The organism is Streptomyces sp. NPDC060000 (genome assembly GCF_042737375.1).
GTDB lineage: Bacteria > Actinomycetota > Actinomycetes > Streptomycetales > Streptomycetaceae > Streptomyces.
Genome location: NZ_JBHWUU010000083.1, coordinates 1 through 44145 on the forward strand (window position 1 = coordinate 1; position 44145 = coordinate 44145).

The following is a 44145-nucleotide window of genomic DNA, read 5'->3' on the forward strand; positions in this document are numbered from 1 at the left end:
CCGGGGGCCGGAGCGGGCCCGGGGGCCGGAGCGGGCCCGGGGGCCGGAGCGGGCCCGGGGGCCGGAGCGGGCCCGGGGGCCGGAGCGGGCCCGGGGGCCGGAGCGGGCCCGGGCCCCCGGGGGGTTTCCGCGGGCCTCCGGGGGGGGGCCGGTGCGTTTACGCGTTTCTCACTCGCAATGCCCGTGCCAGGTCGTCGAGTTGGTCGACCAGTTTGCGGCGCAGGGCCGGGGTGGGGTCGGCGGCCGTGAGGCACTCCTCGCCCAGGCGGAGGCTGTCGGGGTCGGCGGCGTGGGCGGGGAAGGCCCAGCGGCCCGCGGCGTCGGCGATGGCGGGGCCGCGGCGGGCGGCGACGGCGACGGCGTCCTGGTAGAAGCGGGGGACGTACGGGGCCAGGAGGTCGGCCTGTTCGGGTTGCCAGAAGCCCTGGGCGGTGGCGGTGAACAGGTAGTTGGAGAGGCTGTCGGAGGAGAACATCGCCGCCCAGGCCCGCTCCTTGGCGTCCGCGTCGGGGAGGGCGGCGCGGCAGCGGGCGGCGCCTTCCCGGCCGGTGGCGGAGGGGTCGCGGTCGAGTTCGGCGGCGATGGCGTTGTCGTCCGTGGCGCCGAGGACGGCGAGCCGGGCGAGGACGCGCCAGCGCAGGTCGGGGTCGAGTTCGGGGCCGCCGGGGACGGTGCCGTCGGCGAGCCAGGCGGCGATGGTGTCGGGGTGGGCGGCGACGGCGATGAGGTGGCGTACGGCGATGAGGCGCAGGCCGGGGTGGTCGCCGTCCTCGGTGCGGCGGATGAGGTCGCGGCAGAGGGCGGAGAGGGTGGCGACGGCGGCGGGGCGCTGTTCGGGGGTGACGTAGCGGTCGGCGACCTGGCGGGAGGCGAAGGCGAGAACGCCCTCGACGAGGGCGAGGTCGGTTTCCTTGGGGAGGTGGGCGCGGGCGGCCTCGAGGTAGGCGGCGGGGGCGAGGTCGCCGTCGCGGACGGCGTCGCGCAGGGCGTTCCAGACGACGGCGCGGGTGAGCGGGTCGGGCAGGCCGGACAGGCGGGTGCGGACGGTTTCGAAGGAGGCGGGGTCGAAGCGGACCTTGGTGTAGGTGAGGTCGCCGTCGTTGAGCAGCAGCAGGGCGGGGCGCTTGCCGATGGGTTGGGGGGTGTTCTGCGGGATGTCGACTTCGAGGCGTTCGCGCAGGGTGAGGCGGCCTTCGTCGGCGAGGTCGAGGTCGTAGAGGCCGACGGCGACGCGGTGCGGGCGGCTGCCCTGGTGGCCGACGGTCAGGGTGTGGTCGCCGTTGCTGCCGGTGAGGGTGGGGGTGAGGGTGTCGACGCCGGTGGTGCGCAGCCAGGCGTCGGCCCAGGCGTGGACGTCGCGGTCGGTGTGGGCGGCAAGGGAGTCGATGAAGTCGGCGAGGGTTGCGTTGGCGAACCGGTGCCGGGCGAAGTGGGTGTTGATGCCGGCGAGGAAGTCCTTCTCGCCGAGCCAGGTGACGAGTTGCCGGAGCGCGGAGGCGCCCTTGGCGTAGGAGATGCCGTCGAAGTTGAGGAGTGCGGAGGCGGTGTCGTCGACGTTCTCGGGGGCGACGGGGTGGGTGGAGGGGCGCTGGTCGGCGTCGTAGCCCCAGGCTTTGCGGACGACTCCGAAGTCGGTCCAGGTGTCGGTGTAGCGGGTGGCTTCGGTGAGGGTCTGGTAGCCCATGTACTCGGCGAAGGACTCGTTGAGCCAGATGTCGTCCCACCACTGGAGGGTGACGAGGTCGCCGAACCACATGTGGGCCATCTCGTGGGCGATGACCATGGCGCGGGTCTGGCGTTCGGTGTCGGTGACGGCGGAGCGGTAGACGAACTCGTCGCGGAAGGTGACGAGGCCGGGGTTCTCCATGGCGCCGGCGTTGAATTCGGGGACGAACGCCTGGTCGTAGGAGTCGAAGGGGTAGGGCTCCTCGAACTTCTCGTGGTAGCGGTCGTAGCACTGCTGGGTGATCTCGAGGAGTTCGTCGGCGTCGGCGTCCAGGTGGGGGGCGAGGGAGCGGCGGCAGTGCAGGCCGAAGGGGAGTCCCTGGTGTTCGGTGCGTACGGAGTGCCAGGGGCCGGCGGCGACGGCGACGAGGTAGGTGGAGATGAGCGGGGTGGGGGCGGCCTGCCAGCGGCCTTCGCCGAGGTGTTCGGTGATGCCGTTGGCGAGGACGGTCCAGGTTTCGGGGGCCTTGACGGTCAGCTCGAAGACCGATTTGAGGTCGGGCTGGTCGAAGGCGGCGAAGACGCGTTGGACGTCTTCCATGAAGAGCTGGGTGTAGAGGTAGGTCTCGCCGTCGGTGGGGTCGGTGAAGCGGTGCATGCCCTCGCCGGTGCGGGAGTAGCGCATGCTCGCCCGGACGCGTAGTTCGTGGTCGCCGGCGGTGAGGTTCTTGAGGGGGAGCCGGTTGTCGTCCAGGGTCTCCGGGTCGAGGGGCTCGCCGTCGAGGGTGACGGAGTGCAGTGCCGCGGGCCTGAGCTCGACGAAGGTGTCACGGTTGGCGCGCGCGGCGAACCGGATGACGGTGCTGGACTCGAAGGTCTCGTCGCCCGTCGTCAGGTCGAGCTCGATGGTGTAGCGGTGGACGTCGAGGAGCTTGGCACGGCTCTGCGCTTCGTCGCGCGTCAGTACGGACATGAACGACATGCTGCCTGATGCCGCTGGTCCGGCACAGGGGCGGATCGGTACGCGCGCTATGTCCCTTCTCGCGCCGGGGCGCCGGAGCGCCGTTCAAGTTCGGCGGCGCGGTGCGGAGGGGGGCGGTGCGGGGTGCCGGGGCAGGCGGGCGGAGTACCGGGGCAGGGGTACGTGGGTACGGGGGTGCGGAGTGCCGGGGGCAGGGGTGCGAGGGAGGTGCGGGCGGCGGGGCCGGCTGACGGGTCGTGTCCGCCGGCTCACGCTCGGTGTGCGGCGGGTGGTCGCGGTGGGGTCAGTTCGGCGAGGGGGTGGGGGCCGAGCCGTTGACGGTGTCCTCGGCGATGCGCTCGTGGTGGCGGATCACCTCGGCGATGATGAAGTTGAGGAACTTCTCGGCGAACGCGGGGTCGAGTTTGGCGTTCTCGGCGAGGGTGCGCAGCCGGGCGATCTGGCGGGCCTCGCGGGCCTGGTCGGCGGGCGGCAGCTGGTGGCGGGCCTTGAGGAGGCCGACCTGCTGGGTGGCCTTGAAGCGCTCGGCGAGCATGTGGACGACGGCCGCGTCGATGTTGTCGATGCTGTCGCGCAGCCGGGCGAGTTCCTCGCGGACGGCGAGGTCGGCGTCACCGGTTCCGGGGGTGTTGCTGGTGGTCATGGGCGATCACCCTAGGGCATGTCCGGACCGGCGTTACGGGGTGCCCGTACAGTGGAATCGGGTTCCCGGCGTCTTGGGGGTGCGGGCGTGGCGAACGGCGGGCCGGTGCAGCACGGATTCCCGCATCTGGAGACGGTGCGGGCGGCTGTCACGGCGTTGTACAGGCGGTTGTCGTACGACACCGTCCACCAGTTCGCGGCCAGTGTGGTCCCTGCGGACGTGGCGTTCTGCGACAGCGACGATCTGCATCTGGGTGTACAGCGGGTGGCGCGTGAGCTGGTGCGGCACTACCGGTTGCCGGAGGCGCGGATGATCGTCGCCTTCCGTGAGATGGAGCATGCGGCGAACATCGAACTCACGGCGGGGCCGGAGTACTTCGTGGAACTGAACGACCGGTTCCGCACGCATCGGCGGGATATCGGCGCGGCTCTGGCGCACGAGATCATGCACGTGTATCTGCATCGCCTGGGTCTGTCCTTCCCTGGCACGCGGGACAACGAGATCCTGACGGACACGGCGACGACGTATCTGGGGGCCGGCTGGCTGCTCCTCGACGCGTACCGGGAGGACGCGGCGTCGTCGCAGAAGCTGGGGTATCTGACGCCGGAGGAGTTCGGTTACGTGCTGGCGAAGCGGTCGCTGGTGTTCGGTGAGGATCCTTCGGTGTGGTTCACCAGTGCGCAGGCGTACACGGCGTACGGGCGGGGCATGGAGCGGGCCCGGCACGACGAGCGGCAGCCTCCGCTGACGGCGGCGGGCTGGGCGGGGCGTCGTCGCTATGCCCGGGAGCGCCGGCACGCCCGGGACCACGGGTCGGCGGGGGCCCCGGACACCGGGTACGCCTTCGTCGCGGACCCGCCGGGGGCGCTGCGGGTGACGTTCCCCTGTCCCACCTGCCATCAGCGGATCAGGCTGCCGGTGCGGGGGCGGGTCCGGGCGCGCTGCGGGTTGTGCCGGACGGTGCTGGAGTGCGACACGTAGGTCGCGCCGACTTTCACGTACCGGAGGGGACCACCGGCCCGTCCGGTGGTCCCTTCACGGGCCTCAGGGACCGGACGGGCCGGCGGTCCCTTCACGTAGCTGAGGGACCGGACGGGTCGGGCATCCCTTCACGGGCCTGAGGGACCGGACGGGACGGCGGGTTCGGACCGGACGGAGGGCTCGGACACGCCGGTGGGTTCGGACCGGACGGAGGGCTCGGACACGCCGGTGGGTTCGGACCGGACGGAGGGCTCGGACACGTCGGAGGGCTCGGACACGTCGGAGGGTTCGGACGCGTCGGAGGTCGCTGTGCGTGGCAGCATCGCGCACAGGACGGCGCACAGGACGAACCCGCCGGTCACCCATGGCATGGCCGTGCCCAGGGCCGGCGTCAGGCCGTGGTCCGCGTGGCCGAAGAAGACCGTGCCGATCACGGCGGCGCCGAGGGCGCCGCCGAACTGCTGGGCGGTGGAGAAGATGCCGGACGCGCCGCCGGCGAGGTCGGCGGGTACGGCGGACAGGACCACGTTGACCAGGGGCACGACCAGGAAGCCGAGTCCGGCGCCGGCGACGGTCAGGCCGGGGGCCAGCGGCCAGGCCCCGGTGTGGGTGTCGGAGGCGTCGCCGATCGCGGCCCACACCCAGCCGAAGCCGGCCGCCATCAGCAGGGCTCCGGCGCCGAGGACGAGCCTGCCGTAGCGCACGGCGAGGGCGTCGGCGGCCGGGGCGGTGAGGAAGCTGCCGACCGAGAAGGCGACGGTGACCACTCCGGCCTGCATCGGCGTGTAGCCCTGGCCGGCCTGCAGCCAGACGGCGAAGACGAGGAAGAAGCCCTGCATCCCGACGGAGAAGAGGAGCTGGACGAGGACGCCGACGGAGAACGCGGGGAGCCGGAACGCCCGGGCCGGGAGCAGCGGGACCGTGCCTTCGCCGTGCCGGCGCGCCTCGAACACCGCGAGTGCGGCGACCGAGAGCAGTCCGGTGGCCAGGCAGGCCCAGCCCCACAGTGGCCAGCCGCTCTCCCGGCCCTGCACGAGGGGCAGCACGATCGCCACGAGAGCGCCGGCCAGAACGAGGCTGCCGATCACGTCGGGGCGTCCGGCGGACCGCTCCTTGGTGGCGGGCACCAGGAGTGCCCCGGCGACGAGGGTCGCCGCGGCCACCGGCACGTTCACCAGGAACACCGACCGCCAGCCCCAGCCGAACAGGTCGGCGTCGGTGAGGACTCCGCCGAGCAGCAGTCCGATCGCCGAGGCGAACCCGGCGACGGCGCCGTACATCCCGAAGGCCGCGCCGCGCTCCCTGCCTTGGAAGAGGGTGCGGAAGGAGCCGATCACCTGGGGTACCAGTACCGCCGCCAGGATGCCCTGTACGGCGCGGGCCGCGATGAGCTGGCCGGGCGACTGGGCGAGCCCGCAGGCGAGGCCGGCCAGCCCGAATCCGGCGGTGCCGGCGAGGAAGAGTGTGCGGCGGCCGAGGCGGTCGCCGAGGTGTCCGGAGACGATCAGGGCGGCGGCGAAGCCGAGCAGGTAGGCGGATACCGTCCACTGGAGTTCGCTGCTGGAGGCGTGCAGGTCGCGGCCGATGGAGGGGATCGCGACGTTGACGATGGTGGCGTCGAGCAGGTCCATCAGTGCCGCGATCATCATCACGACGGCGGCGGCCCATCGGCGTGGGTGGGGGTCCTTGCCGGTGTGCGAGGGCGGGGGCGGGGGTGGGGTGGCGGACATGGGTGTCTCCTGTCGGGACGTGGAGGAAGGCGCGGAGGAGGGGCCGGATGGGGCCGGGCCGGATACGCCGAGATTTATTTCGTTCGGCCTAACGAAAGACTTGCATCCGCCCGCCGCGGAGCGCAAGTAGTTAGTTCGAGCGAACGAAATATTTGTTAGCCTGGGTGCATGACAGAGGCAGACACCCGGCGGGCCGCGGCCCTGGACCGCCTCATGACCGTGGGCCGGCAGCACAGCGCCGTCACCGTGATGTTCCATTCGGCGATCGCCGCCAAGCAGGGACTGAACGCCACCGAGGAGAAGACGCTCGACTTCCTCCAGCGGCAGGGCCCGCTCACGGCGAAGGACCTGGCGGAGCTGACCGGCCTCGCCCCGGCCTCGATCACCGGCCTGGTCGACCGGCTGGAGGCCAAGGGTTTCGTCCGCCGGGTCAAGCACCCCACGGACAAGCGGCGCGTACTCGTCGAGCTGAACGAGGCGAAACTCGCCGAGCTGGCCGTGTTCTTCGAGGACTGGGCGCGGGACATCGTGGCGGCCTGCGAGGAGTTCGGCACGCAGGAACTGGAGACCGTGAACCGGTTTCTCACGGTCATGACCGAGGCGCAGCGGGGGGCGACCGTCCGGCTCACCCAGGACGGGTCCTGGTGACTCAGGCCCCGTAGACCGCCCCGGGCGCCGCCGCCTCCGTCAGCAGCTTCCGCACGGCCTCGCCCGCCTCTCCGGCGCTCCAGCGGGCCGCTTTGTCCAGGGTGGGGCCCGGTCGCCAGCCCTCCATGACGGTGATCCGGCCGCCTTCCGCCTCGAAGACGCGCCCGGTGACGCCCTCGCTCGCGGCGGAGCCGAGCCAGACGACCAGTGGGGAGACGTTGCCGGGGGCCATCGCGTCGAAGCCGTCCTCGGGGGCGGCCATGGTCGCGGCGAAGGTGTGCTCGGTCATGCGGGTGCGGGCGGCGGGGGCGATCGCGTTGGCCTGGACGCCGTAGCGGGCGAGTTCGGCGGCGGCGACGAGTGTCAGGGCGACGATCCCGGCCTTCGCGGCGCTGTAGTTGCCCTGTCCGACGGAGCCGAGGAGTCCCGCGCCGCTGCTGGTGTTGACGACGCGGGCGACGGGCGGGCGGCCCGCCTTGGTCTCGGCGCGCCAGTGTGCGGCGGCGTGCTTGAGGGTGAGGAAGTGGCCTTTGAGGTGGACGCGCAGGACGGTGTCCCAGTCGTCCTCGCCGAGGTTGACGAGCATGCGGTCGCGCAGGAAGCCGGCGTTGTTGACGAGGGTGTCGAGCCGGCCGTAGGTCTCCAGCGCGGTGCGGACGAGGGATGCGGCGCCTTCGGAGCTGGCGATGTCCCCGGCGTGCGCGACCGCCTCGCCGCCCGCCGCACGGATCTCGTCCACGGTGCGGCCGGCCGGGCTGTCGGGGCCGGGCGTGCCGTCGAGGCCGACACCGAGGTCGTTGACGACGACACGGGCGCCCTCGGCGGCGAACGCGAGTGCGTGGGCTCGTCCGAGTCCGCGTCCCGCGCCGGTGACGACGACGACCCGCCGGTCGCAGATACCGCTCATCTCGTGTCTCCTCATCTCACTTCTCCTTGTCGGCGGTTGCGGCGTCGAGGAAGGCGGGCCGCTCGCCGCCGCCGTGCAGGAGCAGGCTCGCCCCGCTGATGTAGCGGGCCGCGTCGGAGGCGAGGAAGACGGCCGCCTCGCCCACGTCGGAGGGGAGGGCGAGGCGGCCGAGCGGGACGGTGCGGGCGACGGCCTCGACGCCGTCCTCGCCGCCGTAGTGGAGGTGGGTCAGCTCGGTGCGGACCATGCCGACGACCAGGGTGTTCACGCGCACCCGCGGCGCCCATTCGACGGCCATGGACCGCGCGAGGTTCTCCAGGCCCGCCTTGGCCGCGCCGTAGGCGGCCGAGCCGGGCGAGGGGCGGCCGCCGCTGACGCTGCCGATCATCACGATCGAGCCGCTCGCGCGCTCGAGGTGGTCGTATGCGGCGAGGGACACGGTCAGCGGTGCGAGGAGGTTGAGTTCGATCACGCGCGTGTGCCGTTCGGCGTCGGCCTGCGCGAGGGGGCGGTAGGGAGTGCCGCCCGCGTTGTTGACGAGGATGTCGAGCCGGGGCAGTCCGGCGAAGAAGCGCCGTACGGCGTCGGCGTCCCGCACGTCCAGCGGTACGAACTCGGCTTCGCCGACCGGCTCTTCCGGCGGCCGGCGGGCGCAGACCACGACGTGGGCGCCCGCGTGCGCGAGGGAGCGCGCGATGCCGGCGCCCACTCCGCGGGTGCCGCCGGTGACGACGGCGACCTTCCCGTCCAGCTCCATTCGCTGCTACCTTCCACCTAACAAACGTTTGGTGGAAAGGTAGCTGATGCTTCCATGGGTGTCTCCACCTCGTCCCCGGAAAAGGGGCCGGAAAAGGGAATCGCGCTCGTCACGGTCGACTTCCCGCCGGTGAACGCGCTGCCGGTGAGCGGCTGGTTCGCCCTCGCCGACGCCCTGCGCACGGCCGGCCGCGATCCGGGCACCCGGTGTGTGGTGCTGGCCGCCGAGGGGCGCGGGTTCAACGCGGGCGTGGACATCAAGGAGATCCAGGCGCAGGGAGCGAGCGCGCTCGTCGGCGCCAACCGCGGCTGTTTCGAGGCCTTCGCGGCGGTGTACGAGTGCGAGGTCCCCGTGGTGGCCGCGGTGCAGGGCTTCTGTCTGGGCGGCGGCATCGGCCTGGTGGGGAACGCGGACGTGATCGTGGCGAGCGAGGACGCCGTGTTCGGGCTGCCCGAGCTGGACCGGGGCGCCCTGGGCGCGGCCACGCATCTGGCCCGGCTGGTCCCCCAGCACCTGCTGCGCGCCCTGTACTACACCTCGCGCACCGTCACGGCGGCCGAACTGCACACGCACGGCTCGGTGTGGCGGGTGGTGCCGCAGGGCGGACTGCGCGCGGCGGCCCTGGCGCTGGCCGGGGAGATCGCCGCGAAGGACGGTGAGCTGCTGCGTCTGGCCAAGGCGGCCATCAACGGCATCGACCCGGTCGACGTGCGCCGCAGCTACCGCTTCGAGCAGGGCTTCACCTACGAGGCGAGTGTCGGCGGGGTGGCCGGCCGGGTCCGCGACACCTTCGGCAAGGAAGGGAAGGAGAGGGGCTCGGATGAGTGACAAGACGATGAGCGCCGAGGAGGTCGTGTCCCGGCTGCGCAGCGGCATGACCCTCGGGATCGGCGGCTGGGGCTCACGCCGCAAGCCGATGGCGCTGGTCAGAGCGCTGCTCCGGTCGGAGATCACCGACCTCACCGTAGTGTCGTACGGCGGCCCTGACGTCGGGATGCTCGCCGCGGCCGGCCGGATCCGGAAGCTGGTCGCCGCCTTCGTCACCCTCGACTCGATTCCCCTCGAGCCGCACTACCGCGCGGCTCGCGAGCGCGGGGCCTTCGAACTGACGGAGATCGACGAGGCGATGTTCATGTGGGGTCTGCACGCCGCCGCGAACCGGCTGCCCTTCCTGCCCGTGCGGGCGGGCGTCGGATCGGACGTGATGCGGGTCAACCCCGGGCTGCGGACGGTGACTTCGCCGTACGAGGACCAGGAGACGTTCGTGGCCATGCCCGCGCTGCGGCTGGACGCGGCCCTGGTGCACGTCAACCGTGCCGACCGGCTGGGCAACGGGCAGTACCTGGGCCCGGATCCGTACTTCGACGACCTGTTCTGCGAGGCGGCGGACGAGGCGTACGTCAGCTGTGAACGGATCGTCGACACGGCCGAGTTGACGAAGGAGGCGCCGCCGCAGTCGCTGCTGGTCAAACGGCACACGGTGACGGGCGTGGTCGAGGCGCCGAACGGGGCGCACTTCACGTCCTGTGCCCCCGAGTACGGCCGGGACGAGGCGTTCCAGAAACGGTACGCCACGACGCCCTGGCCGGAGTTCGCGGCGCGGTTCCTCGTCGGGGACGAGCGGGCGTACCGGGCGGCGGCCGGGGAGGAGGCGTGAGCGAGGTGACGCGCGAGGTGACGAGTGAGGTGACGCGCGCCGAGTACTGCGTGATCGCCTGCGCCGAGGCGTGGCGCGGCGCGGGCGAGATCCTGGCCAGCCCCATGGGTGTCATCCCCTCCGTGGGCGCCCGCCTGGCCCGGCACACCTTCGCGCCGGACCTGTTGCTGACCGACGGCGAGGCCCTGCTCGTCGGCCTGGACGGCACGGTCGAGGGCTGGCTGCCGTACCGGCAGCACCTGGCGCTGGTCACCGGGGGCCGGCGGCACGTGATGATGGGCGCGAGCCAGATCGACCGGTTCGGCAACCAGAACATCTCGTGCATCGGCGACTGGGCGAAGCCCGTGCGGCAGCTGCTCGGGGTGCGGGGGGCACCGGTCAACACGTTGAACAACCCGACGAGTTACTGGATTCCGAGGCATTCGCGGCGGGTGTTCGTCGAGCGGGTCGACATGGTGTGCGGGGTCGGGTACGACCGTGCGGCCGGCGCGCGCCACCACCGCATCCCGCGGGTCGTCTCCGACCTCGGTGTCTTCGACTTCGCCACGCCCGACCACTCGATGCGGCTGGCGTCGCTGCATCCCGGGGTGAGTGCCGAGCAGGTCCGGGAGGCGACGGGGTTCGATCTCGTGGTGCCGGACAAGGTGCCGCGCACCCGTGAACCGACCGCCGGTGAACTGCGTCTGATCCGTGAGGTGATCGACCCGCAGGGCAGCCGGGCCCGGGAGGTCGCGCTCTGATGGAGACGGCGTTCACCCGGCTGGTCGGGGTCCGTCACCCGATCGTGCAGACCGGGATGGGATGGGTGGCGGGCCCGCGTCTGGTGTCGGCGGCGGCGAACGCGGGGGCGCTGGGCGTCCTGGCGTCCGCGACCATGACCCTCGACCAGTTGCGGGCGGCGGTGCGCGAGGTGAGGTCGCGGACACCGGAGCCGTTCGGGGTCAATCTGCGGGCCGACGCGACGGACGCCGGTGACCGGGTGCGGATCATCCTCGACGAGGGGGTGCGGGTGGCGTCCTTCGCGCTCGCGCCCTCCCCGGAGCTCATCGTCGCGCTCAAGGAGGCGGGGGTCGTCGTCGTCCCGTCGATCGGGGCCCGCCGGCATGCCGAGAAGGTCGCCGCGTGGGGGGCGGACGCGGTGATCGTGCAGGGCGGCGAGGGCGGCGGCCACACCGGCGAGGTGGCGACGACGGTGCTGCTGCCGCAGGTGGTGGACGCCGTGGACATCCCGGTCGTGGCGGCGGGTGGCTTCTTCGACGGGCGGGGGCTGGTGGCGGCGCTGGCGTACGGGGCGGCGGGCGTCGCGATGGGTACCCGGTTCCTGCTCACCTCGGACTCGCCGGTCCCGGACGCGGTGAAGGCGCGGTATCTGGCGGCGACGGTCCGGGACGTCATCGTCACCCGGGCGGTGGACGGCCTTCCGCACCGCATGCTGCGCACCGGGCTGGTCGACGCCCTGGAGGACGCCGGCCGGGTCGGGGCCCTGGTGCGGGCGGTGCGTCACGCGGCCGGGTTCCGGAGGCTGTCCGGCCTCACCTGGCGGGAGATGGTCCGCGACGGCCTGGCGCTGCGCCACGGCAAGGACCTCACCTGGAGTCAGGTGCTGCTCGCCGCGAACACGCCGATGCTGCTCAGGTCCGCGATGGTGGAGGGGCGTACGGACGGTGGGGTGATGGCCTCCGGGCAGGTCGCCGGGGTGATCGACGACCTGCCGTCGTGCGCGGAGCTGGTGGAACGGATCATGGAGGAGGCGGACGAGGTCAGGGACCGTCTGAGAGCCACTCGATGACCGGCGCCGGCGTGGTCGTCACAACCGCCCGACGACCGGCGCCCGCGTGGTGGTCACAGCCGCCCGACGACCGGCGCCCGCGTGGTCGTCACAGCCGCTCGATGACCGTCACGTTGGCCTGGCCGCCGCCCTCGCACATGGTCTGCAGTCCGAACCGGCCGCCGGTGCGCTCCAGTTCGTGCAGCAGGGTGGTCATCAGCTTGGCGCCGGTGGCGCCGAGCGGGTGACCGAGGGCGATCGCGCCGCCGTTGGCGTTGACCTTCTCCGGGTCCGCGCCGGTCTCCTTCAGCCAGGCCAGGACGACGGGCGCGAACGCCTCGTTGATCTCGACGAGGTCGATGTCGTGGATGGACAGCCCGGTCTTCTTCAGGGCGTGCGCGGTGGCCGGGATCGGGGCCGTCAGCATGCGGATCGGGTCCTCGCCGCGGACGGAGAGGTGGTGCACGCGTGCGCGTGGGGTCAGGCCGTGCTCGCGCACCGCTCGTTCCGAGGCCAGCAGCAGGGCCGCCGCGCCGTCGGAGACCTGCGAGGAGCAGGCGGCGGTGACGGTCCCGCCGCCGATGACGGGCTTCAGCGCGGCCATCTTCTCCAGGGAGGTGTCCCGGCGTGGGCCTTCGTCGGCGGTGACCTCCCCGTGGGCGACCGTCTCGCGGGCGAAGCGGCCCTCGTCGATCGCTCGCACCGCCCGCCGGTGCGAGCGCAGGGCGAACTCCTCCTGGTCCTGCCGGGTGATGCCCCACTTGGCGGCGATCATCTCGGCGCCGGCGAACTGGTTCACCGGCCGGTTCCCGTACCGGCCGCGCCAGCCCTCGCTGCCCGCGAAGGGGCCCTGGGTGAAGCCGAGCGGCTCGGCGGCCTGCCGGGTGGCGTAGGCGATCGGGATCTGCGACATGTTCTGTACGCCGCCCGCGACCACGAGGTCCTGCGTCCCGGACAGCACGCCCTGGGCGGCGAAGTGCACGGCCTGCTGCGAGGAGCCGCACTGCCGGTCCACGGTCACGCCCGGCACCTCCTCCGGCAGTCCGGCGGCCAGCCAGCAGGTCCGCGCGATGTCCCCGGCCTGCGGTCCGACCGCGTCCAGGCAGCCGAAGACGACGTCCTCGACGGCCGCCGGGTCGATGCCCGAGCGTGCGACCAGTTCCTTCAGGACATGCGCCCCGAGGTCCGCCGGGTGCACCCCGGACAGACCTCCTCCGCGCCGCCCCACGGGCGTACGGACCGCTTCGACGATGTAGGCCTCGGCCATGGCAACTCCCTCACAGGAAAGGGCTATTCACGTACGGCGATCCCGTCCAGCACCATCGACAGGTACTGGCGGGCGATCTCCTCGGGGCTGTGCTGTCCGCCGGGCCGGTACCAGGACGCGGCGACCCACACGGTGTCGCGCACGAACCGGTAGGTCAGGCGTACGTCGAGGTCGGCCCGGAACACCTCGGCCGCGACCCCGCGCTCCAGCGTGGACAGCCATGCCTTCTCGAATCTGCGCTGCGAGGCGGCGAGGAACGCGAACCGTTCCTGCGCCACGAGCTGTTTGCTCTCCTTCTGGTAGATCGCGACGGCGGCGCGGTGCCGGTCGATCTCCCGGAAGGACTCCGTGACCAGGGCCGCGAGCGTCTCCCGGGGTCCGAGTTCGGCGCCCAGGACGGTGTCGTAGCCGTCCCAGAGTTCGTCGAGGAAGGACCGCAGGATCTCCTCCAGCATCGATTCCTTGGAGTCGAAGTGGTAGTAGAGGCTGCCCGCGAGCATGCCCGCGTGGTCGGCGATCTTACGGACGGTGGTGGCGTTGTAGCCCTGCTCGGCGAAGACCTCGGCGGCGGTGTCGAGGAGTTCGCGGCGACGCGCGGGCGCCGCGGTCACCTGGGGCTTCTTCTTGGTCGGCACGAACACATTGTGGTCTGCTCCGGTCGTCAGGGGTGCTGGCCGCTGACGGAGACGACCTCGCCCGTCATGTACGAGGAGTAACCCGACGCCAGGAACACGATCACGTTGGCCACCTCCCAGGGTTCGGCGTACCGCCCGAAGGCCTCGCGGGCGGTGAGCTCCTCCAGCAGCGAGGCCGAGGTCACCTTCACCAGGTGCGGATGCATGGCGAGGCTCGGTGAGACGGCGTTGACCCGCACTCCGTACTCGGCCGCCTCGATCGCCGCGCACCGGGTGAGGGCCATCACGCCCGCCTTGGCGGCGGCGTAGTGCGCCTGTCCCGCCTGGGCGCGCCAGCCGACGACGGAGGCGTTGTTGACGACGACTCCCCCGCCGGTCTCCCGCATCAGCCGCAGCGCGGCCCGGGTGCACCGGAAGGTGCCGTTCAGGGTGACGTCCAGGACGCGTGACCACTGCTCGTCGGTCATGTCGACGAGTGGCGAGGTCCCGCCGAGGCCCGCGTTGTTGACGACGATGTCCAGTCGGCCGTGTTCCCGCACGGCCGTGTCGAACAGTGCCCGTACCTGGCTCTCGTCGGTGACGTCGCACGGCAGGGCGGCCACCGATGTCCCGCCGAACTCGTCGGCCAGTTCCGCCTGCAGGGCCTTGAGCCGCCGCGCGTGGGCGTCGCTGATCAGCACGCGCGCGCCCTCCTCCAGGAAGCGACGTGCGGTCGCTCCGCCGATGCCCGCGCCGGCCGCGGCGGTGACGACGGCGGTGCGGCCGTCGAGCAGCGCGTGCCCGGGAACGTACGGCGGAGTCTCGACGTTCTTCATGACGGCACGCTAACCTACCAAACACTTGTTAGGGAAGACTCGCACGCAGGACCCGCACCCGAGGAGGACGCCCGTGGACCTCGCACACTCCCCCGCCGACGAGGCGTTCCGCGCCGAGGCCCGGGCCTGGCTGCACGCACACCTGCCGTCCGGGCCGCTGCCCTCCCTGGAGACCGCCGAGGGTTTCGCCGCGCACCGCGCGTGGGAGGCCGAGCTGGCCGCGGACGGCTGGTCGGTGGTGAACTGGCCGACGCGCTTCGGCGGGCGGGACTGCGGGCTGGCGCGCTGGCTGGTCTTCGAGGAGGAGTACTACGCGGCGGGCGCCCCGGGCCGCGTCAACCAGAACGGCGTGAGCCTCCTCGCCCCCACCCTGCTCGACCACGGCACGGAGGACCAGCGGGCCCGGGTGCTGCCCGCCATGGCCACCGGTGAGGTCGTCTGGGCGCAGGCCTGGTCGGAGCCCGAGGCCGGCTCGGACCTGGCCGCGCTGCGCGCCAGGGCGGTCCGGGTGGCCGGTGGCTGGCGGCTGAGCGGGCAGAAGACCTGGTCCTCGCGCGCGGCCTTCGCCGACCGCGCCTTCGGCCTGTTCCGCACCGACCCCGACACCCCGAAACCCCATCAGGGGCTCACCTACCTCATGTTCGGGCTACGGGCCCCCGGTGTCACGGTCCGCCCCATCGGCCGGCTGGACGGGAAGCCGGCGTTCGCCGAGCTGTTCCTGGACGAGGTGTTCGTGCCGGACGAGGACGTGATCGGGGACCCGGGCGACGGCTGGCGGATCGCGATGTCGACGGCGGCCAACGAACGCGGGCTGACCCTGCGCTCCCCCGGCCGCTTCCTCGCCTCGGCCGACCGGCTGCACGCCCTCTGGCGGGACCGGGGCAGCCCGGAGGCCGCCGCGGCCCGCGTCGCCGACGCCCTGATCGGCGCCCGCGCCTACCAGTTGTTCACCCACGCGGCCGCCTCCCGTTTCCTGGCCGGGGAGCGGCTCGGCCCGGAGTCGAGTCTGAACAAGGTCTTCTGGTCGGAGTACGACATCGCGCTGCACGAGACGGCGCTGGATCTCCTCGGCGCGGAGGGCGAGACGGCCGACACCGACTGGGCGGAGGGTTACGTCTTCTCGCTCGCCGGGCCGATCTACGCGGGCACGAACGAGATCCAGCGTGACATCGTCGCCGAGCAGCTGCTCGGCCTGCCGAGGGGACGCCGTCGATGACTTCGCCGAGGCCGGCTCCGCCGGCGATGCGCTTCCTCCTGGACGCCGAACAGCGGGCCTTCGCACAGTCGTTGGCCGCGATGCTGAGCGCGGCCGACACCCCCGCGGTGGTCCGCGACTGGAGCCGGGGCGAGCGGGCGAGCGGACGAGCGCTGTGGTCACGGATCGCCGAGGCCGGCGTGTTCGCGCTGGCGGTCCCGGAGGCCTACGAGGGGCTGGGGCCCCGGCCGGTCGAGCTGGCCGTCGCCTTCGTGGAGCTGGGGCGGCACGCGGTGCCGGGCCCGCTGGTGGAGACGGTCGCCGTGGCGGCCCTGCTGCTCGATCCGGGCCCGGCCAAGCGGTTCCTGCCCGCGCTGGCCTCGGGCGGGTCGATGGCGACACTGGCGCGCGAAGGGTCGTACGCCGTGGACGGTGACGCGGCGACGCTGCGGATGGCGCTGGCCGCCGACGGCCTCCGCCTCGCCCCCGGTCACGGCCCGGTCCGTCCCTCCCTCGACCCGGCCCGCCGGCTCACCCCCCTGCTGCCGGGCGGCGAGCTCCTCACCCCGGACCCGCCCGTGGACCGCGCCCTGCTCTGGGCCCGCCTGACCACCGCCGCTCAGGCTCTCGGCGTGGGCCTCGCGCTGCTGGAGCGGACCGTGGCGTATGTCGGGCAGCGCGTCCAGTTCGGCGTCCCCGTCGGGTCGTTCCAGGCGGTCAAGCACCGGCTGGCGGACGCGAAGATCGCGCTGGAGTTCGCCCGCCCCTTGGTTCTGGGAGCCGCCGTGACGATGAGCCCGGCGGATGTCGCCGCCGCGAAGGTGAGCGCCTGCGAGGCCGCGTACTCGACCGCGCGCACCGCGCTCCAGCTGCACGGCGCGATCGGCTACACGGCGGAGTACGACCTGTCGCTCTGGCTCACCAAGGCCCGCGCCCTGCGCACGGCCTGGGGCACCCCGGACGACTGCCGGGCGGAGGTCCTGCGCGGCCGGGCGTAGCCTCGGCCCCGGTACGAGCGCAGGTCCTGCCCGACAGGGCGCGACTTCCACCCCGGCACGGGCGGGGCCATGGCCCTGCCCAACCGGGCGCGACTACCGCCCCGGCACGGGCGGCTCACCACCGGCACGGGCGGCTTCAGCCCCGGCGTGGCGGCTCAGCCCCGGCGGCTTCGGCCCGCACGGGCGACTCAGCCCGGCACCGGCGGCTTCAGCCCCGGCTTGGCGGCTCAGCACCGGCGGCTTCGGCCCCGGCAGCTTCGGCCCCGCACGGGCGACTCAGCCCGGCACCGGCGGCTTCAGCCCTGGCTTGGCGGCTCAGCACCGGCGGCTTCGGCCCGCACGGGCGACTCAGCCCGGCACCGGCGGCTTCAGCCCTGGCTTGGCGGCTCAGCACCGGCACCGGCGGCTTCAGCCCCGGCTTGGCGGCTCAGCACCGGCGGCTTCGGCCCCGCACGGGCGACTCAGCCCGGCACCGGCGGCTTCAGCCCTGGCTTGGCGGCTCAGCACCGGCACCGGCGGCTTCGGCACCGGCGTGGCGGCTCAGCACCGGCGGCTTCAGCCCCGGCACGGGCGGCTTCAGCCCCGCCACGGGCGGCTTCGGCACCGCCACCGGCGGCTTCAGCCCCGGCACCGGCGGCTTCAGCCGGTCACCTTGGCGATGAACGCGGCGAGGTTGGCCACGGTGCGCCCGATCTTCTCCTCCAGGGTGATCGTCTCGGGCAGCCGGGCCCCCACGCCCGCGTCCCGCTTGCCCCGCACATACAGCGAGCAGGCGAGGTCGCCGCAGATGTAGGCCCCCACCGAGTTGCCCTGCTGGCCGGCCCTGCCCGCCTTCGGCGCGACCATCAGCGAGACACCGCCGGAGTGGGTGGTCAGGCACATCCTGCACATGCTGCGGCGGGCCTGCCAGGAGCCGGAGGCGGAGGAGCGCAGGGCGAGGGCCGTCGGCCGACCGTCCAGCTCGACGGCGAGGTAGGCCCGGTCGGGGGCCTGGGGATCCCGCCAGCCGAGGTAGTCCAGGTCGTCCCAGGGACGGTCGGCCAGGTCACGGGGCACGGACAGGCGCTTCGCCTCGCCCTTGGAGCAGTTCACGAAGGCAGCACGGATCTCTTGCTCGGTCAGCGGCTTCATATAACGCAGGCTAATTTGCCTAAAAGTTTTAGGCAAACGCATAATAGCTATCGGCGGCGAGGCCCGGGAACCGCGTCGAGCGAGCCGGACGAGAGGATGACCATGGGGCGTGTGGGGCTGAGCACGGATCGTCTGGTCCGGGCGGGCGCGGAGCTGGCCGACGAGGTCGGCTTCGACGGCGTGACCGTCTCGGCGCTCGCCCGGCGCTTCGACGTCAAGGTCGCGAGCCTGTACTCGCACGTGAGGAACTCCGACGACCTGCGGACCCGCATCGCGCTGCTCGCCCTGGAGGAACTCGCCGACCGGGGCGACCTCGCGCTGGCCGGGCGGGCCGGCAAGGACGCCCTGACCGCCCTGGCCGACGTCTACCGCGACTACGCCCGCGCACACCCCGGCCGCTACGCCGCGGCCCAGCTGCGGCTCTCCCCCGAGGCGGCGGCCGCGAGCGCCGGCCCGCGGCACGCCGGCATGACCCGGGCGATCCTGCGCGGCTACGACCTCACCGAACCGGACCAGACCCACGCCGTCCGGCTCCTGGGCAGCGTCTTCCACGGCTACGTCAGCCTGGAGCTCGGCGGCGGATTCAGCCACAGCGCCCCCGACACCCAGGAGACCTGGACCCGCATCCTCGACGCCCTCGACGTCCTGCTCCGCAACTGGCCGCCCAGGGACTGACCCGACCGGCGGGCAGACAGGCCGCCGGGCAAGCAGGCCGACAGGCGGGAAGACAGGCGCCGAGAGCCGATGTCAGTGGCCGGGGCCGCCGGTCAGCTCGCGGTGCTCCTCCGGCGTCGGCTTCGGGATGTGACTGTCCGCCCCGAACATCGCGCGCGCCAGCCGCGCCCGTACCCGCTGGGACACCCTGACCTGCCGCCGCACGCCGTTGTGGTCGACGAGCGGCCCGATCTCGTACGGCGGTCTCTGCTCGTGCTGGGTGAGGGTGAACAGCTGCGCCCGGTCCAGGGGTTCGTGGATCTCGACGTACTCGCCGTGCGGGAGGCGCTTGATGGTCCCGGTCTCACGGCCGTGCAGCACCTTGTCCCGGTCCCGGAGCTGCAGGCCCAGGCAGATCCGCTTGGTGACCGTGTAGGCGACGACCGGGGCGACGAACACGGAGATCCGCACGAACCAGGTGATCGCGTTGATGGACAGATGCAGATGTGTGGCCACGATGTCGTTGCCGCCGCCGATCAGCAGCACCACGTACAGGGCCAGCCAGGCCACCCCGAGGCCGGTGCGCACGGGCGCGTTGCGCGGCCGGTCGAGGATGTGGTGCTCCCTCTTGTCACCGGTGATCCACGCCTCAACGAACGGATAGACACCGATGGCGAGCAGGATCAACGGGAAGAGCGAGAAGGGGATGAGCACGCCCGGCACCAGGGTGTGGCCCCAGACGTTGATCTCCCACCCCGGCATCACCCGGATCAGCCCCTCGGAGAAGCCGAGGTACCAGTCCGGCTGCGCGCCCGTCGTCACCAGGTCGGGGCGGTACGGCCCGAACGCCCACACCGGGTTGATGCTCGCGATCCCGCCCATGACCGCCAGCACGCCGAAGACCAGGAAGAAGAACCCGCCCGCCTTCGCCATGTAGACGGGCATGAAGGGCATGCCGACGACCGACTTCTGGTCGCGGCCGGGCCCGGGGTACTGCGTGTGTTTGTGGAAGAACACCAGGATGAGGTGGGCGACGACGAGACCCAGCATGATCCCGGGCAGCAGCAGCACGTGGATCGGGAAGAACCGCGCGATGATGTCGTGCCCCGGGAACTCCCCGCCGAAGAGGAAGAACGATATGTACGTCCCCACGATCGGGATGGACAGGATCGCGCCGTCGGCGAACCGGACGCCGGTGCCGGAGAGCAGGTCGTCGGGGAGCGAGTAGCCGGTCAACCCGGTGAGGATGCCGAGGAACAGCAGCAGCCAGCCGAACAGCCAGTTGATCTCGCGCGGCTTGCGGAACGCACCGGTGAAGAACACCCGCATCATGTGCACGAGCATGCCCGTGACGAAGACCAGGGCCGCCCAGTGGTGGATCTGCCGGATCAGCAGCCCGCCGCGCACGTCGAAGCTGATGTCGAGCGTCGACTCGTACGCCCTCGTCATCGTGACGCCGTCGAGCGGGACGTACGAGCCGTTGTAGACGACCTCCGCACTGCTCGGCTCGAAGAAGAGCGTGAGGTAGACGCCCGTGAGGAGGAGGATCAGGAAGGAGTAGAGGCAGATCTCGCCCAGCATGAAGGACCAGTGGTCCGGGAAGACCTTGCGCAGGTTGGCCTTCGCCAGTGCGTACAGCCCCAGTCGCCCGTCGGCCCAGTCGGCGATTTTCTCGCCCTTCCCGGGCTCGCCCCTCGAACTCGAACTCCCGCCGTCCGCGCCCTCGTTCACCGATCGCGCGCCGTCAGCCATACCTTGTCGCCTCCCCCTCGGATCAACTTCCTCAGGGTGTCACGCCGGACCGGCTGAGCCAACGGTGCGGACAACCCGCGCGTGCGACGCCCGGGAGTCCTGCGGGCCGGCGCGCGGGACCGGCGGCGGCAGTTCGAGCGGCTCACGGGGCTGCGGGGCCGCCGTCACGGGGTGAGGCCGATGATCGCCGTCGGGCCGTGCGCGTGCAGAGTCGCGTCCTCCCCGGTCAGCAGGAGGGCGTCGTGGCGGGCGAGCCGCACCCCGTCGACGTCGGCGGACCCGCCCTCGCCGAGGGCGACGATGAGGGCGTGCGCCGCCCGCAGGCCGAGCCGACCGCGTACGACCGCGACGGTGGGGGCCGAAGTGCCCCTGCGCCACATCACGTTGAGGTTGACGACGGGTCCGTCCAGCAGCCGGCAGTCGGTGGGTTCGTCGCCGGGGAGGTCCTGGGGCACGTGCCGCGCGTCGACGAGCCGTCGCCGCCCTCCCACGGTCAGCTCCATCCCCGCGCCCGCGACCAGCGTCAGGGTCCGCTCCACTTCGGGGAAGGCGGAGAACGGGCCGTCCGCGGCGACCTCGGCGAGACTGACCCGCCAGGTGAAGGCGGCCATGCCCGCGCCCGCCGGGGAGCAGGCGATCTCACGGGTCACCCCGCCGCCGTTCTTCCAGGCCATGGCCACACGCCCGGCGGCGGGCAGCAGAACGGTCACCGGATGATCCCCTGCGCCCTGGCCGCCCCCAGCCATGTCGGGAACTCCCCGATCAGCCGGTCGTACAGCTCGGCGTCGGAGACCTTCCGCGGATCCGAACCGGCGTGGAAGAAACCGGCGTTGTCGACCGTCCGCTTCGCCGGTACGGGCAGTTCGTCGAGCTTGCGCAGGAAGTCGAACTGCTTGCTGCCCCGGTCGCCGAAGCCGATGAACTGCCAGAACAGGGGCAGTTTGGAGGCCTTGCACAAGTAGCGTTCCGCGGCGAGCTTGTTGATCGGGCCGCCGTCGGTCTGGAAGACGACGAGCGCGGGGTCCTTCGACCCGCTGTCGAGATAGTGGTCGATGACGGCGTCCATGGCGAGGTGGTAGCTGGTCCTGCCCATGTGCCCGAGCCCGGCCACGATCCGGTCCACCCGCCCCTGATGGTCGGCGAGCGCGATGTCGGTGATGGTGTCCACGTCGGTGGAGAAGAAGACGACCGGCACCCGGCCGTCGTCGTCGAGGTGCGCGGACAGCCCCAGCACCCGGTCGGCGAGCGCCTGCACGCTGCCGTCCTGGTAGTACGGTTTCATCGACCCCGAGTAGTCGACGACGAGGTAGACGGCGGCCCGTTGCCCGTCGAGACCGTGCTTGGTGAGGGAAACCCCGGCGCTCTTGTAGAGGTTGACCAGCGCGGGTGCGGTCTCCTGGACCTTGGTGAGACTGATCGCGACCATGGCGCACAGCCTCCCACACCGTTCCTGGGGACTGAGCGGGAGTGAGTCCCGTTGCCAGGTCTCGTGCTCGGCCGAACACCCCGGTCGGTGCTGGGCGTTCTGGTTGCCCGCGTTCGCTCCGCGTCCGGGCGGCACGGGTCGTGTCCGTGGTCCGGGGATGCGGGGGCGGGTTTCCTCACGCCCAGGAACATCTGGTCTGGCCTGGACCAGCTGACGGAAGCGTTTCCTGCGGCCGTGTTTCTCCCGGGTCTTCTCGGTGGTGAAGTCCAGGTCCTCCACCACTCCCGCTCACCGGAACGCTCTTGAACGCACTCCAGCGTCAGCAGCTCCCAACCCCTCGCCCTTCGCCCGCCCTTTTGTTCGTTCGCCGACCAATTAGGATGGAATGACAAGGAACACGACATTCCCGCTCTAGGGTGTGCGGCATGAAACGTGCCGCCGCCCTGGTCTGCGCCGCCGTAGCGTCGACGGCGTACCTGCTCACTCCGGTCCCGCTCGCCCAGCCGACCGCCGAAGTCCGGCCGGCCACCGGCCACCGGGCGACCCTGCCCGGCCTCACCGCCCCGACCCAGAAGGAACTGGCCCAGAAGATCGTGGCCAGCGCCGAGAACGGGACCCTGAACTGGCGCAGCGCGTACGGCTATGTCGAGGACATCGGTGACGGTCAGGGCTACACGGCGGGCCTGATCGGTTTCTGCACCGGCACCCACGATCTGCTCGCCCTTGTCGAGCGCTACACACGCGACCGTCCGGACAACGCCCTCGCCCGCTACCTGCCCGCCCTGCGGCGGGTCGACGGCACCGCCTCGCACGCCGGTCTGGACCCCGGCTTCCCGGCCGCCTGGCGGAGGGAGTCGAGGGTGCCCGCCTTCCGGGCCGCACAGGACGTCGAGCGTGACCGGGTCTACTTCGACCCGGCGGTCCACCGGGGGCGGGCCGACGGGCTGGGTGCGCTGGGCCAGTTCATCTACTACGACGCCCTGGTCTTCCACGGCCCCGGCGTGGGCCCGACCAGCTTCGACGGCATCCGTTCCCGCGCCATGCGGCAGGCCCGCACCCCCGCGCAGGGCGGCAGCGAGTCCGCCTACCTGACCGCCTTCCTCGACGCCCGCCGCCGGGCCATGCTGATCCGGCACCCCGGCGTCGACACCTCCCGCGTCGACACGACCCAGCGCCGCTTCCTGCGCGACGGCAACCTCGGCCTGCGCCCGCCGCTGCGGTGGCAGGTGTACGGGGAGACGTTCCGGGTGCCGTAGCCCGGTGGGCCCGTGAAAAGGCCCACGCCGTACGTCCGTTCGCCGGTGCGCGGACATGCGACGGCGCCTGCCCGGTCGTCCGGTCGGGGACTGTGGGGCAGGCGCCGTCTGTGTTCCGTACGCCTTTGTACGGGACGTATGGGGGCCCTGAGGGCCGGGCCGTCAGACCAGCAGCGAGCGGTCCGTCGGGCGGATCGGGGCCGGCAGTTCGCTCGTGCCGGTCAGGAACCGGTCGACACCGCGGGCGGCCGAGCGGCCCTCCGCGATCGCCCACACGATGAGCGACTGGCCGCGGCCCGCGTCCCCGGCGACGTACACGCCCGGGACGTTGGTCTGGAAGTCGGCGTCGCGGGCGATGTTGCCGCGCTCGTCGAGTTCCAGGCCGAACTGCTCCACCACGCCGTTCTCACGGTCGGTGCCGGTGAAGCCCATGGCGAGGGTGACCAGCTGGGCGGGGATCCTGCGCTCCGTGCCCGGCTTCGGGTTCAGCCTGCCGTCGATGAACTCGACCTCGCTGAGGTGCAGCCACTGGACGTTGCCGTCCTCGTCGCCCTCGAAGTGGGTGGTGGAGACGGAGTAGACCCGCTCGCCGCCCTCCTCGTGCGCGCTGGTGACCTTGTAGAGCATCGGGAAGGTCGGCCACGGCTGACTCGGGTTCCGCTCCTCGCCGGGCTTGGGCATGATCTCCAGCTGGGTGACCGAGGCCGCGCCCTGGCGGTGGGCGGTGCCCACGCAGTCGGCGCCGGTGTCGCCGCCGCCGATGACCACGACGTGCTTGCCCTCGGCCGAGATCGGGGGCGCCACGAAGTCGCCCTCCTGGACCTTGTTGGCCAGCGGCAGGTACTCCATCGCCTGGTGGACGCCCTTGAGTTCACGGCCGGGGACCGGGAGGTCACGGGCGGTCGTGGCGCCGGCGGCGATGACGATGGCGTCGTAGCGCTTCTTCAGGTCGGTCGCCTTGAGGTCACGGCCGATCTCGATCCCGGTACGGAAGCGGGTGCCCTCCGCGCGCATCTGCTCGATACGGCGGTTGATGTGCCGCTTCTCCATCTTGAACTCGGGGATGCCGTACCGCAGGAGGCCTCCGATGCGGTCCGCGCGCTCGTAGACGGCGACGGTGTGGCCGGCCCGGGTGAGCTGCTGGGCGGCGGCCAGGCCCGCCGGGCCCGAACCGATGACCGCGACGGTCTTGCCGGACAGCCGCTCGGGGGCCTGCGGGGCGACGTCACCGGTCTCCCACGCCTTGTCGATGATCGAGACCTCGACGTTCTTGATGGTGACCGGCGGCTGGTTGATGCCGAGCACGCACGCCGACTCGCAGGGAGCGGGGCACAGCCGGCCCGTGAACTCCGGGAAGTTGTTCGTGGCGTGCAGGCGCTCGGAGGCCGCCGACCAGTCCTCGCGGTAGGCGAAGTCGTTCCACTCGGGGATCAGGTTCCCCAGCGGACAGCCGTTGTGGCAGAACGGGATGCCGCAGTCCATGCACCGGCCGGCCTGCTTGCCGATGATCGGCAGCAGCGAACCCGGGACGTAGACCTCGTTCCAGTCCTTCAGACGCACGTCGACCGGACGGGACTTGGCGACCTCACGGCCGTGGTTCAGGAAGCCCTTCGGGTCAGCCATTGGTCGCCGCCTCCATCATCTTCTCGGTGATCTCGGACTCGGAGAGTCCCGCCTGCTCGGCGGCGTCCTTGGCGGCGAGCACTGCCTTGTACGTGCTGGGGATGATCTTGCTGAAGCGCTCCGCGGCGGCGTCCCAGTCGGCGAGCAGCTTCGCGGCGACCGTCGATCCGGTCTCCTCGGCGTGGCGGCGCACCACGTCGTGCAGCCACTGCTTGTCGACCTCGTCCGGCGTCTCGACGGCGGCGAGGTTGCCGGAGTTGACGTTGTCGCGGTTCAGGTCGATCACGTAGGCGATGCCGCCCGACATGCCGGCCGCGAAGTTGCGGCCGGTCTCGCCGAGGACCACCGCGTGACCGCCGGTCATGTACTCGCAGCCGTGGTCGCCCACGCCCTCGGAGACCACCGTCGCGCCGGAGTTGCGGACGCAGAACCGCTCACCGCTGCGGCCGCGCAGGAACAGCTCGCCGCCGGTCGCGCCGTAGGCGATGGTGTTGCCCGCGATCGTCGAGAACTCGGCGAGATGGTCGGCGCGGCGGTCGGGGCGGACGATGACCCGGCCGCCCGACAGGCCCTTGCCGACGTAGTCGTTGGCGTCGCCCTCCAGGCGCAGCGTGACACCGCGCGGGAGGAAGGCGCCGAAGGACTGGCCCGCGGAACCGGTGAAGGTGATGTCGATGGTGTCCTCGGGCAGGCCCGCGCCACCGAACTTCTTCGTCACCTCGTGGCCGAGCATGGTGCCGACCGTGCGGTTGATGTTGCGGATGGCGACCTGGGCGCGCACCGGCTGGGCCTCGGTCGCGGAGTCCGCGGCCAGGGCGTCGGCGGCGAGCTTGATCAGCTCGTTGTCGAGCGCCTTCTCCAGGCCGTGGTCCTGCGTGATGACCTGGTGCAGCGCCGCGCCGTCGGGCAGGGCGGGCACGTGGAACAGCGGGGCCAGGTTGAGGCCCTGCGCCTTCCAGTGGTCGACGGCGCGCTCGACGTCCAGCACCTCGGCGTGGCCGACGGCCTCCTCGATGGTGCGGAAGCCCAGCTCGGCGAGGATCTCGCGGACCTCCTCGGCGATGAACTTGAAGAAGTTCACCACGTACTCCGCCTTGCCGGCGAAGCGGTCGCGCAGCACCGGGTTCTGGGTGGCGATGCCGACCGGGCAGGTGTCCAGGTGGCAGACGCGCATCATGACGCAGCCGGAGACGACGAGCGGCGCGGTCGCGAAACCGAACTCCTCGGCGCCGAGCAGCGCGGCGATGATCACGTCACGGCCGGTCTTCAGCTGGCCGTCGGTCTGCACGACGATGCGGTCGCGCAGGCCGTTGAGCAGCAGCGTCTGCTGGGTCTCGGCGAGGCCGAGCTCCCAGGGGCCGCCGGCGTGCTTGAGCGAGGTGAGCGGGGAGGCGCCGGTTCCGCCGTCGTGGCCGGAGATGAGCACCACGTCCGCGTGTGCCTTGGACACACCGGCCGCGACCGTGCCGACGCCGACCTCGGAGACCAGCTTCACGTGGATCCGCGCCTGCGGGTTCGCGTTCTTCAGGTCGTGGATCAGCTGGGCGAGGTCTTCGATGGAGTAGATGTCGTGGTGCGGCGGCGGGGAGATCAGACCGACACCGGGGGTGCTGTGCCGGGTCTTGGCCACCCACGGGTACACCTTGTGGCCGGGCAGCTGGCCGCCCTCGCCGGGCTTGGCGCCCTGGGCCATCTTGATCTGGATGTCGTCCGCGTTGACCAGGTACTCGGAGGTGACGCCGAAGCGGCCGGAGGCGACCTGCTTGATGGCGGAGCGGCGGGCCGGGTCGTACAGCCGGTCCGCGTCCTCGCCGCCCTCACCGGTGTTGGACTTGCCGCCCAGCTGGTTCATGGCGATGGCGAGGGTCTCGTGCGCCTCCTTGGAGATGGAGCCGTACGACATGGCACCGGTGGAGAAGCGCTTGACGATCTCACTGGCCGACTCGACCTCGTCGATGGAGATCGGCTGCCGGTCCGACTTGAAGCCGAACAGGCCGCGCAGCGTCATGAGGCGCTCGGACTGCTCGTTCACACGGTCCGTGTACTTCTTGAAGATGTCGTAGCGGGCCGTGCGCGTCGAGTGCTGGAGGCGGAAGACCGTCTCCGGGTCGAACAGGTGCGGCTCGCCCTCGCGGCGCCACTGGTACTCGCCGCCTATCTCCAGGGCGCGGTGGGCCGGCGCGATGCCGCTGGCCGGGTACGCCTTGGCGTGGCGGGCGGCGACCTCCTTGGCGATGACGTCGATGCCGACGCCGCCGATCTTGGTGGCGGTGCCGCTGAAGTACCTGTTGACGAAGGCGTCGTCGAGGCCGACGGCCTCGAAGACCTGGGCGCCGCGGTAGGAGGCGACGGTGGAGATGCCCATCTTGGACATGACCTTCAGGACGCCCTTGCCCAGGGCGTAGATCAGGTTGCGGATCGCCTGCTCGGGCTCGATACCGTTGATGAAGGTGCCGGCGCGCAGCAGGTCCTCGACGGACTCCATCGCCAGGTAGGGGTTGACGGCGGCGGCGCCGAAGCCGATCAGCAGAGCGACGTGGTGCACTTCGCGGACGTCGCCGGCCTCGACGAGGAGGCCCACCTCGGTGCGCTGCTTGGTGCGGATGAGGTGGTGGTGGACGGCGGCGGTGAGCAGCAGCGACGGGATCGGCGCGTGCTCGGCGTCCGAGTGGCGGTCCGACAGGACGATGAGCCGGGCGCCGTTGTCGATGGCGGCGTCGGCCTCGGCGCAGATCTCATCGATGCGCGCGGCCAGCGCTTCTCCGCCGCCGTGCACCCGGTACAGACCGGAGAGTGTCGCGGCCTTGAAGCCGGGCATGTCGCCGTCGGCGTTGATGTGGATGAGCTTGGCCAGCTCGTCGTTGTCGATGACCGGGAACGGCAGGGTGACGGTCCGGCACGACGCGGCGGTCGGCTCGAGGAGGTTGCCCTGCGGGCCGAGGGAGGAGCGCAGGGAGGTGACGAGCTCTTCGCGGATCGCGTCCAGCGGCGGGTTGGTGACCTGAGCGAACAGCTGGGTGAAGTAGTCGAAGAGCAGCCGCGGGCGCGCGGAGAGCGCGGCGATCGGCGAGTCCGTGCCCATGGAACCGAGCGGCTCGCCGGCGGTCTTGGCCATCGGCGCGAGGATGAGGCGCAGCTCTTCCTCGGTGTAACCGAAGGTCTGCTGGCGGCGGGTGACCGAGGCGTGGGTGTGCACGATGTGCTCGCGCTCGGGCAGGTCGACCAGCTCGATCTCGCCGGCCTCCAGCCACTCGGCGTAGGGCTTCTCGGCGGCGAGCTGGGCCTTGATCTCGTCGTCCTCGATGATGCGGTGCTCGGCGGTGTCGACGAGGAACATCCGGCCGGGCTGGAGGCGGCCCTTGCGGACGACCTTGGCGGGGTCGATGTCCAGGACACCGACCTCGGAGCCGAGGACGACGAGGCCGTCGTCGGTGACCCAGTAGCGGCCGGGACGCAGACCGTTGCGGTCGAGCACGGCGCCGACCTGGGTGCCGTCGGTGAAGGTGACGCAGGCCGGGCCGTCCCAGGGCTCCATCTGCGTGGAGTGGAACTCGTAGAAGGCACGCCGGGCCGGGTCCATGGACTCGTGGTTCTCCCACGCCTCCGGGATCATCATGAGCACGGAGTGCGGCAGCGAGCGGCCACCGAGGTGGAGCAGCTCGAGCACCTCGTCGAAGGACGCCGAGTCGGAGGCGTCCGGCGTACACACCGGGAAGATCCGCTCGATGGACTTCTCGTCCTTGCCGAACAGGTCCGAGACGAGCTGGGACTCGCGGGCCTGCATCCAGTTGCGGTTGCCCTTGACGGTGTTGATCTCACCGTTGTGCGCGACGAAGCGGTACGGGTGTGCGAGCGGCCACGACGGGAAGGTGTTCGTCGAGAAGCGCGAGTGGACGAGCGACACGGCCGAGGCGAAGCGGCGGTCGGACAGGTCCGGGAAGAAGGGCTCGAGCTGGCCGGTGGTCAGCATGCCCTTGTAGACGATCGTCCGCGCGGAGAGCGAGGGGAAGTAGACCCCGGCTTCGCGCTCGGCGCGCTTGCGCAGCACGAACGCCTTGCGGTCGAGGTCGATGCCCGTGCTGGCGTTGTCCGTGACGAAGATCTGGCGGAAGGCCGGCATCGTCGAGCGGGCGGTGGCGCCGAGCAGCCCGGGGGCGACCGGGACCTCGCGCCAGCCGAGGACGGTGAGGCCCTCGTCGGCGGCGATCGTCTCGATCTGTGAGACGGCGTCCTGGAGGCCTTCCTCGGGGAGGAAGGCGATACCGACGGCGTAGCCACCGGCTGCGGGGAGCTCGAGTCCGGCGACCTCGCGGAAGAAGGCGTCCGGGACCTGGGTCAGGATGCCCGCGCCGTCGCCGGAGTCCGGCTCGGAGCCGGTGGCGCCGCGGTGTTCGAGGTTGCGCAGAACGGTGAGCGCCTGCTCGACCAGCGTGTGGCTCGCCTCGCCGGTGAGGTTGGCCACGAAGCCGACGCCGCAGGCGTCGTGCTCGTTGCGGGGGTCGTACATACCCTGCGCAGCAGGGCGAGCATCCATGAAGGACCAGTTCTGGCCATTCGCGGAATGCTGGGACGGCTGGCGCGGCGTACGCATCGGCTCTCCCGTCGTCGTCTCAAGTGGCATATCTGCTGGCGAAGGGACGACGTTGGCCCTCTGCGTAACGCAAAATTTCGTGCAGGTTACATGATGGAGCGGTTCTCGGGAACCGGATACTCCGTTCCAGCATGCGGACGCCACGGGGTCGCGAAGGGGGTGTCGCGCACGTGGCTGGAAGTGTGTGGGGGCCGGACGGTACGAGATCGATCTGATCGGAGTCCGTCGGCCCGGAAGGCGGGGGGAGCGGCGTCGTTCATCCCGCGAGTGCGCCGGAGGCGTCATTGCCCACAGCGCTTACGGCTCATGCCCGCTGGTCAAGCACTCGAAACCAGTCAGTAACAATTATTTATGCGGCCCAACGCATAAATAGCATTCGCCCTATCCTACGGCCGTTCCGAACAAGCTGCCCAGGGCGTACGTCACACCGGCCGCCGCCCCGCCGAGGACGAGCTGCCGCAGCCCGCTGAACCACCAGGTCCGCGCGGTCACCCGGGCCACCACGGCCCCGCAGCCGAACAGTCCGAACAGCGCGAGCAGCACGGCCGGCCACAGCGAGGCGGCGCCCAGCAGATAGGGCAGCACGGGCAGCAGCGCGCCCAGCGCGAACGCCCCGAAGCTCGACACGGCGGCGACCAGCGGCGAGGGCAGGTCGGAAGGGTCGATGCCGAGTTCCTCGCGGGCGTGGATCTCCAGCGCCTGCTCGGGATCGCGAGACAACTGATGGGCGACCTGCCGGGCCAGTGCGGGCTCGACACCCCGGGCCTCGTACAGCGCCGCGAGCTCGGCCTCCTCGTCCTTGGGGTGCTTTCTCAGCTCCCGCCGCTCGACCTCGAGTTCGGCCTCGACGAGCTCACGCTGCGAGGCGACGGAGGTGTATTCGCCGGCGGCCATGGAGAAGGCGCCGGCGGCCAGACCGGCCAGTCCGGTGATGACGATGGTGTGCTGGCTCACCGCCCCGCCGGCGACGCCGGTCATCAGGGCGAGGTTGGAGACCAGGCCGTCCATCGCCCCGAAGACGGCGGGCCGCAGCCAGCCACCGTTGACATCCCGGTGGGTGTGGTTGTCGCGGTGCGCCTCGTGCAGTGCGGCTTCGGTTTCGATGATGGCCATGAGATCCCCCAGGGTGTCCGATGAGCTTCAGCAAGCTGAGGCAAAGCTAAGTTTGGACTGATTCCATTCTTTTACAACCGAGAAGATACGCCGGAGGATTCCCTCCCGCCAGGAAGGAAAGGCTGGGCTAACCTGCGGTTTTACCCTCGAATGCTCATACGATCGAGGGCGCGCACATATGTCGACCGGGTGACATGAGAGTCATCGAGGCTGAGGTCAACCGCCGATGGTGGGACACATCCGCAAAGGGCTCCGCGCCCCGTGCGGGCCCCCTCAGGAGAGGCCGTGTATGGCATCGATCGCCTGCATCCCCTCGGCTCCGGCGCCGGGGGACGCTGCCGCACTGCGCGAACGGGCCCGCGGCGCCCTGCTCGGCCTGGCCGTGGGAGACGCCCTGGGCGCCCCCGCGGAGAACATGAAGCCCTCCGAGATCCGCGCCCGCTGGGGCCGCATCACCGGTTACGTCACCGACAGGCCGGCCGTCACCGACGACACCGAGTACGCAATCTTCTCGGGCCTGCTGCTGGCCCGACACGGCTCCGCACTCACCCCGGCCCACGTCGAGGCGGCCTGGCACCAGTGGATCGCCGACCTCGACGAGGGCCCCTTCCGCGGCGCCGGCTTCAGCGAACGCGGCACCCTGGAGAACCTCCGCCGGGGCCTGGCGGCGCCGATCTCGGCGCAGCACCGGCACGCCTGGAGCGACGGCCTGGCGATGCGCGCGGCCCCCTTCGGCGTCTTCGCCGCGGGCCGCCCCGCGGAAGCGGCCCGGCTGGTCGCGATCGACGGCGCGGTGAGCCACGACGGCGAGGGCATCTACGGCGGTCAGGCGGTCGCGGCGGGAGTGGCGGCGGCGATGGCGGGAGCGCCGGCGACCACGGTGGTCGCCTCCGCCCTGGCCGTCGTCCCCGAGGACTCCTGGACGGCGCGTTCCCTGCGCCGGGCGGTGGCGGTGGCCCACCGGGGCGAACGGGCGGTCCGCTCCGCCGTCGTCATCGGCGGCTACCCCTGGACCGACCTCGCGCCCGAGGCCGTCGCCCTGGCCTTCGGCGCCTACGCGGCAGCCGACGGCGACTTCCGTGAAGCCGTCCTCACGGCGGTGAACATGGGGCGCGACGCGGACACGACGGCGGCGGTGGCGGGCGCCCTGGCCGGAGCGACGAGGGGCGTGTCGGCGATTCCGGCGGAGTGGGCGTCGGCGATCGGTCCGGCACGGGGCAGCTGCCTGCCGTCGATGGCGGGCCATCACGTGCTGGACGTGGCGGAGCTGCTGATGCCGGGCGAGGGCGGCAAGTGGGGCGAGGGGATGGTCGTCGAGGAACTCGTACCGAACCTGATGGGCCTCGGCCGGTTCACCGTGCCCGACCCGACCGCCTTCACCCTGGCGGCGAACGACGGGACGGAGGCGGGCTCATGAGACCGCCCGCCCCGTGGGACGAGGGAGCGGCCGGGCCGGAGTCCGCCGGAGCCCCGACAACCACCACCCCACCCCCGGCCAGACCACACGCACCCGCACCGCCCCCCGCACCAAACCCGCACAAACCCGCGCCAACCCCACCGCCCACGCCAAATCCACACGAGCCCGCAACCCCCACACCCACCCCACCAACCACGGCCAAGCCGCACGAGCCTGCACCCCCCACACCCACCCCACCGCCCACGGCGAAGCCGCACGCACGCGCGGCCGCCGACGGCGAGGACACCCAGCAGGGGCCACCGGCACCCGACAACGAGAGCCGCACGGGTGGTGCGGGTGGGAACGACAAGGCCGACGGCGAAGCCGAGGCCGTAGAAGCCACCCACCCGCGGGACGCGCACCGCACCGAAGACCCGCCGGGCCCCGCCGACGGCGAAGCCGAGGCCCTGGACCCCACCCACCCGCGGGACGCGCACCGCATCGAAGGCCTCCTGCTGGGCCTGGCCGCGGGCGACGCCGCCGGCTGGCCCGCCGCCCGCCACCGAGCCGCCCGCATGCCGGAGTGGACCCGCCGCCTCACCCGCGAACTCGACACCTTCGCCGAACACAACGCGACGACCACCCTCCCCGTCCCCATCGCCCTCAACCAACCCCCCGAACCCCTGCGCCTCGGCCCGTCCGACGACGCCGAGTGGGCGGCCTTCGCGGCGGAGGCGGTCCTGCGCGCAGGGGACGATGCCGCCCTCGGCGACCTCAGCCGGGAGCGCCGGATGCGCGCCGCCATCGACCTCACCTGGAACGCCGTCGCCTGCGAGGTCGCGGCGGCCGCCGACCGCGCACCCGAGGTCGAGTCCGCCGTCCTGCCTCTGCGCGCCCGTATCTCCGTCCGGGCCGGCCTCGGCAACCTCGCGGCCGGCCTGCGACCGCCCGCCACCGGCCACGACAACCCCCACTACTTCGACGACGCGGCCTGTGTGCGTGCCTGCGTCCTGGCCGTGGCCCACCCCGGCGATCCCCGGGGGGCCGCCGAACTCGCCGAGTTCGACGCCCGTTACACCCAGGACGGCGACGGCGTGCACGGCGCACGCGCGATGGCGGCGGCCTGCGCGCTGGCCCTTGTCGGCGGGGACGCCGAGGCCTGTGTGGCGGCGGCGCTCGCCGAACTCCCCGAGCACACGGAGATCGGCCGCAACGCCCGGCACGCCCTCGCGCTGGCCCACGACGCCGACGGCGCCTTCGCGCTCGTCCCGCTCCTGGAACACCAGATCGTCGATCACGTCTACAGCTACGGCATCGCCGCGGCGGAGACGGTCCCGGTGGCCCTGGCCCTGGTGATCGCGTCCGGCGGCCGTATCCACGAAGCGGTACCGGCGGCGGCCTGTCTCTCCCGGGTGGCGGACTCGGCCCCGGCCCTGGCGGGCGCGCTGACCGGCGCGTTGGGCGGCGGCGCCGTGATCCCCGCCTCCTGGCGCGAGAGCTGCCGGACCCTCTCCGGCTGCGTGCTGCCCCGGCTCACCGGCACCGACCTGGTGGAACTCGCCGGACTCCTGGAAGCCGCACAACCGACCCCAGCGGGGGGATGATTCGGGGCATGACGCCCAAAACAGAAGAAAGCAACGGCGGAACCCTGGAAGAGCGCATCACGGCCGCCCTCGTCGGCGCGGCCGTCGGCGACGCCCTCGGCGGCCCCGTCGAGGGCTACTCCCCCGAGCAGATCCTCCAGCGCCACGGCAGCCGGGTGCACGGCATCGTCGGCCCCTGGAACGGCGACGACTGGCGCACCGCCCGCCCCCTCGCCCCGTACCACAAGGGTGACGGCCACGTCACCGACGACACCTTGATGACCCACGCGCTGATCAGGGTCTATGCCACGGTCCGCGACCACCTGGACGCGTACGCGATCGCGGACCACCTGGTCCCGGACCTGCTGACGACACCTCGCTGGATCCCGGAGCTGGAGGCGGAGGCACTCCCCCTCCACCGGATCTTCCTGGCGGAGAAATGGCTGGTGACCAGACTCCATTACGGTCATGTGGACCCGCGTGAGGCAGGCGTGGGCAACATCGTCAACTGCGGTGCGGCGATGTACATGGCCCCGGTGGGCCTGGTCAACGCGGCCAACCCGGCGGGCGCGTACGCCGAGGCGCTGGAGATCGCGGGCGCCCACCAGTCGTCGTACGGCCGTGAGGCGGCGGGAGTCTTCGCGGCGGCGGTGGCGGCCGCCTGTACGCCGGGCGCGACGGCGGACTCCGTCGTCACGGCCTGTCTGGCGCTGGCACAGGACGGGACCCGCACGGCGATCGAGAAGGTCTGCGAAGCGGCGGCCCGGCACACCGACTTCGAGTCGGCGCTGGTCCCACTGCGCGAGGCGGTGACGCCGTACGACACCGTGGGCCCCGACTACCGTCGCCCCTCCCTGGCCGCCCGTCGCCCGTCCCGCCTGCACGCGATCGAGGAACTCCCCGTCGCCCTGGGGATGTTGGTGGTGGCCGGCGGCGACTACCGGCAGGCGGTCCTGGGCGCGGTCAACTACGGCCGCGACTGCGATTCGATCGCGACGATGGCCGGAGCGGTGGCCGGCGCCCTCAACTCGCCACCGCCCGACGACTGGTCCAAGCAGGTCGCCGAGGCCAGCCGCCTCGACCTCTGTCAGCCCGCGGCGACGCTCGCCGAGGTCACCCGGGAGATCTTCGACCGGGACGTCCGCCACCGCCGCACGCACGAGCAGGCGTTCGCCGCGATCGGAGGTCCGGGATGCTCCGACTGAGCTGGGTACAACCGGAGGACCTCCTCGGCCACGAACTGCGCCAGGCGGCCCAGGACGGCCGCGAACCCTGGACGATCGCCGCACGCTGGAAGGCGGCCGGCGGCTGCGAGGCACCGGCCCGGGCGGGCGCGTCCCCCCAGCCCGCCTCCCGCTACCTGCGCCTCCTCGCGGAAGACCTCCTCGACGAACTGGCCGACCTGCCCGGCAGATTGACGGAGCACGAGCCGACCGGCCTGAAGAGGATCAGGGCCCTGTGCCCGCAGTGGCCGGGCCGGCCTGCCGACGGTCACTCACCGGCCCCCACCCGGGCCGGACTGGAGGCGGCCTGGCTGGGCCGGGCCACCGGCTGTCTGCTGGGCAAACCGGTCGAGAAACTCCCCCTGGAGGCCGTCCGCCAACTCGCCCGGGCCACCGGCAACTGGCCCCTCGCCCACTACTTCACCGCCTGCGGAGTCCCCCAGCCTCTCCTTGAGACACACCCGTGGAACCGCCGCTCGGCGACCACCTCCCTCGCCGAGAACATCGACGGCATGCCCGAGGACGACGACCTCAACTACCCGTTGCTCAACCTCCTTCTGCTGCAACGCCACGGCAGGGACTTCACCACCGCGGACGTGGCCGGGCTCTGGCTGGACGAGCTCCCGGCGGGCCGCACCTTCACCGCCGAACGCGTCGCCCTGCGCAACCTCCTCTGCGGCATCGAGCCCCCGCTCACCGCGCGCCACCGCAACCCGTTCCGGGAATGGATCGGCGCCCTCATCCGCGCCGACGTCCACGGCTGGACCAACCCCGGGGACCCGGCGGCGGCGGCCGAGCAGGCCCACCGCGACGCCACCCTCACGCACACCGCCAACGGGGTCTACGCGGCGATGTTCACGGCGGCCACCATCGCCACGGCCGCGACCGGCGCCCAGGACATCCACGCCTGTCTGCGTACCGGCCTGAGCGTCGTCCCGCCCCGCTCCCGTCTCGCGCAGGCCGTCACCCACGCCGTCCGACTCGCCTCGGAACACGACGACTTCGACACCGTGGTGGACGAACTCCACGCCACCCACAAGGCGTACCACTGGGTCCACGCCGTCCCCAACAGCGCCCTGCTCGCCGCCGCCCTCACCCACGCGGACGGCGACTTCACCGGCTCCATCGGCCGGGCCGTGTCCGGCGGCCTGGACACCGACTCGGTCGGCGCGACGGCCGGCGGGATCGCCGCCCTGCTCACCGGCGACCCGGCCGCCCTCCCCGACCACTGGACGGCCCCCCTCAAGAACCGTCTGGCCACCTCCGTCGCCGACCTCAACGGCGTCGGCTTCGACACCCTGGCCCACCTCACCTGGTCCCTCGCCCACCGGGAGGCTTCCCGCCCATGACCGACACCGTCGCACCCGGCAGCACGCACGGGGGCCTCGCCGCCCACGCGGACGCCGACGACTCGACGCCCCGCCGCGCCGAGACCGAGACGCCGTGCGCGTCATGACCGAGAGGACCGCTCCCCTGCACGGTGTCCGCGTCCTCGACCTGGCCACCCTCTTCGCCGGGCCCCTCGCCGCCACCATGCTCGGCGACTTCGGCGCGGAGGTCATCAAGGTCGAGCACCCCACCCAGCCCGACCCCTCCCGGGGGCACGGCCCGTCCAAGGACGGCGTGGGCCTCTGGTGGAAGCTCCTCGGCCGCAACAAGCGCACCATCACCCTCAACCTCTCCAAGCCCGGCGGCCGCGCCACGCTGCTGCGCCTGGCCGCCACCGCCGACGTGATCATCGAGAACTTCCGCCCCGGCACCCTGGAGAAGTGGGACCTCGGCTGGGACGCGCTGTCGGCGGCCAACCCCCGTCTCGTCCTCACCCGGGTCACCGCCTTCGGCCAGTTCGGTCCCTACGCGCACCGCCCGGGCTTCGGCACCCTCGCCGAGGCGATGAGCGGGTTCGCGGCGATCACCGGAGAACCGGACGCGCCCCCGACCCTCCCGCCCTTCGGCCTGGCCGACTCGATCGCCGGCCTGGCCACCGCCTACGCCGTTATGACGGCCCTCGCCGGCCGCGACCGCACCGGCGAGGGACAGGTCGTCGACATGGCGATCATCGAACCCATCCTCACCGTCCTCGGCCCCCAGCCGCTCTGGTACGACCAGCTGGGATACGTCCAGGCCCGCACCGGCAACCGGTCCGCCAACAACGCCCCGCGCAACACCTACCGCACCGCCGACGGAGGCTGGGTCGCCGTCTCCACGTCGGCCCAGTCGGTCGCGGAGCGCGTCATGCGCCTGGTCGGCCGCCCCGACCTGATCGACGAGCCCTGGTTCGCGACCGGCGCCGACCGGGCCGCCCACGCCGACCTCCTCGACGAGGCGGTCGGCAGCTGGATCGCCGCCCGCGACCGCATCGACGTCCTGGCCGCCTTCGAGAAGGCGGAGGCGGCGATCGCCCCGGTCCAGGACGTACGGGACGTGATGACCGACCCCCAGTACCAGGCCCTCGACACGATCACCGCGGTCGACGACCCGGAACTGGGCCGGATCCGCATGCAGAACGTCCTCTTCCGGCTCTCCTCCACGCCCGGCGCGATCCGCTGGACCGGCCGCCCGCACGGCGCCGACACGGAGGCGGTCCTGACCGAACTGGGCCTGACCACGGCCGAGCTGACATCCCTGCGCGAGGCAGGCGCCCTGTGAACAGAACCCCACTGACCTGGCTCTACGTCCCCGGCGACCGTCCGGAGACCGTCACCAAGGCCCTCGCCTGCGGCGCGGACGTCGTCATCGTCGACCTGGAGGACGCGGTCGCCGCGGACCGAAAGGAGTACGCCCGCACGGCCACCGCCGAACGCCTGCGCGAGCCCCAGTCGGTCCCGGTCCATGTCCGGGTGAACGCCCTGGACAGCCCCTTCGCGGCGGCGGACCTCCGTACGATGGCCGCTCTCCCGGGGGTCTCCGCCCTGCGTCTGCCGAAAGTGACGTCCCCGCACCAGATCACCCGCGTCGCCGAGAGCGTCCCGCCCGCGGACCGTGGAGCCACCCCCCTCCACGCCCTCCTGGAGACCGCCCTCGGCATCGAACACGCCTACGCCATCGCCTGCGCCCACCCCTCCCTGCGCGGCATCGCCATCGGCGAGGCGGACCTACGGGCCGACCTGGGCGTCCGCGACGACGCGGGCCTCGACTGGTCCCGCGCCCGTGTCGTGGTCGCCGCCCGGGCCGCGGGCCTGGCTCCGCCACACCAGTCGGTCCACCCCGACATCCGTGACCTGGAGGGCCTGGCCACCAGCTGCGCCCACGGCCGCACCCTCGGTTTTCTCGGCCGCGCCGCCATCCACCCCCGCCAGCTCCCGATCATCGAACGGGCCTATCTGCCCACCCAGCACGAGCTGGAGGAAGCCGAGACGATCGTGAAAGCGGCGGCCACCGAACAGGGCGCCCAGGCGCTGCCGGACGGCCGCTTCATCGACGCGGCCGTGGTGGCGATGGCACAACGCACCCTGTCCCTGGCGGCCCGCGGGGGCTGACCCCTCCCCGTCGCGCACAGACGACGAGGGCGCCCGGCAGACCCCGGGCGCCCTCGTCGTCGTACGAACGACCAGCCGTCAGCTCTTCTTACCGGCCGACTCGGCCCCGTCCTTGACCTCGTCCTTCACGGCAGCGGGCCCGTCGGCCTCGGCCTTGCCGTGCGCGTCCGCCACACCCGCACCGGCCTTGGCCGTGGCCTTGGTGTCGGCACCGGTCTTGACCTTGACATCCGCCTTGGAGGCGTCGTCAGCCTTGGCTTCGCCGACACCCGCCGCTCCGGCGTCGGCGTTGGCCTTCGCCGCGTCGTCGCCCGCAGAGCCGGACTTCACGGCACCCCCGGCCTCGGACTTCACGTCGGACTTCGCGTCGGACTTCGCGTCGGACTTCACGTCGGACTTCACGTCGGTGTCGCCGTCGGTCTCGTCCTTGGCCGCGTCCAGCGCCTTGCCCTCGCCGTCGGCTCCGGCTTCCGTCCCACCGCCGGAGGCATCCGCACCCGGCTCGACCACTGCCTCACGCCCCGGCCGCTTCTTCGCCGAGATGACGAAGTAGGCCACCGCGAGCAGGAACACGACCAGCGCGGTCCAGTCGTTCAGCCGCAGACCCAGGATGTGGTGGGCGTCGTCGACCCGCATGTACTCGATCCACGCGCGGCCCACACAGTACGCGGCGACGTACAGCGCGAAGGCCCGCCCGTGCCCCAGCTTGAAGCGGCGGTCGGCCCAGATGACGAGGAGCGCCACGCCGACGCACCACAGCGACTCGTACAGGAACGTCGGATGGTAGTAGCCGGGCACCCGTCCGTCCGCCGAGGACGTGATGTGCAGGGCCCAGGGAAGGTCGGTCTCCTTGCCGTACAGCTCCTGGTTGAACCAGTTGCCCCAGCGGCCGATCGCCTGGGCGAGCGCGATGCCGGGCGCGATGGCGTCGGCGTACGCGGGCAGTGCGATGCCCCGCCGTCGACAGCCGATCCACGCGCCCACCGCACCGAGCGAGATCGCGCCCCAGATACCGAGGCCGCCCTCCCAGACCTTGAAGGCGTCCACCCAGTCACGGCCCTCGCTGAAGTACAGCTCGTAGTCCGTGATCACGTGGTAGAGCCGGCCGCCGACCAGGCCGAAGGGCACCGCCCAGACGGCGATGTCGGCCACCGTGCCGGCCTGCCCGCCACGGGCGACCCAGCGCCGGTTACCGAGCCAGACCCCGACGAAGACGCCGATGATGATGCAGAACGCGTAGCCGCGCAGCGGAACGGGGCCGAGGTACAGCACTCCGTGCGACGGGCTGGGAATGTAGGCAAGTTCCATGGCAGGGTCGACGCTACCGTGCCGGGCCGGGCCGACGGCAGGCAGCCCGGCAACGGCTCCATAACGGGCAGGTGTGAAGGGGCCTTACCCCCTGTCACCCTTTGTCGGCCTCCTCCACCCTCTGCTTCAGCTTCGCCGGCGTCATCGACTGGTCCGCGTAGATGTTCTTGCCGTTGAACAGCACGGTCGGAGTGCCGCCGAAATGGCCGTTCTGGAAAGCCTGGTTGGACTTCACGACCCAGCTGTTGTGCGTGCCGTCCTCGACACAGGTACGGAACGTGGGCGTGTCGAGGCCGTCGACCTTGGCGGCGAGCCCGATGAGCTTGCTGTTCTCGGCGAAGGCGTCCTTCGTTTCTTCCGGCTGGTTCTCGTACAGCACGTCGTGGTAGGCGGAGAACTTCCCGGCGTTCTGCGCGCAGGCCGCCGCGTTGGCCGCGTTACGGGAGCCGCTGCCGCCCATGTTGCCGTCGATGAGCGTGGCCAGGTGGTACTCGACCCTGAGCTTCCCGGCGTCCGTCAGCTCGTGGATCGTGGGGCGGTACGCCGTCTCGAAGGCCCGGCAGGCCGGGCAGCGGAAGTCCTCCCACACCGTGAGCGTGGACTTGGCGCTCCCCTTGCCGACGGGGATGGCCAGCGCGTCCTCGCCCTTCGCCCCCGAGGGCGCCACGACCGGGCCCGCCTTGTCGCTGCTGTCGTCCTTGCCGGAGTTCGCGGCGACGATCCCGATCACCGCCGCCAGGCCCAGGACGCAGACGACGCTGGACGCGACGATCAGCGTCCGCCGGCGTCGCTCCACGGCCTTCTGTTTCTCTCGCTCGACCGCCAGCCGCTCCCTGGCGGTGCGCTTTCCCGCATGATTCTTCTCGCTCACACCCCCAGAACGAACCGGGGAGGCGCATTGCGCCTCCCCGACCCCAGGTCCACCCGTTCGAGTGACCATGGACATATTTCGTGGAAATGTCCCGCTCCGATACGCCTGTTCCCGGCTGAGCCGGCCCCGGGCTACGCCTGTCGGCGCACGCCCTTCGCCAGCTCACCCGCGAGTTCGCGCACCGCCTCGACGCCGGCCGCGTCGTCCGGCGCGTCCAGCATCCGCTTGACGAAGGCCGAGCCGACGATCACGCCGTCGGCGAAGCCGGCCACCTCGGCGGCCTGCCTGGCGTCGGAGACACCGAGGCCGACACAGACGGGCAGACCGGCGCCGGTCGCCCGGGTCCGCTCGACCAGGTTCTGGGCCTGCGTGCCCACCGACTCACGGGTGCCGGTGACGCCCATCAGCGAGGCGGCGTAGACGAAGCCGCTGCCCGCCCGGGTGATCTGCGCGAGCCGCGCGTCCTGGCTGCTCGGCGCCACGACGAAGACCGTCGCGAGGCCGTGCTTGTCCGCGTGCTCCCTCCACAGCGCCGACTCCTGGACCGGCAGGTCGGGCAGGATGCAGCCGGCGCCGCCCGCCTCGGCCAGCTCGGCGGTGAAACGCTCGACGCCGTAGCGGTCGATCGGGTTCCAGTACGTCATGACGAGGACCGGCTTCCCGGAGGCCTCGAAGGCCTCCCGGACCGTCCGCATGACGTCCGCGATCCGCACTCCGCCGCGCAGCGCGATGTCGTCGGCGGTCTGGATGACCGGACCGTCGAGGACGGGGTCGCTGTGCGGCAGACCGACCTCGACGACATCCGCGCCACCGTCGAGGACGGCCTTGATCGCCTCGATGCCGCCGTCCACCGTCGGGAACCCGGCCGGGAGGTAGGCGATCAGCGCGGCGCGGTCCTCCGCCTTGGCGGCGGCGAGGGTGTCCGACAGCAGCCTGCTCTGTCCGCCGGTGAATGCGGTCCCGCTCACTTGGCGTCCCCCTCGATCTCGGCGGTGGCGGCCCCGTCGGCGGCGACCTCGGCGTCGGTGTCGTACAGGTCGAAGTAGCGGGCGGCCGTGTCCATGTCCTTGTCGCCGCGGCCGGACAGGTTGACGACGATCAGCCCGTCCTTGCCGAGCTCCTTGCCGACCTCCAGGGCTCCGGCCAGCGCGTGCGCGCTCTCGATGGCCGGGATGATGCCCTCGGTGCGCGACAGCAGACGCAGCGCCTGCATGGCCGCGTCGTCGGTGACCGCGCGGTACTCGCCGCGGCCGGTGTCCTTGAGGTAGGAGTGCTCGGGGCCGATGCCCGGGTAGTCCAGACCCGCCGAGATGGAGTACGGCTCGGTGATCTGGCCCTCGTCGTCCTGGAGGACGTAGGAGCGGGAGCCGTGCAGGATGCCGGGCTCGCCCGCGGTCAGGGTCGCCGCGTGCTCGCCGGTCTCGATGCCGTGACCGGCCGGCTCGCAGCCGATGAGCCGGACTCCGGCGTCCGGGATGAAGGCGTGGAAGAGGCCGATGGCGTTGGAGCCGCCGCCGACACAGGCGACCGCCGCGTCGGGCAGCCGTCCGGCGCGCTCCAGGATCTGGCGGCGGGCCTCGACACCGATGACGCGGTGGAAGTCGCGCACCATCGCCGGGAAGGGGTGCGGCCCCGCGACCGTGCCGAACAGGTAGTGGGTGCGGTCGACGTTGGCGACCCAGTCACGGAAGGCCTCGTTGATGGCGTCCTTCAGCGTGCGGCTGCCGGACTTCACGGCGACGACCTCGGCGCCCAGCATGCGCATGCGGGCCACGTTGAGGGCCTGGCGCTGGGTGTCGATCTCGCCCATGTAGATCGTGCACTCGAGTCCGAAGAGCGCGCACGCGGTGGCCGTCGCCACGCCGTGCTGGCCGGCGCCGGTCTCGGCGATCACGCGTGTCTTGCCCATGCGCCTGGTGAGCAGGGCCTGGCCCAGCACGTTGTTGATCTTGTGCGAGCCGGTGTGGTTGAGGTCCTCACGCTTCAGGAAGACCCGGGCACCGCCGGCGTGTTCGGCGAACCGCGGCACCTCGGTGAGGGAGCTGGGGCGGCCGGTGTAGTGCACGAGCAGGTCGTCGAGCTCGCGGGCGAACTCGGGGTCGTGCTTGGCCTTGTCGTACTCGACGGCGACCTCGTCCACGGCGGCGACCAGCGCCTCCGGGATGAACTTGCCGCCGAACGCGCCGAAGTAGCCTTCGGCGCTGGGGATTTGACCGTCGGGGTCGGGAATGAAGAACTCGCTGGGCATGCGGAAACCTCACGGTGAGTTTGTGGAGAACACTGATCGCCGTGGGGACGGAGCTTGTCGGACGACCTCAGGCCGTAGACAGCCGGTCGCGCCCGCGCGGCAGAACCGCGGAATTCGACCAAGCCCCGCGCCCCTGAAGGGCGCGCTGCCATCGCATGCCGTTCACCTGTCCCGGCTCGTCCCCGATGACATACCGGACCCGGCGGCCGTGCACCCTGCGGGCGGGCGCACGGCAGCCACGCGGGCGGCAGCCACGCGCGAGGCGGGCGTACCGGTCCGTGGTCGTCTCGGTGGTCGTCGGAGTCATCGGGGCAAGCCTAGCGGGGTCTCAGCCCCGGCCGTGGCGCAGTGCGGGGTGCTCGCCCGCCGCCACCAGGTCGGCCACGGCCGTCTTCGGGTCGCGGCCCGTCACCAGGGACTCGCCGACCAGGACCGCGTCGGCGCCGGCGTTGGCGTACGCGATGAGGTCGTGCGGGCCCCGGACGCCGGACTCGGCGACGCTGACGACGTGGGCCGGGATCTCGGGGGCGATCCGCTCGAAGGTGCCCCGGTCGACCTCGAGGGTCTTCAGGTTGCGCGCGTTGACGCCGATCACCTTGGCGCCCGCGTCGACCGCGCGCTCGACCTCGTCCTCGTCGTGGACCTCGACGAGCGGGGTGAGGCCGATGGAGACGGCACGCTCGATCAGCGACTCCAGGGCCGACTGCTCGAGGGCGGCCACGATCAGCAGCGCGAGGTCGGCGCCGTACGCGCGGGCCTCCCACAACTGGTACGAGGTGACGATGAAGTCCTTGCGCAGCACGGGGATGTCCACCCGCGCGCGTACCGCCTCGAGGTCGGCGAGGGAGCCGCCGAAGCGGCGCTCCTCGGTGAGGACGGAGATGACGGCGGCGCCGCCCGCCTCGTAGTCCGCGGCCAGTCCGGCCGGGTCGGCGATCGCGGCCAGCGCGCCCTTGGACGGGCTGGAGCGCTTGACCTCGCAGATCACCTTGACGCCGTCGCCCCGGAGCGCGGCCACCCCGTCCTTGGGTGCGGGGGCCTTCGCCGCGCGCTCCTTGAGCTCGTCGAGGCTGACGCGCGCCTGCCGCTCCGCGAGGTCGGCACGGACTCCGTCGATGATCTCGTCGAGCACACTCACGCGAGCGGCCCCCTTCCAGACGGCTGACAGACGGTGGACAGTTCCAGCGACCAGAGAAAAAAGGTGGTCACTGCGATGGTATCCGGAGGAAGGCGAAGGCCTCACATCCGGTTGACGGCGGTCCCTCCCCCGCCCTCGAACAAGCTTCGCATGCTCGGGCGGGAGGTGCCCCCATACTGGGCATTCGCCCGTTGATCAAGGATGCAGCCAGCCACCGAACGGCAGGTTCCGGACAACCGTGAAGACCAGCAGGAACGCGCCCAGCGTCCACATCCGCACCGGGGTGAGTTCCACGCGCGCGGGGCGTCCGCGTGCCGCGCGGACCACCCAGACGGTCCACACCACCGCGAAGCCCAGGTAGCCGACGACAGCCATCGCGTTGTCGTGCAGGGCGGTGGCGAAGTCACCGTGCACGAAGGCGTGCGCGCTGCGCAGACCGCCGCAGCCCGGGCAGTACAGGCCCGTGATGCGCAGCAGCGGGCAGACCGGGTAGTGGCCGGGCTCATTGGGGTCGACGGTCCCGACGTACACGAAGGCCGCGGCGACGGCCGCGAGGATCCCGGCGGGCACGGCGAGCCGTCCGAGCGCGGTTTCCGGGGTCCGGGGCGTCGGCGGTGTCGGGGGCGTCACCCGCTGACTGTCGGCGTTCACGCCTCGCATTGTGCCCCGCCGGGGCGCCACGCGCGCGTGAGGGGCGGCCGGTGT

38 protein-coding genes are annotated in these 44145 nt (G+C 72.0%); 16 read left to right on the forward strand and 22 right to left on the reverse strand.

Annotation, left to right across the window (positions count from 1 at the left end; genetic code table 11):
* Positions 1–157: 157 nt before the first annotated feature.
* Positions 158–2638, reverse strand: a complete 2481-nt coding sequence (gene pepN / locus ACFWBB_RS34130) for an aminopeptidase N (RefSeq protein ID WP_385280405.1) — start codon at positions 2636–2638, stop codon at positions 158–160.
* Between the two features lie 292 nt (positions 2639–2930).
* Positions 2931–3290 (reverse strand): chorismate mutase, encoded by a 360-nt coding sequence (locus ACFWBB_RS34135; protein WP_385280408.1) that lies wholly within the window; start codon positions 3288–3290, stop codon positions 2931–2933.
* 87 nt (positions 3291–3377) lie between these two features.
* On the opposite strand from ACFWBB_RS34135, the gene ACFWBB_RS34140 reads away from it, so the two are divergent.
* Complete coding sequence (locus tag ACFWBB_RS34140) at positions 3378–4271, forward strand: hypothetical protein (protein ID WP_385280411.1); 894 nt, start codon at positions 3378–3380, stop codon at positions 4269–4271.
* A 128-nt stretch (positions 4272–4399) separates the two neighbouring features.
* Here ACFWBB_RS34140 and ACFWBB_RS34145 read toward each other — a convergent pair whose 3' ends face one another.
* Positions 4400–6001, reverse strand: a complete 1602-nt coding sequence (locus ACFWBB_RS34145) for an MFS transporter (RefSeq protein WP_385280414.1) — start codon at positions 5999–6001, stop codon at positions 4400–4402.
* 168 nt (positions 6002–6169) lie between these two features.
* Between ACFWBB_RS34145 and ACFWBB_RS34150 the strand changes: the two genes are divergently transcribed.
* A complete protein-coding gene (locus ACFWBB_RS34150; RefSeq protein WP_385280417.1) occupies positions 6170–6649 on the forward strand; it encodes a MarR family winged helix-turn-helix transcriptional regulator in 480 nt (159 codons plus the stop codon).
* A gap of 1 nt (position 6650) precedes the next feature.
* Here the strand turns inward: ACFWBB_RS34150 and ACFWBB_RS34155 are convergent, their stop codons facing one another.
* Together ACFWBB_RS34155 and ACFWBB_RS34160 are read right to left on the reverse strand one after the other, a co-directional pair.
* Positions 6651–7556 (reverse strand): SDR family oxidoreductase, encoded by a 906-nt coding sequence (locus tag ACFWBB_RS34155; RefSeq protein WP_385280501.1) that lies wholly within the window; start codon positions 7554–7556, stop codon positions 6651–6653.
* A gap of 16 nt (positions 7557–7572) precedes the next feature.
* Complete coding sequence (locus tag ACFWBB_RS34160; RefSeq protein WP_385280420.1) at positions 7573–8313, reverse strand: SDR family oxidoreductase; 741 nt, start codon at positions 8311–8313, stop codon at positions 7573–7575.
* A gap of 54 nt (positions 8314–8367) precedes the next feature.
* On the opposite strand from ACFWBB_RS34160, the gene ACFWBB_RS34165 reads away from it, so the two are divergent.
* The 4 genes from ACFWBB_RS34165 to ACFWBB_RS34180 are packed head-to-tail and all read left to right on the forward strand — an operon-like array spanning position 8368 to position 11759.
* Positions 8368–9141 (forward strand): enoyl-CoA hydratase family protein, encoded by a 774-nt coding sequence (locus tag ACFWBB_RS34165; protein ID WP_385280423.1) that lies wholly within the window; start codon positions 8368–8370, stop codon positions 9139–9141.
* The gene (locus ACFWBB_RS34170) at positions 9134–9970 is read left to right on the forward strand and encodes a CoA transferase subunit A (RefSeq protein ID WP_385280426.1); all 837 of its coding nucleotides are present in this window, start codon (positions 9134–9136) and stop codon (positions 9968–9970) included. Before ACFWBB_RS34165 ends, ACFWBB_RS34170 begins: the two co-directional genes overlap by 8 nt.
* A complete protein-coding gene (locus ACFWBB_RS34175) occupies positions 9967–10710 on the forward strand; it encodes a CoA-transferase subunit beta (RefSeq protein WP_385280430.1) in 744 nt (247 codons plus the stop codon). Before ACFWBB_RS34170 ends, ACFWBB_RS34175 begins: the two co-directional genes overlap by 4 nt.
* The gene (locus tag ACFWBB_RS34180; protein ID WP_385280432.1) at positions 10710–11759 is read left to right on the forward strand and encodes an NAD(P)H-dependent flavin oxidoreductase; all 1050 of its coding nucleotides are present in this window, start codon (positions 10710–10712) and stop codon (positions 11757–11759) included. The genes ACFWBB_RS34175 and ACFWBB_RS34180 overlap by 1 nt, the downstream gene beginning before the upstream one ends.
* A gap of 88 nt (positions 11760–11847) precedes the next feature.
* On the opposite strand, the gene ACFWBB_RS34185 is transcribed toward ACFWBB_RS34180, so the two are convergent.
* From ACFWBB_RS34185 to ACFWBB_RS34195, 3 genes are read right to left on the reverse strand one after another with little or no spacing between them, the layout of a single operon-like run.
* Complete coding sequence (locus tag ACFWBB_RS34185; RefSeq protein WP_385280435.1) at positions 11848–13005, reverse strand: acetyl-CoA C-acetyltransferase; 1158 nt, start codon at positions 13003–13005, stop codon at positions 11848–11850.
* 23 nt (positions 13006–13028) lie between these two features.
* Entirely contained in the window at positions 13029–13640 is a 612-nt protein-coding gene (locus ACFWBB_RS34190) for a TetR/AcrR family transcriptional regulator (RefSeq protein ID WP_385280438.1), read from the reverse strand.
* A 26-nt stretch (positions 13641–13666) separates the two neighbouring features.
* Positions 13667–14455 carry an SDR family oxidoreductase gene (locus ACFWBB_RS34195; RefSeq protein WP_385280441.1) on the reverse strand — a complete coding sequence of 263 codons (789 nt, stop codon included), beginning with the start codon at positions 14453–14455 and terminating at the stop codon, positions 13667–13669.
* 73 nt (positions 14456–14528) lie between these two features.
* Between ACFWBB_RS34195 and ACFWBB_RS34200 the strand changes: the two genes are divergently transcribed.
* Together ACFWBB_RS34200 and ACFWBB_RS34205 are read left to right on the forward strand one after the other, a co-directional pair.
* On the forward strand, positions 14529–15671 hold the full coding sequence (locus ACFWBB_RS34200) for an acyl-CoA dehydrogenase family protein (RefSeq protein ID WP_385280444.1): 1143 nt from the start codon (positions 14529–14531) through the stop codon (positions 15669–15671).
* A gap of 26 nt (positions 15672–15697) precedes the next feature.
* A complete protein-coding gene (locus tag ACFWBB_RS34205; protein ID WP_385280504.1) occupies positions 15698–16648 on the forward strand; it encodes an acyl-CoA dehydrogenase family protein in 951 nt (316 codons plus the stop codon).
* A 639-nt stretch (positions 16649–17287) separates the two neighbouring features.
* Here ACFWBB_RS34205 and ACFWBB_RS34210 read toward each other — a convergent pair.
* Complete coding sequence (locus ACFWBB_RS34210) at positions 17288–17779, reverse strand: FBP domain-containing protein (RefSeq protein ID WP_385280447.1); 492 nt, start codon at positions 17777–17779, stop codon at positions 17288–17290.
* A gap of 102 nt (positions 17780–17881) precedes the next feature.
* Between ACFWBB_RS34210 and ACFWBB_RS34215 the strand changes: the two genes are divergently transcribed.
* The gene (locus ACFWBB_RS34215; RefSeq protein WP_385280507.1) at positions 17882–18454 is read left to right on the forward strand and encodes a TetR/AcrR family transcriptional regulator; all 573 of its coding nucleotides are present in this window, start codon (positions 17882–17884) and stop codon (positions 18452–18454) included.
* 72 nt (positions 18455–18526) lie between these two features.
* Here ACFWBB_RS34215 and ACFWBB_RS34220 read toward each other — a convergent pair whose 3' ends face one another.
* The 3 genes from ACFWBB_RS34220 to ACFWBB_RS34230 form a co-directional block, all read right to left on the reverse strand.
* Positions 18527–20185 carry a cytochrome bc complex cytochrome b subunit gene (locus ACFWBB_RS34220; protein ID WP_385280449.1) on the reverse strand — a complete coding sequence of 553 codons (1659 nt, stop codon included), beginning with the start codon at positions 20183–20185 and terminating at the stop codon, positions 18527–18529.
* Positions 20186–20349: 164 nt separating this feature from the next.
* On the reverse strand, positions 20350–20895 hold the full coding sequence (locus tag ACFWBB_RS34225) for a HutD family protein (RefSeq protein ID WP_385280452.1): 546 nt from the start codon (positions 20893–20895) through the stop codon (positions 20350–20352).
* Positions 20892–21611, reverse strand: coding sequence for a vWA domain-containing protein (locus ACFWBB_RS34230; RefSeq protein WP_385280454.1), 720 nt, complete (start codon positions 21609–21611; stop codon positions 20892–20894). The genes ACFWBB_RS34225 and ACFWBB_RS34230 overlap by 4 nt, the downstream gene beginning before the upstream one ends.
* 425 nt (positions 21612–22036) lie before the next feature.
* Here ACFWBB_RS34230 and ACFWBB_RS34235 point away from each other — a divergent pair, with 425 nt between their 5' ends.
* Positions 22037–22867: a chitosanase gene (locus ACFWBB_RS34235; protein ID WP_385280457.1), complete on the forward strand. Its 831-nt coding sequence runs from the start codon at positions 22037–22039 to the stop codon at positions 22865–22867.
* Between the two features lie 162 nt (positions 22868–23029).
* On the opposite strand, the gene ACFWBB_RS34240 is transcribed toward ACFWBB_RS34235, so the two are convergent.
* From ACFWBB_RS34240 to ACFWBB_RS34250, 3 genes are all read right to left on the reverse strand, one after another.
* Entirely contained in the window at positions 23030–24490 is a 1461-nt protein-coding gene (locus ACFWBB_RS34240) for a glutamate synthase subunit beta (RefSeq protein ID WP_385280460.1), read from the reverse strand.
* Positions 24483–29081 (reverse strand): glutamate synthase large subunit, encoded by a 4599-nt coding sequence (gene gltB / locus ACFWBB_RS34245; RefSeq protein ID WP_385280463.1) that lies wholly within the window; start codon positions 29079–29081, stop codon positions 24483–24485. The genes ACFWBB_RS34240 and gltB overlap by 8 nt, the downstream gene beginning before the upstream one ends.
* Before the next feature lie 381 nt (positions 29082–29462).
* A complete protein-coding gene (locus ACFWBB_RS34250; RefSeq protein ID WP_385280466.1) occupies positions 29463–30194 on the reverse strand; it encodes a VIT1/CCC1 transporter family protein in 732 nt (243 codons plus the stop codon).
* Positions 30195–30483: 289 nt separating this feature from the next.
* Here ACFWBB_RS34250 and ACFWBB_RS34255 point away from each other — a divergent pair, with 289 nt between their 5' ends.
* From ACFWBB_RS34255 to ACFWBB_RS34280, 6 genes are all read left to right on the forward strand, one after another.
* Positions 30484–31611, forward strand: a complete 1128-nt coding sequence (locus ACFWBB_RS34255; protein WP_385280468.1) for an ADP-ribosylglycohydrolase family protein — start codon at positions 30484–30486, stop codon at positions 31609–31611.
* Positions 31608–33194 carry an ADP-ribosylglycohydrolase family protein gene (locus ACFWBB_RS34260; protein WP_385280471.1) on the forward strand — a complete coding sequence of 529 codons (1587 nt, stop codon included), beginning with the start codon at positions 31608–31610 and terminating at the stop codon, positions 33192–33194. Before ACFWBB_RS34255 ends, ACFWBB_RS34260 begins: the two co-directional genes overlap by 4 nt.
* A gap of 8 nt (positions 33195–33202) precedes the next feature.
* Positions 33203–34378, forward strand: coding sequence for an ADP-ribosylglycohydrolase family protein (locus ACFWBB_RS34265; RefSeq protein WP_385280474.1), 1176 nt, complete (start codon positions 33203–33205; stop codon positions 34376–34378).
* Complete coding sequence (locus ACFWBB_RS34270) at positions 34366–35745, forward strand: ADP-ribosylglycohydrolase family protein (protein ID WP_385280476.1); 1380 nt, start codon at positions 34366–34368, stop codon at positions 35743–35745. The genes ACFWBB_RS34265 and ACFWBB_RS34270 overlap by 13 nt, the downstream gene beginning before the upstream one ends.
* Before the next feature lie 103 nt (positions 35746–35848).
* A complete protein-coding gene (locus tag ACFWBB_RS34275) occupies positions 35849–37045 on the forward strand; it encodes a CaiB/BaiF CoA transferase family protein (protein ID WP_385280479.1) in 1197 nt (398 codons plus the stop codon).
* A complete protein-coding gene (locus ACFWBB_RS34280) occupies positions 37042–37875 on the forward strand; it encodes an HpcH/HpaI aldolase/citrate lyase family protein (RefSeq protein WP_385280482.1) in 834 nt (277 codons plus the stop codon). Before ACFWBB_RS34275 ends, ACFWBB_RS34280 begins: the two co-directional genes overlap by 4 nt.
* 78 nt (positions 37876–37953) lie before the next feature.
* Here the strand turns inward: ACFWBB_RS34280 and lgt are convergent, their stop codons facing one another.
* The 7 genes from lgt to ACFWBB_RS34315 form a co-directional block, all read right to left on the reverse strand.
* The gene (gene lgt / locus ACFWBB_RS34285) at positions 37954–39183 is read right to left on the reverse strand and encodes a prolipoprotein diacylglyceryl transferase (protein ID WP_385280485.1); all 1230 of its coding nucleotides are present in this window, start codon (positions 39181–39183) and stop codon (positions 37954–37956) included.
* A 94-nt stretch (positions 39184–39277) separates the two neighbouring features.
* Positions 39278–40054, reverse strand: a complete 777-nt coding sequence (locus ACFWBB_RS34290) for a DsbA family protein (RefSeq protein ID WP_385280488.1) — start codon at positions 40052–40054, stop codon at positions 39278–39280.
* Between the two features lie 131 nt (positions 40055–40185).
* Positions 40186–41022 (reverse strand): tryptophan synthase subunit alpha, encoded by an 837-nt coding sequence (trpA, locus tag ACFWBB_RS34295; RefSeq protein WP_385280491.1) that lies wholly within the window; start codon positions 41020–41022, stop codon positions 40186–40188.
* The gene (gene trpB, locus ACFWBB_RS34300) at positions 41019–42302 is read right to left on the reverse strand and encodes a tryptophan synthase subunit beta (RefSeq protein ID WP_385280493.1); all 1284 of its coding nucleotides are present in this window, start codon (positions 42300–42302) and stop codon (positions 41019–41021) included. The genes trpA and trpB overlap by 4 nt, the downstream gene beginning before the upstream one ends.
* Before the next feature lie 67 nt (positions 42303–42369).
* Complete coding sequence (trpM, locus tag ACFWBB_RS34305; protein ID WP_385280495.1) at positions 42370–42609, reverse strand: tryptophan biosynthesis modulator TrpM; 240 nt, start codon at positions 42607–42609, stop codon at positions 42370–42372.
* A 21-nt stretch (positions 42610–42630) separates the two neighbouring features.
* Entirely contained in the window at positions 42631–43440 is an 810-nt protein-coding gene (gene trpC, locus ACFWBB_RS34310) for an indole-3-glycerol phosphate synthase TrpC (RefSeq protein ID WP_385280498.1), read from the reverse strand.
* A 195-nt stretch (positions 43441–43635) separates the two neighbouring features.
* A complete protein-coding gene (locus ACFWBB_RS34315) occupies positions 43636–44100 on the reverse strand; it encodes a DUF2752 domain-containing protein (RefSeq protein ID WP_385280510.1) in 465 nt (154 codons plus the stop codon).
* Positions 44101–44145 lie beyond the last annotated feature (45 nt).

Bases quoted from the DNA above. Each gene is read 5' to 3' on its own strand.
- pepN (WP_385280405.1), bottom strand. From the start codon at position 2,638: ATGTCCGTACTGACGCGCGACGAAGCGCAGAGCCGTGCCAAGCTCCTC.
- ACFWBB_RS34135 (WP_385280408.1), bottom strand. From the start codon at position 3,290: ATGACCACCAGCAACACCCCCGGAACCGGTGACGCCGACCTCGCCGTC.
- ACFWBB_RS34145 (WP_385280414.1), bottom strand. From the start codon at position 6,001: ATGTCCGCCACCCCACCCCCGCCCCCGCCCTCGCACACCGGCAAGGAC.
- ACFWBB_RS34150 (WP_385280417.1), top strand. From the start codon at position 6,170: ATGACAGAGGCAGACACCCGGCGGGCCGCGGCCCTGGACCGCCTCATG.
- ACFWBB_RS34155 (WP_385280501.1), bottom strand. From the start codon at position 7,556: ATGAGCGGTATCTGCGACCGGCGGGTCGTCGTCGTCACCGGCGCGGGA.
- ACFWBB_RS34160 (WP_385280420.1), bottom strand. From the start codon at position 8,313: ATGGAGCTGGACGGGAAGGTCGCCGTCGTCACCGGCGGCACCCGCGGA.
- ACFWBB_RS34165 (WP_385280423.1), top strand. From the start codon at position 8,368: ATGGGTGTCTCCACCTCGTCCCCGGAAAAGGGGCCGGAAAAGGGAATC.
- ACFWBB_RS34170 (WP_385280426.1), top strand. From the start codon at position 9,134: ATGAGTGACAAGACGATGAGCGCCGAGGAGGTCGTGTCCCGGCTGCGC.
- ACFWBB_RS34180 (WP_385280432.1), top strand. From the start codon at position 10,710: ATGGAGACGGCGTTCACCCGGCTGGTCGGGGTCCGTCACCCGATCGTG.
- ACFWBB_RS34185 (WP_385280435.1), bottom strand. From the start codon at position 13,005: ATGGCCGAGGCCTACATCGTCGAAGCGGTCCGTACGCCCGTGGGGCGG.
- ACFWBB_RS34195 (WP_385280441.1), bottom strand. From the start codon at position 14,455: ATGAAGAACGTCGAGACTCCGCCGTACGTTCCCGGGCACGCGCTGCTC.
- ACFWBB_RS34205 (WP_385280504.1), top strand. From the start codon at position 15,698: ATGCGCTTCCTCCTGGACGCCGAACAGCGGGCCTTCGCACAGTCGTTG.
- ACFWBB_RS34210 (WP_385280447.1), bottom strand. From the start codon at position 17,779: ATGAAGCCGCTGACCGAGCAAGAGATCCGTGCTGCCTTCGTGAACTGC.
- ACFWBB_RS34215 (WP_385280507.1), top strand. From the start codon at position 17,882: ATGGGGCGTGTGGGGCTGAGCACGGATCGTCTGGTCCGGGCGGGCGCG.
- ACFWBB_RS34220 (WP_385280449.1), bottom strand. From the start codon at position 20,185: ATGGCTGACGGCGCGCGATCGGTGAACGAGGGCGCGGACGGCGGGAGT.
- ACFWBB_RS34230 (WP_385280454.1), bottom strand. From the start codon at position 21,611: ATGGTCGCGATCAGTCTCACCAAGGTCCAGGAGACCGCACCCGCGCTG.
- ACFWBB_RS34235 (WP_385280457.1), top strand. From the start codon at position 22,037: ATGAAACGTGCCGCCGCCCTGGTCTGCGCCGCCGTAGCGTCGACGGCG.
- ACFWBB_RS34240 (WP_385280460.1), bottom strand. From the start codon at position 24,490: ATGGCTGACCCGAAGGGCTTCCTGAACCACGGCCGTGAGGTCGCCAAG.
- gltB (WP_385280463.1), bottom strand. From the start codon at position 29,081: ATGCGTACGCCGCGCCAGCCGTCCCAGCATTCCGCGAATGGCCAGAAC.
- ACFWBB_RS34250 (WP_385280466.1), bottom strand. From the start codon at position 30,194: ATGGCCATCATCGAAACCGAAGCCGCACTGCACGAGGCGCACCGCGAC.
- ACFWBB_RS34255 (WP_385280468.1), top strand. From the start codon at position 30,484: ATGGCATCGATCGCCTGCATCCCCTCGGCTCCGGCGCCGGGGGACGCT.
- ACFWBB_RS34260 (WP_385280471.1), top strand. From the start codon at position 31,608: ATGAGACCGCCCGCCCCGTGGGACGAGGGAGCGGCCGGGCCGGAGTCC.
- ACFWBB_RS34265 (WP_385280474.1), top strand. From the start codon at position 33,203: ATGACGCCCAAAACAGAAGAAAGCAACGGCGGAACCCTGGAAGAGCGC.
- ACFWBB_RS34270 (WP_385280476.1), top strand. From the start codon at position 34,366: ATGCTCCGACTGAGCTGGGTACAACCGGAGGACCTCCTCGGCCACGAA.
- ACFWBB_RS34275 (WP_385280479.1), top strand. From the start codon at position 35,849: ATGACCGAGAGGACCGCTCCCCTGCACGGTGTCCGCGTCCTCGACCTG.
- lgt (WP_385280485.1), bottom strand. From the start codon at position 39,183: ATGGAACTTGCCTACATTCCCAGCCCGTCGCACGGAGTGCTGTACCTC.
- trpB (WP_385280493.1), bottom strand. From the start codon at position 42,302: ATGCCCAGCGAGTTCTTCATTCCCGACCCCGACGGTCAAATCCCCAGC.
- trpM (WP_385280495.1), bottom strand. From the start codon at position 42,609: ATGACTCCGACGACCACCGAGACGACCACGGACCGGTACGCCCGCCTC.
- ACFWBB_RS34315 (WP_385280510.1), bottom strand. From the start codon at position 44,100: ATGCGAGGCGTGAACGCCGACAGTCAGCGGGTGACGCCCCCGACACCG.